Raw genomic sequence first — 56,406 nt, 5'->3', positions numbered from 1 at the left:
CGTCGTCAGAGGCGATCGCGTCGAACTGCGGGTCAGCGGGTATGACATGGTCAATTTCGGCGGGGGCCTGCTCGGTCTTTTCGAGCCACGCCTGAACGCCGACGGCGATCCCGTCACCGCGCCTGAGGATTATCCGGCGCCACGACTTCGCAAGAACTCGCTTATCTGCGACATCGGTGGAGTCTGGCACCAGGGCGGCCTCAACGCGCAGTTCGAGGCACAACGCAGCGGCGAGATCATTCTCGCCCCCAATGATGCGTATCCCGGCGACAACAAAGAGGGCTGGATGGTCCGGCTGATCACTCATAGGATCATCCGGAAAATAGCGTTCAACCCGAAGCTGACCGTATCTTGGATCGAGCTTGTCCAGGTCGTACAACGACGCGACAACTCGATTCCGCTGGTGGCCGGTAAACGGACGGCCGCACGGATCTTCCTCACCAGTGACGGTGACGGCACCGGCGAGGATGCCTACCAGCAACCTGTACACGACGTCAGCGACACCGTCACCGTGTCCTCCTCGGCGGGGAAGAAGGATCTGCCGTTCAAGGGCGCGACGGCGTTTCCGGCTGGTCAGCACGACCGCGACGACAAGACGCACGGCGTCCTGCTCGAACTGCCGCTCGACCTTCTCACCGGAACGGTCAAGTTCAGTGTCACCTGTGCGGCGGCCGGTGGCACCGGAGACGACTGGACCACGAACTTCGACACCACGTTCACGTTCACGCCTACGCGGCGGATCCCCGTCCGACCCGTCCTCATGACACAACCCGGCATCACGACGCCGGACTTCGCCCAGTTCAAGAAAATCGCCGCACGAGCGATAGATTTTCTACCGCTGGCACCTGGAGCGTTCGATTTCCTGGCACCGATCGTCCTGACGATGCCGCCTTTCCGAACCGACGATGACTGGTGGCAACATCTGGTCTACCTGGAGTCGTTCGCTCGCATTCCTCTCGAGCGCGCCGTGACCGCGGCGATCGTGCACCCGGCCATGCCGATCAAGACCAGCGGTATCGGCGTGAGCCTACCGCGAGGCATGTTCATCGTGGACGTTTCCAGCGGGCTCGACGACTCCGCCGGCACATTCGCGCACGAGTTCTGCCATGCCGTCGGGGTCCTTCACGCACCACCGCCGAACTGCGGCGCCGGCTGGCCGTTCGACTACCGCATCCTGCCCAAGACCGACCAGCCCTGCCTCGACATCGCGACGATGACCCTGTTCCCCTCCGGGTCCGACGACCTGATGGGCTACTGCGGAGCAGTCCCTACGCGACGGACCTCCACAGCCACCTACCTGAGGTTCCTTGAGGGCGTGAGGTGAGATGACGAACGAACTGACCCGACGCCAGCTGCTGCGAGCGGGCCTGCTCACCGGGTCGGCGCTGGCTCTGCCCGGTCTGGCGATCGCGTGTAGCGCCACGGCACCGACCGAGATCCGGTCGCTGGAACTCGGCGGACAGCATGCCACGTTGATCGGCGACCCCGCCTCCCCGGCGCCGCCCAGACTGACCGCCAGCGGATACGCGGTCGGCGACAAGGCCTGGCTCAGTCTCGGTTTCATGCTGTCCGCCGAACTGAACGACCACGCCGACCCACTCGTCGAGGACATCAAGGGCGCCTATCGCGACGTCCGCGTGCAGATCCTCAACGCGGCCGGCGCCGCCCTCGTGGACACGCCCGTCCAGGGCAGGCCCGCCTGCACCAACACGGGCGCCACGACACGCCAGGAGGCGATGTTCGTCCTGTCGGCACTGCTCCCCGCACCGGCCGACGCCCACTCGATTCAGGTCAGCGAAGGATCCGCCACGTTGTTCTCCCGAGTGCTCCCGCACGACGTACCTCAGGTGTCGGACCTCAGCGTGCACCGGGCCGCCGACGGATACACCGTAAGCTGGCAGGTCCAGCACTCGAACAGCACGACCACCGCGAGTTTCGTACTCGTCCGAGGAGTCCACGGTGGCTGGCAGCCGGCAGGCATCGCCGTCGAACAGCCCCCCGGTACCCGGTCCGTCGTCCTTTCCGCAGGGCCGGACGCGACTCCTGTACAGGAAGTGGCCGTCCTGACCACGGACGGACTGCATACCGTCGCGTCGTTGGCTGCCCCGAACCAATGATCATTGAGTCGTGAAGCCTGTTGTTCCGACGCGGTACGGGTCTCCGCGAGACGCTCTTCGGCATACAGCGCCAGGCGGGTCCGGTCGACGAGGCCTCGCCGTCAGATGACGCCGAGAGCCAGCATGGCGTCGGCGACCTGGACGAACCCGGCGATGTTGGCTCCGGCGAGGTAGTCGCCGGGGCTTCCGTACTCGTCGGCCGTCTCCACGCAGCGGTCGTGGATGCCGCGCATGATGGCGGCAAGGCGTTGCTCGGTGTGGTCGAAGGCCCAGGAGTCGCGGGAGGCGTTCTGCTGCATCTCCAGTGCGCTGGTCGCGACGCCTCCGGCGTTGGCGGCCTTACCGGGGGCGAAGGCCACGCCGGCTTCGGCCATGAGCTGGACGGCCTCCGGGGTGCACGGCATGTTCGCGCCTTCCGCGACGATGCCGCATCCGTTCCGGACCAGGGTCGCGGCGTCGGTGCCGTTGAGTTCGTTCTGCGTGGCACAGGGCAGGGCGATGTCGCAGGGAACGTCCCACACCGAGCCGCCCTCGACGTACCGGGCGGAATCGCCTCGGGCCTCGACGTACTCGGAGATGCGGCCGCGGCGGACCTCCTTGAGGTCCTTGAGCAGGTCGAGGTCCACGCCCTTCTCGTCGACGACGTAGCCGCCGGAGTCCGAGCAGGCGATCACGGTGCCGCCGAGCTGCTGGACCTTCTCGATCGCGTAGATGGCGACGTTGCCGGAACCCGACACCACCACCTGCTTGCCGTCGAAGGAGTCGTCGCGCGTCTTGAGGATCTCCTCGACGAAGAAGACGGTGCCGTAGCCGGTGGCCTCGGTGCGCACCTGGGAGCCGCCCCAGGCCAGCCCCTTTCCGGTCAGAACACCGGACTCGTAGCGGTTGGTGATCCGCTTGTACTGGCCGAACAGGAAGCCGATCTCGCGGCCACCGACGCCGATGTCGCCCGCGGGCACGTCGGTGTGCTCGCCGATGTGCCGGTAGAGCTCGGTCATGAAGGACTGGCAGAACCGCATGATCTCGCCGTCGGAGCGACCCTTCGGGTCGAAGTCCGAGCCTCCCTTGCCGCCGCCGATCGGCAGGCCCGTGAGGGCGTTCTTGAAGATCTGCTCGAAGCCGAGAAACTTGATGATGCCCAGGTAGACGCTGGGGTGAAAGCGCAGGCCGCCCTTGTACGGGCCGAGCGCGGAGTTGAACTCCACCCGGAAGCCACGGTTGACCTGCACGGTGCCGGCGTCGTCGACCCACGGGACGCGGAAGATGATCTGCCGCTCGGGTTCGCACAGCCGGCGGATCACGGCCGCGTCGGCGTACTCGGGGTGCTTGGCGACCACCGGACCGAGGCTGGTCAGGACCTCGCGCGCCGCCTGATGGAACTCGGCCTCGCCGGCGTTGCGCCGTACTACCTCGTCGTAGATGTCATGCAGTTTCTCGTCCAGGCCGGGCAAGCCGTTGCTCCTCTTCGTTGTTCGTGGCCGACTCCACCCGCTCCGCGAGACGCTCTTTGGTCAGCAGCGCCAGAGTGCTGATGGCCTCGTCGAGTTCCCGTACGGTCCGGTCCGGCAACGACTTCAGCGCCATGCGGGTCCGGTCGACGAGATCCGCGTCCTCCGGGGTCTCGATGAACGCACCGCTGAACTTGTTGACGATGGCACCCAGTCGTTTCGGGTCCATGGTCGCAGGCGGAGTCACGCTGCTTTCCTCCCGTCGGTTTGGGCGGCCATCATCCCATCCCATCGCTTATTTCCGTGGCTTCTCGGTGAGGTCTGATGATCACCAGGCAACATGAGGCGGGTGGACTACAACGCGATGCTGCTCGTGGAGCTGCCGCAGGCGCGGCGGCGTGCCGATGAGGCGGCCGTCACCCGGATCTGCGCGACGGTCGCGCACGCGGTGACCGAACAGGCGAGCCTCCGGTACGAGGCCCTGTGGCGGATCGACGACCAGGACGCCGTGGCCCGGATCTGCGTCTCCGCCGGGCGCACCTTCGCCTCCCGGGGCAGTTTCGGCACCGCGGCGAGCTTCTACCGGCGCGGCCTGCGGGCGGCCCGGGCCGTCGACGACCGCCGTGTCATCGCGCGGGCGGCCTCGGCGCTGGCCGCACTCGCGCCCGGCATCGAGCGTGAAACAGGGGCTTTCACCCACGAACTACTCCGCCTGCACAACGCTCGGACGGCCTACCGCGACGCCGTCGAGGCGTTCGACCTGATCGGCCGAGATCAGGCGGCGGTCCGGTCGCGCGAGCACGCGACGTGGTGCGACGCGCGGTTGGACGACAGACTCGGCGGAAGGCCGTTCACGGACGCCGACGCACACGAGCTGTTCGACCAGCTGATCGAAGACGGCGCGCCCTGCCCGTACCTTGAGGGACTGGCCGTGCCCGCGGGGACCGACGGCGCCGATGAGCTTCCCACGGCGCTCCTCGAAGCCCTCGAAGTGGCTCTCGGCGCCCAGCTGAGGGAACCCGCCGACCAGGCGTCCCACCGGATTCGGCGGGTCCGCGACCGGCGCCGGCCTCGGAGCCTGGAGATCACCGTGCCCGGCACGCCGGTGCCGACACTGCTCGTCCTGCCGCGGCCCGCCACCGCTGGGGCCACGGCCGCCCTGGCCGATCTGGACCTCGCCGGCGAGGCGAGCCGCGGCCACGAACTCTCCTGGGACCGGGCCGCTCGTACCTGGCAGATCCACGGCCGCCCGGCACCGCGTCTCAGCACCGCGGACCGGCCTCCCGCCTCGTACGAGGCGGGAGGCCGGGACTGAGGAACCGTTCAGGCGACGAGCCGGGCGGCGGACGGGGCGGAACCCGTCATGGCGGCGTCGGCGTCGACGAGGTAGATATGCGCCGTCTTGGGGCCGGAGGTTCCGATCCAGAAGGTCTGCCCGTCAGGCAGCTTCGCCCACGAGGTCGCGTAGGCGGCGATTCCGGTGCAGGTGAGAGTGGCGGAGTCGTGCCCGACGAAGGGGGTGAGCAGCGGGACGCACACCAGGTTGAACGCACCGACGGCGACTCCTTTGGCCGCGTTGAAAAGCGCCTCGCTGGTTCCCCGATCAAGCCGGATTCCGCAGCTTTCCTCCGTGTCTCCAGCGAATGTGTAGCACGTGCGGTCGAAATTGATGGATGCCGGCATTTGAATGTCCGCCGGATTCACTGCGGCGGACCCGGCCTGGGGGTCGCCTTCGCCGGCGACGGACAGCACGGCGGCGTGGGCCGGAGCGGCCGATGCGGCGGTGATACCGGCGGTCAGCGTGGTCACGATCGCCGCGGCGATCACGATGATCAGGCGCTTGGGACCGGGCCGTGTGGCGGTTGTGCGAGTCATGGGATGCTGCCTGCCTTTCTCGCCCTGATGGCGATTTGCGCTTGACCTCCTTTCTAGGACCGCCGTTATTGATTGGCGACATCAGAATGATTGTTCTGATTGATCGGTAGAGCCCGAACAAAAAATGCACACCGTGGAGGGGACCGTACTGCCGCGGCCGGCCGGCGGCACGCTTCCGGTGAGGAAGCGGTTCCGAAGTACGGGGGCCGGCCGATGGACGGCGAGCGTGCCCTCTCGGTCAGGCTGCTCCGGCCTGGCGGTGGCGACGCACCGCGTCCCGGTTGGCACAGGCGTGGGAGCAGTAGCGCTGCCGTCCCGGGCGGCTGTGGTCGATGTAGGCGTTGCCGCACTCGGGCGACGCGCAGCGTCCGAGGCGGTGCATGCCGCGGTCGGTGAGGTGCTGGGCGATGGCGACGCTGGTGGCCGCGGTGAGGATGCCCGCCAGACCGGCCCCGCCGGGCCGATAGTGGATGTGCCAGCCGCTGCCGTCGTGGTCGGTGACGGTGGGATGACCCGCGTAGCGGGAGAGCAGGTCGTTGAGCAGCGCGACGCGGTGCCGGTCGGTGGCGGCGTCGACCAGCCGCGCCCAGCGCGTCAGGTAGTCCAGTACGACGTCGAGGTCACGGTCGCCGGCCGGCCGGTCGAGGGGCATTCCGGCGGCGGTCCAGCGGGCGGCGAGTTCGTCCGGGCTGGTCGGCGGCCGGTTGAGCAGGTCGATGACGTTGCGCAGCAACGGCAGATTGTAAGGGTTTACCGGCATGAGGGCATTACAGCACAGTGTCGGGCATGAGGTACTGGCTGCCACTGGTGGCGTGCTGTCTCGGCACGTTCCTGCTGCTGTTGTTCACGACGATCGTGACGGTCTCCCTGCCGCGCATCGGCACCGAACTGCACGTCGGGTTCGGCGCCCAGCAGTGGATCATCGACGTGTACACACTCGCCCTGGCCGGACTGCTGCTGGGAGCGGGGTCGCTCAGCGACGTGCTGGGCGGCAGGCGGGTCCACACGGTCGGGCTGGCCGTGTTCGGCGTCGCCACGCTGGCCTGCGGGCTGGCGGACACACCGCTGATGCTCATCGTGGCCCGTGCGGTGCAGGGGGTGGCCGGGGCCGCCATGTTCGCCACGATCCTGCCGTTGATCGCCTTGACCTACACCGGCCGGGCGCGGGGAACCGCGTTCGCGGTGTGGGGCGCGGTGGCCGGCGCCGCCTCGGCGGTGGGCACGGTCGGCGGCGGTGTGCTCACCGAGCATCTGGGCTGGCGGTCGACGTTCCTCGCCGCGCTCCCGCTGTGCGCCCTCGCACTGGTGCTGGCCGTCACCTCACTGCCCGACATGCCCGCCACGCCGGGGCGGATCGACTGGCCGGGAGTCGTCACGATCAGCGTGGCGGTCACCTCACTCGCCTACACCGTCATCACCGGTTCCGGCTGGTCGGCGCCCGGTACGCTGCTCGGCCTGGCCGTCGCCGTGGCCGCCGGCACCGGCTTCGTACTGGCCGAACGTGCCGGCGCCCACCCGATCCTCCCGTCGGCACTGTTCGGCACCCGGGCGTTCGCCGGCGTGCTGCTGGCGGCGTTCGCCTACTACTTCGCCGCCTTCGGCGCACTGCCCGACATCTCCACATGGCTGCAGACCGAACTGCGGACGAGCTCGTCCGCGACCTCGTTGGTGCTCACCGTCCAGCTGGTGGTGTTCATGGGCGTGTCGGGGCTGGTCAGCAGCAGACTGCATGGACTGCCCCAGAGCTGGACGCTCGGCGGGGGAACGGTCGCGGTCGGTCTCGGTTGCCTCACCGGCCTCGCCCTCGACGCCGGATCCGGCTGGCCGGCACTGCTGCCGTTCCTGGTGCTCACCGGAGCCGGAGCCGGCGTGGTCTCCCCTGTCCTGCCCGCGGTCGCCACCACCGCGGTACCGCCTTCCCACGCCGGCACCGCCGGCGCCGCCGCGAACAGCGCCCGCCAACTGGGACTCGCCCTCGGCGTCGCGACCTGCGGCACGGTATTCCACAGCCGCCCGCCGACTCCCGGAGGCGCCGCAGCGGGCGTCACCGGCGCACTCGCCGTCTGCGGAATCCTCGCCGTCACCTGCGGAGCACTCGCGGCCGGGCTACTGCGCCCCCGGCCGGACGTGGTTCCTACGGCGTCGAGGTGGCCGCCTTGACGCCGTAGGGTGCGGTTACTTCGGCGCCGTGTCGGTCCAGCCGGACTCCAGCATGGTGAAGGAGGTGAACGCGGCGCCGGGCTTGGCGGGTACCTTCGTGTCCGACTTCTGCACCACCGTCTGGTCGGCGAGTGCTTGGCCTGTCGAGGGATCGATGATGAGCCGGAACTGCGGAACGTGGTTCCCGTCCTTGTCCGTGCCGCCGCCTATGGCGATCGCCGTGCCCCATCGGCCGGCCTCGTCCTTCGCCGCGCCTGCCTTCTTGACGCCGTGAAGCCCAGCGAGCATCCGGTAGGTGGCCGCGCGGACCTGGGGCGTCAGCGGCGCGCGCACCAGCAGTTCGCTGCCGAAGTCGAAGATTCGAGCATCGTCCGGAGGATCTTCGCCGTTGTGCTCGGCCTGCCGGCTGAGGTAGTCGCGGATGGTCGCCTCCAGCTCGTCCGAGCGCGTGGGCAGGGCGAAGACCTGCCGGAGCGAGAAAGGCCGTCCGGTGAGGATCTCAAGGCTCGGATCACTCTGCTCGAGCGTCGCCTTCCCTGGTCCCGGCGTGACCGCCGCGTGGAAGTCCGGGAGCCGTTTGTTCTCGAACGGTGACGGCGAGCCCGCGCGCCGCCAGGCCGCTGCGTCGGCCGGGCTCGCCGGTTCGGCACCGAGGTGCTGTGTCAGGTCCCAGCCGGGCTTTTCGGGATCGCGCGCCATCCAGTACTCCAGACGGTCGTGCGTCTTGATCCAGTACGGGTTGCTTTGTGTGCCGAAGAGCAACAGGTCGCTCACCTGTATCCGCACATGCCAATACCGTCCGTTGGGCTGTGGCTGGTGGCCGGTCTTCTCCGCGGCCGCGAGCAGGAGCCGACGGCCGGAATCCTGGCCTGTCTCCACCTCTGGACCGGTGCCGGCCGACAAGACCGTCAGCGTCACCGCGGTGGCCGCGGCCGCCAGCCCGAGCCCGAACGGCAACAACCGCGAGCCGCCGAAGAGCCGCCGACGGGAGGGCCGGCTCAGCCGATCGAGACGGGCGCGGGCCGCGGCGACCTTGTGCGCCGGCACGGGCGCCGGCCGGTCGTACAGATCGCGGACCATCTGGATCTCATCCATCGTGTTCCTCCAGGTCGAGCAGTGGATTGGTCCCGCCCAGCGCCTCACGTAGCTTTCTTCTGGCCCGGTTCAGTCGTGACCCGACCGTGCCGTACGGGATGTCCAGCGCGGCGGCCACCTCCTCATGACTCAACTCGGCGAGCGCGACGAGCAACACCACATCGCGGTCCCCGGCGGACAGCGCGGCGAGTGCCCCCGCGAGCCGCCCTCGCAGGCCCTCAGCGGCGATCCGCGCTTCGAGTTCCTCAGACCCGGCGTCCCCGGCGATGGACCCCGCGTCCCCGGCGATCCGGTCCATGGCGCGCAGTGCTCGCACCTCACCGCGCCGGTGCTTGCCGACGAGATTGGTCGCGAACCCGTACAGCCAGGTACGCACGCTGGCACGCGCGGGCTCGTACCGGTCGCGTTTACGGAACGCGGCCAGGAATGTCTCTGCGGCCACGTCGGAAGCATTCTCCGGCCCGATCCGCCGCTCCACATACGCGTGGATCTCGGCGAAGTAGGCATCAAAGATCGCTCCGAAGCGTTCAGGGACATCCCGGGACTCGCGGATCACGGCGGCATCGTTGGCCGCGCGCATCGCTGGATCTCCGATCGCAGCGGTCACATTGGGCTCCGTCTCATGTGCGGCCTCTCTATGGCGCGTTGGCGGTCACCCAGGTCTCACCCGATCTCCCTCAGCGCTTTCACACCCCGACCCCAGCCACCGGCCCGGCCTCGCGGTGGTTCCGGCGGGAGCGAAGCTGACGGCCGCCCTGGTACTCCAGCCGCAGATGGTGATCATGGCTGGTCGGGCTGCCGGATGAGGTGTTCGTCGGGGGTTGTACGTGTCGCTACGTCTCGACACGTAGGCACACGTCTGGACACGTATCGAGACGCATGTAGACGTAGGCATGGAGAGATGAGACGGCCACCGCTGGGACGCTTCAGGTGTACCGCCGGGGTGCCGTTCGGCTGGGTCACCGCCGATGATGCCTATGGCGATAACGGGCCGTTGCGCCGGTTCTTGGAAGACCGGCGGATCAACTGTGTCCTGGCCGTCTCACGCGCTCATCAGGTCCCCACCGGCGTGGGCCGGCTGCGCGCGGCGGCCCACGAGATCCGCCGACTATTCGCGATGCTCTGCCGGCCACCCGACGATGCCACTACCAGCATCAACATAAACAAGATCACTAACTACGGCTGGAGTACTAGTCAGCCAAGCGCTCGGCGTCTTCGGAGGAAATACGCGCGACCTCGACACAATCCGCACCCTGGGCGCTGCTGCGGCTGCTCTTTCGCCAGTCAATTTCTGTCATTTGCTGGCCTCCAGGTACCTCTTGATCAGCTCCCGAGATTGATTCTCAGGAAGTGCATGAGCACCAATCCGCTCATACTGTACAACAAGGCCCCGCACCTCAGAAGCGGAGACCACGAGCCTGCCACCGAACTGCGCCTCGGAATAGGCGACGTCGCCTAGCTCGTGGAAGAAGATCTTGAACGAGCCACCTAACCCGGCATGGAGACCGGCCGCTCGGGGTCTCACTCGGATTGAGATGTTAGGCCGGTGACTCTCCTCCAGAAGTCGGGCGAGTTGCTTCCGCATCACCTCGGGATCGCTCGTCGAGCGGTCAATGACGCTCTCATCGAGGAGGAACCACAACGTCGGTGGATCCGCTCGGTCCAGGATGTCCTGCCGACGCATTCGTTCCTCGACATGACGCTCGACGTCGTCTATCCCCAGCGTGGTCCGGAAGAGCTCTCGCGTGTACTCCGGAGTTTGAAGCAGTCCGGGGACGAGGCACGTCTCAAAACTTTTGATCTCCGCGGCCCGGCTTTCGGACTCGGCGTGCTGCCGCATCCAGTTCGGGTTGTGCGCCCGGTGGGCGTAGACGAGCAGGCGGGTGAAGTGCCCGTGGGTGTTCCAGAGCGAGTCGAGCTTTGCCGCCTGCTTCTCGTCGAGCTGGAGCTGCCCGGACTCCAGGCGGGAAACCGTGGACTTCACGCAGCGCAAAACCCGGCCCAGATCCTCCTGGGTCATCTTGTGCCGCATACGGTAAAGCCGCAGGTCATGGGCTATCCACGCCCACATGGACGTCATCGGGTCCGGCGCCGGTCGGGGAGTCATCGGCACACCTCAAAGTTTCCGTTGGTTGCGGATCTCTCGGGGAAACAGCGACAGCTGAGTCGCACGCCTCCATTGTGCTGATTCGAAAAGTAGCAAAAGGAGGTGCTTATGGTCTCGGATTTGTTCACGCTTACGCTCGCTCCGGCCAAGGAAGCGGCCCGTCAGGCCCGGTCGGCGACGACGCATTTCCTCCGTGAATTGGGCATGAAGGAATTGCTGGACGACGCCAGTCTCGTCGTCAGCGAACTCACTACGAATGCCACCAAACTAGGACAGAAATTCAGGCTGCGCCTGATCGTGAACGAGCGAACGCTGCGGATCGAGGTAAGTGATCACTCCGTGGACGAACCGATCGTCAGGGCACGGATCGGGGACGACCGGGCGGAGGACGGTCGTGGCCTTCTCGTCGTGGCGGCGCTGGCCGATGCATGGGGCTTCGACGTGCTCCCCGACGGCGGGAAAACGGTCTGGGCGGTTCTCACGTGCCGCTGAACGACCGTCCCCTGAACCCGTACGACGACCTGCTCCGGCCACGAGAGGTGGCGGAGATATTCGGTGTCCGTACGACGACCATCGCCCGGTGGGCGCGCGAAGGGCGCATCACCGCCGTGCCGACGCCGGGCGGGCACCGGCGGTACCGCCGGGCCGATGTTCAGACGCTCCTCGATGCGCGTACAGACGCCGACGTGTCCCCCGCCGCCCGTGAACAGGACGCGGTTCGGCTCTATGAGATGGGCTGGAGCATCCGCCGGGTCGCCCAGGAGTTCGGCATGAGCTACGGCGCCATGCGCCGCCTGCTCGGCCGCCACGTACGCCTGCGCGACCGTCGCCGAGCAGGGTGAGGCGACCGTACGGGCCGGGGAGGCCGGCCCGTACGGTCATCGTGGGTCAGCTACAGGTGTGGTCGGGTTTCAGGGCGAAGTCGGCCGTTGTCGTGGCCAGTTTGGCGATCTTGACGGACCTGGTCTGCGGTGCCCAGCCGTCCTTGGCCGCGATCAGGGTGAGCGGGTTGTTGCGGGTGTCGAGCCACAGCACGTACTGACCGTTCTTGTCGGTCTTGAGCGTGTAGCTCGCCGTCCACGAGTCGATCTCCACGGTCGCCCCGGTGAGCGGTGCCGGTGCGCCGGTGCAGCCGGCGCCCGTCACCGTTCCGGTGATCTTGCCCCAGGTCTTCGGCGGGTTCACCGTGAGCGTCACCGGGACGGCCAGGGCCCCGTACGGGGTCTTGGCGCCGATGGTGACCTGCGCGGTGAACGTGCCGGGCTGGGTGATCGTGTCGACGTTCGCGTTGAGCGACACCACGACCTTCGCGGTACCGCCCGCCTTGATCGTCACCTCCGACTTGTCCTCCGACAGCCACGGGACGTCGCCGCCCGCGGCGTCGCACTGGTCGTAGCCGGGCAGTTGCTCGCTGTTCTTGACCGCGTTGAAGCCGCCGGTCGAACCTCCGATCTTGTAGAAGCCGCAGGCGGCGGCGCCGCGGTAGAGGGTGTTGTTGGAGTTGGGCAGCGCGGTCCAGGCGTTCGCGTCCGGGTCGTACGCGAAGCCCTGGTTGGTGAGCGTGCTGGTGCCGTTGGTCACGCCGCCCGAGACGAGCAGCTGGCCGTTGGCCGTCGACGAGCTCATCGCCCACAGGTCGATCGGCAGGTCGGCGACGGAGCTCCAGCTGTCGGACGACGCGTCGTAGGCGTAGGCGTGCTTGGACGAGGCCGTGCCCGCGGTGCCGCCGGCGCAGTACACCTTGTCGCCGAGGCCGCCGCAGCCGAGCCAGGCGGTCGACTCGGGGTACGCGTGCGCCGAGCTCCAGGAGTTCGACGCGGGGTCGTACACCTGCACGCCTGTCTGACCGCAGGCGTCGGCGCAGCCGCCGACGACATAGATCTTGCCGTCGGCCACGGTCACCCCCGCGCCGGCGAACGGCTTGGGGTTGTCGGCCCCGGTCGTCCAGGTGTTCGCGGCCGGATCGTAGATCTCCGTCTTGGCGACCGTGTCACCGGAGTCGGACCAGCCACCGAAGACGTACAGCTTGCCGTTCAGCGCGGCCACCTCCGGCGCCTCGCGTCCGGCGCTCATGCTCGCGAGGGCGCTCCACGCCTGGGTGCCCGGATCGTAGACGTAGGCCTTGGCGCTGGTGGCCAGGCCGTCGACGCCGCCGACCGAGTACACCTTGCCGTCGATCGTCGCCGCGCCGTTGTCCATGACCGCCGAGGGGTAGTCGGCCGTCGCGGTCCACGGCGGTGCGTACGGGCTCGCGGCGGCCGCGGCTGCGGCCTTCGCCTTGGCCTTGGCGTCCACCTTGCCGGACTGGAACCGTCCGGACGAGTAGTCTCCCTTCACCTTCTGCAGCGGGGCGCCCTGCGCCGCGGGCTGGTAGGTGCCCGGCCTCTCACCGATCTTGGCGGTGACCGGTGCGGTGCCGGTGTTCTTCAGCGTCACGGTCTGGCTGGCCTGTCCCTGCCAGGCGACCGTCTTGTCGACCGAACTCGGAGTGATCGTGATCTGGGGCGCGCCGAGCGAGAAGCTCGCCCCCGTCGCCCAGTTCGCGGCCACGTTCACGGTGACGTCCTGGGACGTGTAGTTCGACGCGGTGGCGGTGAACTTGTGGCTTCCGGTGGCCGAGGAGTACAGCCAGTAGAAGCCGTCGCCCAGGTTCGGGTCGTTCGGGGTCGCCGCCGAGATCGCCTTCTCCGCCGGCTTGTCGGCCGAGGTGACCGAGGCGCCGTTCACGCCGGCCCCGGTGTTCTTGTCCAGGACCTGGCCGACGACCAGGCCACCCGAGGTCGGGTCACAGCTGCGGCTGCCGAGGAAGACGTCGTCGACCTGCCACCACCAGCTGAACTTCCCGGTGTAGTGGAACCGCAGCTGGACCGCGCTCTTGTTCCCCGCGGCGGACAGGTCCACGGACTCGGTCCGCGGCCCGCGAGCGCTGTCGCTGCTGTGGTGCCAGACGTTGCTCCAGGTCTGGCCGCCGTCGACGCTGTAGTCGACGTCCCCGACCGAGGAGCTGATGCCGTAGTAGTCGGAGCGGAAGGACAGGTACGGATGAGCCTTCCCGGTGAAGTCGACGACGGGGCTGATCAGCGAGCTGTTCTGGCTGCCGCCGTTGCCGTACTTGTCACTGTCGATGTTGGCGAAGCCGCCGGACCCCCCGGTGTGGTTGGTCCGGTTGCCGGGGTCGGTGAACACCCAGGTCTGGCCGTTGCCGACCTTGTCGTCGACGGTCCAGCCGCTCGGCGCGGTGGTGCCGTCGAACGACTGCGTGGTGCCGGCGTCGTAGTGGTAGGCGTAGCCGGCCGCGCTGCAGGTCGTCTGGTCGACAGCGACGTCGACGTCCTTGTTCGCGTCCGCCGAGCCGACCGTGATGTCCGCCGTGCCCTGCGTGTAGCCGGGGTAGAGCGCGTCGACCTGCAGTGAGTAGGTGTCGTCCGCGGGCACGGTGATGTCGTAGCGCCCGGTCTTCGGGTCGGTGTAGGCGACCGCCGTCGTCTCACCCTTGACCCGTACGGTCGCATACAGCGGCCAGCCGTGGCCCGAGCCGTCGCGTACGGTGCCGGTGACGTGGACGTTCGACCTCGCGGTCAGCGCGAAGTTCTCGGTCACCGTCTGGCCGTCCTCGACCGCGACGCCGGAGACGGTCTTGGAGGTGTACCCGAACTTGCTCGCGGTGACGTCGTACGTCCCGGCCGGCACGTTCAGGGAGTAGTGCCCCTGACCGTCCGTCGTGGTGGTGGTGTCGCCGACGCTGACCTTGGCCTCCGCCAGGGCGTTGGTGCCGTCGGTGACCGTACCGGACACGACGCCGCGCGGGCCGGAGTGGAACGCTCCCGTACCGTTCGGCGTGCCGAGCCCGGTCGGGCCGTCGTAGCCGGTGCCGGCCTTGCACAGGTACGCCGGGTCACAGCTGCCGTTGCTGCCGGAGGTGACGTCGTTGAGGTCGGAGGTCTGGTCGTAGGGGAAGGAGTTGGGCGACGAGCCGGCCGCCGGCGTACCGCCGAGCGCGTAGGTCGACGCGATGATCGGGGCGGAGGCACTGGTGCCGCCGTAGACGTGCCAGCCGCCGTAGTAGACCGCGACGCCGGTGTTCGGGTCGGCCACCGCGGAGACGTCCGCGACCGCGCGGCGCGAGCAGCCGGAGTCCGTCTGGAACGAGGGCTTGGTCTCGTACGTGGAGCAGCCGCTGCCGGCTCCGCTCCACGCCGCCTCGGTCCAGCCCCGCGTGGTGGAGGTGTCCTTGGCGAGCGAGGTGCCGCCGACCGCCGTGACGTACGGGGACACGGCCGGGTAGCTGGTCCCGTAGCCGTCGTCGCCGGTGCTGGCGGTGATGGCGACGCCGGGGTGGTGGAAGAAGGAGTCGTCGTAGGAGGTCTCGTCGGATCCCTCGCCGCCGCCGTAGCTGTTGGAGACGTACTTGGCGCCCTGCGCGACGGCCTGGTTCACGGCCGCGCCGAGGTTGTCCATGTAGTTGTCGTCCGACTCGACGAGCAGAATGTTGCAGCTCGGGCAGATCGCGCTCACCATGTCGACGTCGAGCGAGATCTCCCCGGACCAACCGGCGTCCGGCGGCGGATAGCTCGTTCCACCGCGCTGGTCGATCTTCTTGAAGCAGCCGTTCGCCGTGGTGCACGGCGGCAGGCCGTACTGCTGCCGGTAGACGGCCAGGTCGCTCTCGGCGGTCGGGTCGTCGAACGCGTCGACGATGGCGACCGTCTGGCCCGCCCCGCCCGAGGGCAGGTTGTACGCGCTGAGCAGGTCCGCCGGCCCGAAGCCGGCGGGGGTGTCGGCCGGCTGGACGCCCTTCGGACCGATCACGTCGTCGCGGACCACGGACATACAGGACGCCTGCCCGGCCTTCTCGGCCTCGGCACAGACGTTGTGGGTCGGGTGCTGGCCGGCGGAGGTCGGGCTCGTGGCCTTGGAACGTGGGAGGGGCGCCTTGGTGGACGCGCCGGCTGCGGCGGGGACGGCGATCACCGTGGCCACCGCGACGGCGAGCGCCAGCAGCCAGGCGCTCAGTCTCCTCGCCGCGGGATCGGCCGCGGCGAGAACAGACACGCGGCGGGTACGCCGCGCCCTGGAGGGTTGGGGCATGCAGGCCTTCCTCAGCGGGGGGAATCGATGACCCGATACGGGTCACTGAACAAGCCGATATTGACTCAAGGCCTGACTACGATCACCGTCCGAATGTGGACGTTACGTTATGACTACAGCTCTTGCGGAAAATGACACGTCACTTACAAAAGGCGGACCTACGACGTTCAGTAACGGTTTTCGGCCGTCGGCACAGGCGCCGTGTTAGCGCTAGCGCCGACTCCTACAAGAATCGAGCGCCGATCTTTGAGCCGGTCGTGACCTCGGTCACGGACACCGCGCCGTGCAGCACGATCGTCTCGAGGCGCTGGAGACACTCGGTCACGACGCGGTCCCTCCGGTCAGGGGAGGTGGAAGATCGGCGCGCTGGGCAGGGTGGCCGGGGGCGTGCCGACGACGTTGATGTAGAAGGGGTCGCCGTCCAGCACCCGGTCGGTGGCGTACCAGTTGCCCAGCCGCGAGCCCGAGCTCCGGTTGTCCCCATCGGGGACGATCATCACGGAGAAGTTGCCGTGCGCGCGCGCCGCCCCCTGGTAGGTGCTGGCGAAGGGGTACTCGTCGCAGTCGGTCTTCTTCGGCTTACCGTACGTGTGCGGATGCTCTGCGGCGCCTTCGGGTCCTGGAGGCTGAAGGTCAGGTACGACGTCGCCGGGAAGATGACGCCGTTCTGGTGCTTGGCCCTCATGTCGGGCGAGGAGTCGAATCGGAGCGTCCCGTCCGGGCCGAGCTGGTCCCTGCCCTGGAGTGACTCCGGGTGCGTGAAGGTGAACCGCATCTTGAACGTCCCCCGGGCGATGCGGTCCGCGTCGATGTACAGCGTGAACGCGCCGCGCGAAATCCACGCCGGCGATGAACCGGCCCGTCGTTTCGCATAACGTTAAAATGCGAAACCGCGCGTTCCGGAGACCCGGAATGCGTACCCGGCCTCACTGCGTTCACCGCTCTTTTCCATTACCGGTGGGGCTCGTCGAGGCCGGGGTTGTCGGATCCGGGCCGCGTCGTTCGTAGAGAGGGTGAGAGGCCGCCTACGAGGGGCTGCCACGACCACCGGAGGTACCGACCGATGCCGCACCCACAGGCCAAGGTTCACCGCATGTTCGAGCTCGTCGAGCCGATCGCCACCGTCACCTTCTCCGAGGTGCCGAACGAGGCGTTCCTGGCACTCGGCATGCGCGACTACTGGGACGGATACTTCGCGGGCCGGGCCGCGCCGCTGGGGCCGGCACCGGCCGAGGTGGTGCACGCGGTCTTCTACAACTTCGCCGACGGCGAGGTGGCGCGCCACATCCCGTGGGTCTGGGGGAAGACCACCCCGGAGGAGGCGATCGCCGTACGCGAGCGAGGCAGCGTCGCCGCGCTGCGGCAGATGATCGGGGAGCTCGCCGACTCCCCCGGTCTGGTGCGGGTCGCCGACCTCGCCACCCGAGCAGCGGTCGGCGCGCCGACCGAGGGCCGAGTGCTGTACGCCGCGCTCCGGGCGCTCGACGTGCCGGAGGAGCCGGTGGCCAGGCTCTGGCACGCGGCGACGCTGCTGCGGGAGCACCGTGGGGACGGCCACAACGCCGCGCTCGTCGCCCACGGCATCGGCGGTACCGAGGCCCACGTCCTCATCGCGCTCTCCCTCGGAATGAGGCCGGAGGAGTTCGGCCGGATCCACCACCTGCCCAAGGCACGGCTGGCCGCCGTCGTCGACGGGCTGCGCGACCGCGGCCTCGTGGACGCCGCCGGCGGGTTCACCGACGCCGGCCGGGAGACCAGGGAGCGGATCGAGGCCCTCACCGACGAGCTGGCGGCACCGGCGTACGACGTGCTCAGCACGGACGAGCTCGATGAGCTGGTCGCGGCGCTCGAGCCGATCGCCGTCGCGGTACAGGCCGCCGACGACTGAGCAGGGCCTCCCTGACCATTCGGTGCGCGCGGTCACTCCGCGGGATGGGTGTCCGGCGGCGACCGCGACGGTCACGCTCCGAGCAGGCGCCTTACCTCGGTGGGAGTGTGGCCGAGTTCGGTGCGTACGGTGCGGCACAGGTGGGCCTGGTCGGCGAAGCCGAGGTCGGCGGCGATGCCGGCGAGGTGGTCCGCGCCCTGCTCGATGTGGTCGAGCGCCCGGGTCACGCGGATCCGGTTGCGGTAGCGGGTGAGGCTCGTGCCCGTCTCATGCTGGAACGCCCGGCTCAGGTGGCTGGGTGACACGCCGAGCAGCCGGGCCAGGGGGATCAGGCCTCCGGCCTCCGGGTGGTCCGTCAGCAGCGCCTCACGGGCCTCGTCGGCCAGGGTCCGGCGGCTGCCGCGGCGCGGGGGCCGCCTCCGGGGGCCACGCAGCAGGCCGTCGAGCAGGCCGACCAGCTGCTCGGCCATGGCGAACGCGACGTCCGGCGCGGCGCGCAGAAGGCGCCGGTGGGCGAGCTGGAGCCGCCCGTCGAGGTACACCGACGCCGACGCCGGACGCCGGTCGTCCCCGGCCACCGACCGCCACAGGGCCGGTGAGAACGTCACCGCGGTGCAGACGTCGCCCCCGGCCGGATGCGCGAAGCTCACGAGGTCTCCGGGCACCTGGAGGTAGCCGGCCGTGGGGTCGGCGAGCGCGTCGCGCCCCTCCGAGCGCAGCCGGAACCGGCCGGAGCGTACGAGCACCACCTGATGCCGCCCGGCCTGCTCGGGCGGCGACCATCCCGGCCGGTGCTCGGCACAACGCACCGTGGCGACCGAGAAGTCGGGTCCGCCGGCGAGCGGAACACTGGACAGCACCCCGCCACACTAACGAAGCCGAAAAGGTCCGCGAGAGAGCAAGAATCGTCAAGCCGGCACCCGCCCCGGCGGCGCAGACTGCCCGAGGTCGTCTTGGGAGGGCGCATGCGTCACGGGTCACTCGTCGTTCTGCTGACCGGGCAGGTCATGGTGTCGATGGACGGATCGATCGTGACCGTCGCCCTGCCGCACATCCGTACCGGGCTGCACGCCTCCGACGCGCTGCTGCAGCTGGTCACCGGCGGCTACATCCTCGCCATGGCGTCGCTCGTGGTCACCGGGGCGAGGCTCGGCGACCTGTACGGGCACCGCCGGCTGTTCCGCTGCGGGCTCGCCGGGTTCACCGCCGCCTCGCTGGCCTGCGGGCTGGCGCCGGACGGCCCGGCGCTCGTGGCGGCACGGTTCGCGCAGGGCGGTTCGGCGGCGCTCGTGCTGCCGCAGGTGCTGTCCCTCATCCAGCTCGGCTTCTCCGGGCCGGCCCGGGCACGCGCGCTCGGCCTGTACTCGATGGTGCTCGCGCTGGGAGTGGCGATCGGGCAGATCGCCGGCGGCCTCATCGTGAGCGCGGCCGGGTGGCGTCCGGTGTTCCTGCTCAACGTGCCCGTCGGCGCCGTGCTGATCGCCGTCGGCTCCCGTTCGCTGCCCGGTGGGCGGGAGCGGGTACGGTCCCGGCTCGACGTGCCCGGCGTGCTGATCCTGTCCACCGCGATGACCGCCGTGGTGGTGCCGCTCGTGTTCGGCCAAGAGGAGGGCCGGCCGCCGTGGACCTGGGTGTGTCTGGCCGCCGGATGCGCCGGCCTGGCCGCCTTCGCGTGGTACGAGCGGCGCGCGGCGAGCCCGCTGCTGGACCTCGGCGTGCTGCGCGCGCCCGGTGTCGCGCCGGGGCTGTTCGCGGCGTGCGCCGTCATGGGCGCCTACACGGGTCTGATCTTCTCGCTCGCCCTGCACCTGCAGAGCGGCCTGGGCCTGTCGCCGTTGGGCGCGGGTCTGGCCTTCCTGCCGTACACGGCCGGCTTCGCGGCCGCCGGGCTGTCCTGGCCGCGCCTGCCGGTACGCGGGCCGCTGCCGGTCGCCGGGCCGCTGGTGTTCGCCGCGGCCGCCCCGCTCATCGCCCTGACGGTACGGCACGGCTGGTCCCCGCTTGTGATCCCGCTGCTGGTGGTGGCCGGGGCGGGTCACGCGGCGGGCTTCAGCCCGCTCGTCGAGCGGCTCGCCGCCACGGCGGGCCCGGCGCGGGCGTCCGCGGTGTCGGCGCTGACCAACACGGGCACGCTGCTCGCCAACACCCTGGCCATCGCCACGCTGGGCGGCGTCTACCTGGGCGCCCGCACCTCCGCGCAGGGACTCCTCCAGGTGACCGTGCTGCTCGCCGCGCTGCTGTGCCTGGCGGCGGCCGGGGCGTGGCGTACGGTCGCCGCGACCGCGACGCGACCGCCGAGGCCGGCTGCCCGGCCGTCTGAGCTCGGCGTTCACCGTAAGCTCGGGGCATGACACAGTACGTGCTCACGCTGTCCTGCCCCGACCGGCCGGGCATCGTGGCCGCGGTGTCCGGAGTGCTGGCCGACCGCGACTGCAACATCGTGGAGAGCCAGCAGTTCGGTGACCGGGGCACCGGCCGGTTCTTCCTGCGCACGCAGTTCGACGCGCCGGACGGTCTACGCGACGCGCTCACCGGGGCGTTCTCCGCCCTGGCCGTCGACTTCGGCCTCGACTGGCACCTGTACGACCTCGCGGTACGCACCCGCGTGCTGATCCTGGTCTCCAAGCACGGGCACTGCCTCAACGACCTGCTCTACCGCCAGCGCTCCGGCCTGCTCGGCGTCGACGTCGTCGCGGTCGCCTCCAACCACCCCGACATGCGGCCGCTGACCCAGTCGTACGGCATCGACTACCACCACCTGCCGGTCGGCGCCGACAACCGCGCGGCGCAGGAGGCTGAGATCCTCGCGCTGGTCGAGCACTACGGGGCCGACCTCGTCGTCCTCGCCCGCTACATGCAGATCCTGTCGGACGACCTGTGCGCGAAGCTGCCCGGCCGGATCATCAACATCCACCACTCCTTCCTGCCGAGCTTCAAGGGCGCCAAGCCGTACCACCAGGCGCACGAACGCGGCGTGAAGCTCATCGGCGCCACCGCGCACTACGTGACCCCGCACCTGGACGAGGGGCCGATCATCGAGCAGGAGGTCGCCCGGGTCGACCACACCCACGGCCCGGAGGAGCTGATGGCGGTCGGCCGCGACATGGAGTGCCTGGCGCTGGCCCGCGCGGTCCGCTGGCACGCCGAGCACCGCATACTGATCAACGCCGACCGGACCGTGGTGCTCCGCTGACCTGTCGTCCGCGACCTCGCGTCACGCACCGTGGTTCAATGCCACGGTGCGTGATCGAGGTGACTCCGCGAACGACCGCTCCCGTGCCTGCCGCGCGGCGGTGCGCGCGTTCCGCCCACGGCGGGTGCTGCCGGCGAGCCTGGCCGCCTCGCTGCTGACCGCCGCCGGGGCGTCCGTCGCCGTGCACGTCATCTCGAGCCGGCTCGGCCATCCGGTCGTGCGTCCGGAGGTCACCGCGCGGCTCTCCCGGCTGGCGTGGGACGACCCGGCCGTCGCGGCCACCGGTGGCGGCATGACGCTGGCGGGGCTGCTGTTCGTGCTGGCCGCGGTGCTGCCCGGCCGTACGAGCACGGCGCCGCTGGCCGGCGACGACCCGAGGTTCGTCACGGGCCTCGGCCGGGCGTCGCTGCGGGCGGCCCTGCACGCCAGCGTGCTGGAGGTGCCCGGCGTGGACACCGCGACCGTGCGCCTGCGAGGACGGCTGCGGCCGCGGGCGGAGATCCGCGCGGTCACCGGGTTCAGCGACCCCGAGCACCTCGGCGAGCAGGTGGCCGACGCCGTACGCGACCGGCTGGAGGAGCTCGATCCGGTTCGCGTGCCGGAGGTGGCGGTACGCGTCTGCGAGCGTAAGGACTGATCGGATGTTCAACCGCGTCTGGCTGGCGCTGACCGGCCTGGTGTTGCTGGGCGGCGGCGGCATGGCACTGGCCGCCGGGCTGTTCCGGGCGAGCCGTCCGCTCGTCACCGCGTCGACGTCGCGGTGGGTGGCGGCGCATCTCTGGTTCTGGCCGGCCGTGGCGGGCGGCTCGCTGACGGTCGCGATGCTGGGCAGCGCGTGGCTGGCCGCGCAGTGGCGGTGCCGTACGCTGCGGCGGCTCGCGATGGGCGACGCACGCGCCCGAACGACCCGCATGGCGGCGCGCGTGGCCGCCCGCGCCATCGCGGCCGACGTGACCTCCTATCCGGGGGTGCGCCGGGTGCGCACGCGGCTCTCCGGCAGCGCCCGGCGCCCCGCGATGCGGGTACGGGTGATGTGCGAAGCAGACGCCGACCTGGGCGAACTCGCGTGGCGCATCCGCGACGACGCCATGGTCCGCCTGCGCACGACGCTGAACCGCGCCGACCTCGGCGGTGTGATCGACTTCCGGGTGAAGCGTGCTGACCGAAATGAGGATCGCCGCGTAATCTGAGGCGTCATGTCCTCTCTGCGTGCCGCCGCCGGCGACCTCCACGACGATCTCGTCCGCCTCCGCCGTGACCTGCACCGCGAGCCCGAAGTGGGGCTCGACCTGCCGCGTACCCAGGAGAAGGTGCTCGCCGCCCTCGACGGGCTGCCGCTGGAGACCACGACCGGCACGGCGCTGTCCTCGGTGACCGCGGTGCTGCGGGGCTCGTCGCCCGGCCCGGTCGTGCTGCTGCGCGGCGACATGGACGCGCTGCCGCTCACCGAGCGCTCCGGGGTGCCGTACGCCTCGGAGATCCCGGGCACCATGCACGCCTGCGGGCACGACCTGCACACCGCGATGCTGGTCGGCGCGGCCCGGCTGCTCGCCGAGCGGTCGTTCGCGGGCAGCGTCGTCTTCATGTTCCAGCCCGGCGAGGAGGGCAACGGCGGCGCGAAACTGATGATCGAAGAGGGCCTGCTGGAGGCGGCCGGAGCGCGGCCCGTCGCCGCGTACGGGCTGCACGTGACCTCCTCGCTCATCCCGGCCGGGATCTTCCTCACCCGGCGCGGCCCGCTGATGGCCGCCGCCGACCAGATGCGCGTGACGGTGCGTGGCGCGGGCGGCCACGGGTCCCAGCCGCACCTGGCGAAGGACCCGATCCCCGCCGCGAGCGCGATCGTGACGGCCCTGCAGACGCTGGCGACCCGGAGGTTCGACGCGTTCGACCCGGTCGTGATCACGGTCGGCAGCTTCAACGCGGGCACGGCGCCCAACATCATCCCCGACGAGGCGCAGCTCGGCCTGACCATCCGCTCCTTCTCCCCCGCGGCCCGCGCCCGCGTCATCGACGGCGTACGAGAGCTGGTCGACGGCATCGCGGCCGCCCACGGGCTCACCGCCGAACTCGAGCACGAGATGGGATACCCGGTGACGGTCAACGACGCGGCCGAGGCCGAGTTCGCGGCCGGCGCGGTCGCGGACCTGTACGGGCCCGAGCGCTTCATCTGGGTGCCGAACCCGATGACCACGGCGGAGGACTTCTCCTACGTCCTGGAGGAGGTGCCGGGGGCGTTCGTGTTCCTCGGCGCGTGCCCGCCCGACCGCGACCCGGCCACGGCGCCGTTCAACCACGCCACGACGGCGGTCTTCGACGACGCGGTGCTGCCCGACGGGTCCGCGCTGCTCGCCGAACTCGCCCTGCGCCGCCTCGCCGCCTGAGGCTCAGGCCGCCGGGTAGGGGCTCCGCATCGCGCCGAAGTAGCCCGCGCCCGTACGGCTCTGGGCGACATCCTCCACGCCTCCACCCGAGCACTCGCCTGACGCGGGCCGAATCGGTCGCTCCGGGCATGTCGCGGCCCCTATCATGATCATCCGGTTCTGGTGGCTCGGGTCGGCGATGGAGGACCGGGAACGTGCGGAGGCTGGCTCTCGTCGTGGGGCTCGCGGTGCTGCTCGGCGGGTGCGGATCCGCCGCCGAGACGGCCAAGAACCCTCAGCCCAGCGATTCCCGGCCGCGCGTGCGCCAGGTGAACGTCGGGGACGCCGTCGTCCTCGCCGGCGTGGACGACGCGAACGGCACCGGCACGCTGCGGATGGCCGTGAAGGTCAAGAACGTCGTCGCCACGGCCATCGGACGCGGCGCGTTCGAGAAGCCCCGCAAGGGTGAACGGTTCGCCGCCGTGCGGTTCGTGTTCAAGAACATGGGCGCGACGCCGTACCACGACAGCCCGACCTTCGGCGCGAAGGTGATCGACTCGGCCGGTCACGGATACGATCCGACCGTCGCGACGGTGTCGGCGGGACCGCCCTTCCCCCGCGTGATGAGCCTGGTACGGGGCCAGGTCCGGAGCGGCTACATCGTCTTCGCCGTACCGAGGGCGGCGAAGATCGTCAGCGTCCAGTACGCCCTGAACGCCGGGTACGCCCCCGAGCTCGGCGAGTGGCGGGTACCCCCGAGAGCCCCCGCGAGAACCCCTCCGACACCACGCGTCGGCTAGCCGTACTGACCACGGAGGTTGAGTACGGGCGACACGGCTCCGGAGGTGGGCCACCTTCTGGCGGCTCACCAGGGATGAGTGCCGCCGTTCTCGTTGAGGAACACGCCGGTGGTGTCCTCGCCGGGCGACAGCGCCTGGCGGGCGATGTGGGCGCCGCCCTCGTCGGCGCTCAGGTGGCCGGCGTGGCCGTTCAGGTCGGTCGCGCAGAAGCCGGGTGACAGCGCGTTGACCCTGATCCCGGCGTCGCGGAGCGAGTGGGCGTAGATGAGGGTGATCGCGTTGAGCGCGGCCTTGGAGGAGTTGTAGCCGAGCAGGTTCGCGTACCGCCACAGCGGGGAGTCCGGGTCGGTGAGGAAGCCGACGGTGCCCAGGCCGCTGGAGACGTTGCCGATGTGGCCGGCCGGCGACCTGCGCAGGAGCGGCAGCATGGCGTTGGTCACCGCGACGACGCCGAACACGTTCGTCTCGTACGTCTCGCGCAGCGCCGCGACCGGCAGTTCGGCCGGCGGGTGCGGCCGGTCGCGGGAGATTCCCGCGTTGTTGACGAGGACGTCCAGGCGGCGGTACTCGGCGTCGATCAGGCCGGCCGCCGCCTTGATCGTGTCCGGGTCGGTCACGTCCAGGTGGACGAACCGTACGTCGAGGTCCTGTGCGGTCAGCTCGGCGGCGGCCTCCGCGCCCCGGCCGGGGTCCCGCGCGCCGAGCAGGACCGTGTGCCCGGCACGGGCGAGTTCGCGTGCGGCGGCGAACCCGATGCCCTTGTTCGCTCCGGTGATGAGGATGATCTTGTGGTCGGTCATGCCCTCACCCTGACCCCGGACCGGCGCGGCCGGGAGAGCACGGCCGAGGCTGGTACCGGCGGTCCCATGGTGGCGGCGGCTCCGGCGAGGCACGCTGGGCGGGTGAACGAGTTCGATCGGGCGGAGCTGGCCGCCTTCCTGCGGCGATGGCGGGCGCGGGTCCAGCCGGCCGACGTCGGGCTGGAGGCCGGCCACCGCCGGCGCACGCCCGGCCTGCGCCGCCAGGAGGTCGCCCAGCTGGCCGGCATGTCGGTGGACTACTACATCCGGCTCGAGCAGGGCCGGGGGCCACACCCGTCCCGGCAGATGATCGGCGCGATCGCCCGTGCGCTGCGCCTGTCCGAGGACGAACGCGCCCACCTGCACCACCTCGTCGGCGAGGTGCCCGGACCGCCGCCCGGCCCTCGACGGGACGTACGGCCCGGCGTGGCGCACCTGCTCGACCGGCTCGACGACACTCCCGCGCTCGTCTGCGACGCGAAGTACGACGTGCTCGCGTGGAACGCGATGGCCGCCGCCCTCCTCGGCGACTACTCGGCGCTGCCGCCCGGCGAGCGGAACGTGATCTGGCGGTTCTTCACGGACGCGGCGGCACGTGACCGGCACGACGCCGAGGGCGGCCGCCGGTTCGCCCGCGAGTCCGTCGCCGATCTGCGCGCGGCCGCCGCACGGTACCCCCGCGACGCCGGCATCCGCCGGCTGGTCGACCGGCTCCTGGCCGCGAGCGCCGAGTTCGGCGAGCTGTGGGCCGAACAGGACGTGCGGGTCCGCCGCTCGACGAGCAAGCGGCTGCGTCATCCGCTGGTCGGCTGGCTCGACCTGGACTGCGAGGCGCTGCACGACCCGTACCAGGACCAGTGGATCGTGCTCTACACCGCCGCCCCCGGTACCCCGTCGCACGAGGCGCTCCGCCTGCTCAAGGTCGTCGGCACCCAGGACCTCACGACCCGGCCGTGAGCGGGAGCGGTCAGGCGCGGACCGCGCGGACGGTCAGGGTCACCAGGGGCAGGTCGAACTCCCCCGCCGTCTCGGGCGTCGCGCGCAGGTACTCCAGGACGCGGTCCAGCAGTGCGGCCCGCTCCTCCTCCGGCATCACGAGCACGTGCGAGTGGGTGCCGAGGGTGGCCGCGAGCGAGTCCGCCGTACGCCGCTGGACGTGGCGGAACGTCTCCTGCTCCAGCGTGGGGAAGCGGGGGCCCAGATCGAGTTCGGCGACGCTCTCCCGCCGGCGGACGGCCGCCCAGCCCCGGGCGATCTCCTGGTATCCGCGGACCCACGGCACGTCGTCGTCCTCGCGGTTCCACAGGCCGCCGACGACTCCGCCCGGCGTGAGCACGCGGGACATCTCGGGCACGGCGCGGTCCAGGTCGAACCAGTGCATCGCCTGCCCGACCACGATGGCGTCCACGGAACCGTCGGCGAGCGGGATCCGCTCCGCCGAGCCGGCGAGCGCCCGCACGCCGGGCAGCGCGCGGCGCAACTCGGCGAGCATGCCGGAGTCCGGCTCGACCGCGACGACCTCGGCGCCGGTCCGCAGCAGGCTCGCGGTCAGCTTGCCGGTGCCGGCGCCCAGGTCGAGCACCCGCAGCGGCGAGCGCCCCGACACCGGCTCCAGCACCCAGCGGACGGCGGCCTCGGGATAACCGGGCCGCTCGGCCGCGTACGCGGCGGCCTGAGCGCCGAACGACGAGGCCCGGCGCGCGTGTGTCTCCGGCGTGACTTCGGATGGGTGAGCCATGGCCCCCACGGTAACCACCGTGGGGGCGTCGAGCCTTGTGCGTTCGGGCGGCTCGTGCCAGTAACCGGCAAAGACCGGCGACATGCCGGTGGACGGCGCCCCTCGCCGCGAGAGCGCCGTCCATACTTCACCGAGCGGACGGGGGCGCTTAACTCGCGCGGCGCGGGGGCGCCGCGAGCGGCGGGCATCATCTCCCCCGCCATGTCGCGAACTCGACGGGGAGCCGATCGTTGCCGAAACGCGTCGCCGCCGCGCTGGCACTGGCCGCCGCGGCTCTCATCGCCCATTTCCCGAGTGCGGGCGCGACCCCGGCCCACGCACCCTCGGCCCACGCGGCCTCGGCGCGGCACGTCGTCCTCATCGGCGTTCCCGGGCTGCGGTGGAACGACGTCGGGCCCTCGGTCACCCCGAACCTGTGGCGCCTCGCCGGCACCGCCGGGACGGGCCTGCTGTCGGTACGGGCGGTCGGCACCCTGACCTGCCCGGCGGACGGCTGGGTCACGGTCTCGGCGGGCGCCCGGTCGGCCGCCGGGCCGTACTGCCACCGGCCGGTCCACCTCTCCCGGCACGGTGAGGGCGCGATGGTCGGCGAGACCGAGCGGATCCGGCGGATCAACGCGGGCTTCGGCCCGGTGGGGCTGCTGGCCGACGCCGTGCACCGGGCGGGCGGCTGCGTGAACGCCGTCGGCGCCGGAGCGGCGCTGGCCGCCGCCGACGGCCGGGGGCGCGTCGACACGTACGCTCCGGCGCCCGCCGCGCTGCCGCCGGGCGCGTGGTCCCGATGCGCGGTCTCGATCGTCGACGCGGGCATGGTCGGCGGCGGCGACCGGGCCTCCGCGGCGCGCCGGGCGGACACGACGGTCGGGACGGTGCTGGCGCACCTGCCCGCCGGCACCGGCGTGGTGGTGGCGGGCGTGGCCGACGACCTGAGCCGTACGCCGCATCTGCGGCTCGCCATCGCGACCGGCCCCGGGACCGCGGGCCGCTACCTCGGCTCGGACTCCACCCGGCGCGCGAACATGGTGATCCTGCCCGACCTCACCGCGACGCTGCTGGCCTCGGCGGGGGTCCCGGCGCCGGCCGGGTTGATCGGAACGCCGCTGCTGCCGGACGCCGTACGGCCCGCGCTCGCCGACTCGGTGGCCGACCTGTCCTCCCAGGACGTCGCGGCGCAGACCCACCGGCGGCTGCTCCCGCGTTTCTTCGCCGGGTTCGTGATCAGCCAGGTCCTCCTGTACGCGGCGGCGGCGCTGGCGCTGCGGCACGGGTCCCTGCGCCGGCGTCGCCGGATCCTGTCCGCGACCCGGCTGACCGCGCTCATCGCCGCCGCGGTCCCGGTCTCGACCTACCTCGTCAACCTGGTGCCCTGGTGGCACATGTCCCGGCCCGCGCTCTGGCTGGTCGCCGGGATCGCGGCCGGCGACGCGCTCGTGGTCGGGCTGGCGATGTGCGGGCCGTGGCGCCGCCACCTCCTCGGCCCCGGGACGGTCATCGCGGGCGTGACCGCCGCGGTCCTGGCCGCCGACCTGCTGACCGGAACCCACCTGCAGCTCAACAGCATGATGGGGTACTCGCCGCTGGTGGGCGGGCGGTACTACGGCATGGGCAACATCGCGTTCGCGGTGCTGGCCACCTCGACCCTGCTCGCCTCGGCCGGGATCGCCCAGTGGCTCGAACCCCGCGCCGGTCGCCGGGCCGCCGTCGCGGTCGTCCTCGCCCTGACCCTGACCGCGGCGCTGCTGGACAGCTGGACCGCGTGGGGCAGCGACTTCGGCGGCCTGGTCGCGTTCGTGCCGGGCCTGGCGACGACCGCGCTGCTGGTGGCCGGGCGGCGGGTGTCGTTCCTGCGGCTCCAACTGCTGCGCGCGACCGGGATGGCGCTCGTTCTCGGCGTCGCCTGGATCGACTACCTGCGTCCGCCGTCGCGGCAGACGCACATGGGCCGGTTCTTCGGGCAGCTCGTCGAGGGCGACTCGCTGCCCTGGCTGGAGCGCAAGTTCGCCGCGATGGTGCACACGTTCGGCAACCCGACGCTCCTGCCGGTCGTGGTGGCGGGGTTCCTGTTCGTCCTGCTGGTGCTGCACCGTCCGGGGCGCGCGGGCGCCGGTGGCCTGCAGCGGGCGTACGAGCGGGCGCCGATGCTGCGGGCCGGGCTGTCCGGTGCCTTCGTCACCGCCGTGGTGGGCGGGGCGGTGAACGACTCGGGCATCGCGGTGCCGGCGCTGGCGCTGGCCGTCGCCGTGCCCCTGGCGCTGGCCGCCGCCGTGGTCGCCCTCCAGGAGACCGTCCCGGCGGGCGGCTCCCCGACGGCGGACGCCCCCGCGGGCGGCTCCACTGAGGTCACCGCGACGGACGCCTCTCCCGGCGCCGATCAACGTCCGGGTTTCACTCTCCGGCCCGCCGAGGGCTGACCCCGACTGAAGGTGAAGGCTTTTCATATTCGCCGAAAATGTGGCAATCTGCGGCTATGACGTTGCGTGAGCGGTACGACGCCGCGACAGCCCACCTGGAGCCGCCGTTCGCGATCGTCGACCTCGACGCCTTCCGCGCGAACGCCGCCGGCCTGGTACGCCGCGCGCGGAGCAAGCCGATCCGGGTGGCGAGCAAGTCGGTGCGCTGCCGCACGCTCCTCTCACAGGTCCTCGCCACCGAGGGGTTCCACGGGATCATGGCGTTCACGCTGCCCGAGGCGCTCTGGCTGGCGTCGGAGGGGCTCAGCGACGACATCCTGGTCGCCTACCCGACCGTGGACCGCCGCGTCCTGACCGAGCTGGCCCGCGACGAGAGGGCGGCGGCGACGGTCACCGTCATGGTCGACTGCGTCCAGCACCTCGACATGATCGAGGACATCGCCAAGTCCGCCGGCGGCGACCGGCCGATCCGCGTCTGCATCGACATCGACGCCGCGTGGCGTCCCGCCGGGGGCCGGGTGCGGATCGGTGCCCTGCGCTCCCCCATCCGTACCGCCGATGAGGCCGCCGCGCTGGCCCGCGACGTCGCCCGCCGGCCCACGCTGAGCCTCGTGGGGCTGATGGCGTACGAGTCGCAGATCGCCGGGGTCGGCGACAATCCGCCCGGCAAGCCGTTCTTCTCCCGGGCGGTCCGGTTCGTCCAGGCGCAGTCGCGGGTCGAGCTGGCCCGCCGCCGCGCCGCGATCGTCAAGGCGGTCCGGGCCGAGGCCGACCTGGAGTTCGTCAACGGCGGCGGCACCGGCAGCGTGGAGAAGACCGCGGCGGAGGTCTCCGTCACCGAGGTCGCGGCGGGTTCCGGCCTCTACCAGTCGGTCCTGTTCGACCACTACACCAACTTCACGGGCCGTCCGGCGGCGCTGTTCGCCCTGCCCGTCGTCCGCCGTCCCGGCCCCGGCGTGGTCACGGTCCTCGGCGGCGGCTATCCCGCGTCGGGCGTCGGCGACCGCAGCCGCCTGCCGCAGCCCTTCCTGCCCGCCGGGCTGCGGTTCGACTCCAAGGAGGGCGCGGGCGAGGTGCAGACGCCGCTCGTCGGCGCCGCCGCCGACGAGCTGGAGATCGGCGACCGGGTCTACTTCCGGCACGCCAAGGCCGGCGAGCTGTGCGAGCGCTTCGCCGAGCTCCACCTGATCGACGGCGACCGTCTCGTCGACACCGTCCCCACCTACCGGGGCGAGGGCAAGACGTTCCTCTGACCGGCCGTACGGGGTCGCCGGGCGGTTTGTGATCATCGGTTCGGCGGATCGGCTGATGAGGGGCTTGCGCGGGCGCGTATGGTCGTTACCTCAGGCCCGGAGATCCGGTGAGGAGACACGCCATGGGTCAGGTGGAGAACATCGCGGCCCGGCCCGGCCACGCGCCCGAGCCCCGCCTGCACGACCCCTGCGCCGAACGTGGGGCGGCCGGGGACCTGCTGCATCCCGGGCGCGACGGGCTCGACGTGTTCCTCGCCGGCACCGTCTTCATGGACATGATCTTCACCGGGCTGCCCGGCCTGCCCCCGCCGGGCACCGAGCTGATCACCGACGGGCTCGGATCGGCTCCCGGAGGCATCGCCAACATCGCGGTCGCGATGAGCCGGCTCGGCCTCAATGTGGGGCTCGCCGCCGCCTTCGGGGACGACATGTTCGGCGCCTATCTGTGGCGTACCCTCTCCGAGCAGGAGGGGGTCGGGCTCGATCACTCACGCCGGCTGCCCGGCTGGCCGACGCCGGTGACCGTGTCGCTGGCCTACGACGCCGACCGCAGCATGGTCACCTACCACCGGCCGATGCCGGTGATGCCGGAGGAGCTCATCACGACTCCGCCGGCCGCCCGCACCTGCTTCCTCGACATCGACCACCCCGTGCCCGACTGGGCGCGGGAGATGCGTGCCCGGGGCGCGATCGTGGTGGCCGACGTCGGCTGGGACTCCACCGAGACCTGGTCCAGCGACGTGCTCGACCGGCTCGACCACGTCGACGTGTTCCTGCCCAACGCCATCGAGGCCATGGCCTACACCCGCACCGCGACGCCCGAGCTGGCCCTCGCGGCGCTCAGCGAGCGGGTGCCGGTCGTCGTGGTCAAGCGCGGAGGCGACGGCGCGATCGCGATCGACGGCACCACCGGCGAGCGGGCCGACGCTTCGGCACTGCCGGTCGAGGCCCTCGACCCGACCGGCGCCGGCGACGTGTTCGGGGCCGGGTTCGTCTACGGCACGCTCGCCCGGTGGCCGCTGCTCGAACGCCTGCGCTTCGCCAACCTGTGCGCCGGCCTGTCCGTGCGTCACCACAGCGGCTCGCTCGGCTCGCCCTGCTGGGGCGACATCGCGGCGTTCGGCGAGTCCGGTGAGCTGCCCGAAGAGATCCTTCGCGACTACTCGTTCCTCGTGCCGTACATCCCCGACGCGGCCCCGATCAACGTGACCCGCGCCGAGCCGACCGTTCGCGGGGCGTGGTGAGAACCGCTGGACCGTTCCGGGAGGACGGTGCGCCGAGGATGAAGATCTTGTAAAAAGGCACCGAAGCCTCGGTTCGGTTGACGAAGGAGCCCCCGCCATGCGGAAACCGATCATGGTCCTCGCCACGATGCTGATCTCCGTGTCCGCCTGTGCCCCGGGATCGAACAATCCGAAACCGACGCAGAAGCCGCCGAGCGCGGTGCGGACCGACATCGCCAAGGCCGGGCCGGTCACGCTGACCGTCTGGGACCAGGAGGTCCTCGGCGGCCAGAACGAGCAGATGCAGAAGCTCAACGCCGCCTTCCACGCGAAGTACCCGAACGTCACGATCAAGCGGGTGTCGCGGTCGTTCAGCGACCTGGAGAAGACCCTGCGCCTCGCGCTGTCCGGCGACAACCCGCCCGACGTGGTCGAGGCCAACCAGGGGTACGGCATCATGGCCGCGCTGGTCAAGGCGGGCGCGCTGGTCCCCCTGGACCCGTACGACAAGGTCTACGGCTTCCACACGCGGTTCCCCGCGGGCGTCTCGCAGCTCAACAGCGTCACCACGGACGGCAAGACCATCGGCTCCGGCAGCCTGTACGGCGTCTCGATGACCGGCGAGGCGGTCGGCATCTACTACAACACCGACAAACTCGCGAAGCTCGGCATCCAGCCGCCGACGAGCTTCAGCCAGTTCGAGCAGGACCTGGCGCTCGCCAAGAGCAAGGGCGAGACGCCGCTCTACTTCGCCAACCTGGAGAAGTTCCCGGCCATCCACGAGCTCGGCGTGCTGCTCGGCCAGACCGCCGACAAGGGCGCGCTGCGCAACCTGGTGTTCGGCCAGAGCGGCGCGTGGACCGACCCGCCGGTGGTGCAGGCCGCGCAGAGGCTCGCCGGCTGGGCGAAGAACGGCTACCTGCCGCGCACCGCCAACGCCGGCAAGTACAACGACTCGCCGTCGGCGTTCGCGAAGGGCGACGGAGTCTTCCTCATCGGCGGGCCGTGGTTCGCCGCGGACCTGCAGAAGAAGCTGGGAGACAAGGTCCGCTTCATGCTCCCGCCGCCCCCGCAGGCCGGTCAGGCCCAGCCTCCGACGCTCGGCGGCCCCGGCCTGCCGCTGGCGATCACCTCCAAGTCCAAGCACCCCGACGTCGCCGCGGCGTACCTGAACTTCATGACCAGCCCCCAGGCGATGGACGTCGTCGTCCAGACCGGCGGGCTGCCCTCGGCCAAACCGGCGAGCGCCACACCGTCCTCGCCGGTCGGCCGGGACGTGTTCCAGGCCTACCGGACCGCCAGCGACAAGGACCTCCTCGTCCCCTACCTCGACTACTCGACGACGACGTTCATGGACACGCTCGGCGGCGCGCTGCAGGAGATCATCGCGGGCCGTAAGACGCCACAGCAGGGCATGGCCGCCGCCCAGAAGGACTACAGCGCATTCCTGGCCAAGAATTGAGCGGGCGCGCCCGGCCGCCCGGTGAGCCGCGCCGGATCGGCTACCTGTACGTCCTGCCGGCACTCGTGGTCTACGCCCTGTTCCTGCTGTGGCCGCTGGTGCACGGGGCGTACCTGTCGCTGTTCCACTGGGACGGCCTCACCCTCGGCACGTGGGCGGGGCTGGGCAACTACACCCAGGCGTTCTCCGACCCGAGCCTGCGCGGCTCGTTCTGGCACGCCTTCGTCCTGCTCTTCTTCTACGCCGTGCTGCCCTGCTGCATCGCCTTCGTGCTGGTGTCGGTGATGTCCCGCTCGCGGCCGCGCGGCATGACGTTCTTCCGTACGGTCCTGTTCCTGCCACAGGTCGTGGCGATGGTGGCCGTCGCGGTGGCCTGGCAGTGGATCTACTCCGACCACGGCCCGGTCAACGGCACGCTCCGGTTCGTCGGGCTGGGCGGCCTGACGCGCGGCTGGCTGGGCGACTTCGGCTGGGCGCTGCCGTCGGTCGGCCTGATCGGCACCTGGGTGGAGATCGGACTGGCCATGGTGCTGTTCCTCGCCGGCGTGCAGAAGATCCCGGTCGAGCTGTACGAGGCGGCGCGCATCGACGGCGCCGGCGCCGTACGGGAGTTCTTCGCGGTCACGCTCCCGGGGCTGCGGCGGGAGCTGGCCGTCGCGCTGACCCTCACGACGGTGGCCGCGCTGCGCAACTTCGACCTGATCTACCTGACGACCAACGGCGGGCCGGGCGACGCCACCAAGGTGCCCGCCTACGAGGTGTACGACCGCGCGTTCAACACGGGCGAGGTGGGGCTGGCCTGCGCGATCGGCATCACGATCGCGATCGTCGTGTTCATCCTCACGGCCGGGATCACACGTGTCGTCGAGGGGCGTTCATGACGTCCCGCAACGAGCGCCTCGCGACGTACGGCGTGCTGAGCCTGTTCACGGTCGTGGCCGTCTTCCCGCTGCTCGCCGTCGCCGCGCAGGCGCTGGGCCTGCCGCACCTGTCGTTCGGCGCGTTCACCGAGGCCTGGCGGCAGGGGCACTTCGCCCGCTACCTGACCAACAGCCTCATCGTCGTCACCGTGGTGGTCGTGGTCGCGTCGGCGCTGTCGATCCTGGCCGGGTACGCCCTGGGCACCATGGAATTTCGCGGTTCGACCGCTTTGTTCTATCTGTTCCTTCTGGGACTGATGGTGCCTACCGAGGCCATTGTCATCCCGCTGTATTTCGACCTGCGCTCGGCCGGGCTGGACAACACCCTGCCCGGCCTGATGCTCCCGCAGATCGCCCAGTCGGTGTCATTCGGCGTCTTCTGGATGCGCGCCTACTTCCGCTCCGCGCCGCGCTCGCTGATCGAGGCCGCGCGCATCGACGGGGCGTCGAGCTGGACCACGCTGCGCCGGGTCCTGGTGCCGGTCGGCCGGCCCGCGATCCTCACGATGGTGCTGCTCATCGCCATGTGGACGTGGAACGAGTTCCTGCTCGCCCTGGTCATCGTGAACTCCGACGAGGGCCGGCGCACGGCGCCGCTCGGCCTGTCGATCTTCCAGGGCCAGCACCAGACGGAGTACCAGCTGCTCATGGCGGGGGCCCTGATCGTGGCCACCCCGGTGGTCATCGTCTACGTTTTCCTGCAACGCCATTTCATCGCGGGCATGCTTTCCGGGGCTGTCAAAGAATGAGTTCGCAACGTACCCTCAGTCGATCGGCTGTGATCGTTTAAGAGGAGTTGGCCGCCATGCGCGGAGGGTTCGGGGCGCCCATGGCGCTCGCCGCCGGTCTGGTCGTCTCGCTGCTGCCCTCGGCCGTCCCGCCGACGTCGCCACGGCAGCCTTCGGCGCCCCAGTCGCGGCAGGTCAACGCCGCCGCGAGCGCGTACACCCAGACATCGTACGCCCGGTCCGCCGCGCTTCCGGCGGCGCCGGCCGTACGCCGGGCGGCGCCCGGCCGGAACGTTCCCAGCTCCGCCGCAAGCGCACCCACGGCTCCCGGCGGGCTCGACGTGCTGTTCGTCGGCGCCCACCCCGACGACGAGTCGAGTGATCTGTCCACGTTCGGTCAGTGGAACGAGCAGCGCCACCTCCGTACGGGCGTGCTGACCATCACCCGGGGCGAGGGCGGGGGCAACGCGGTCGGCACCGAGGAGGGGCCGGCGCTCGGCCTGCTCCGCGAGGCCGAGGAGCGCAAGGCCGTCGCGAAGGCGGGCATCGCCGACATCGACTACCTCGACAAGGTCGACTTCTACTACACCGTCAGCGACGAGCTCACCCGCAAGGCCTGGGACCACGACTCCACGATCGCCAAGGTCGTCCGCCTCGTCCGCGAGACGCGGCCCAAGGTGATCGTCACGATGACGCCGTCGCCGATCCCGAGTCAGCACGGCAACCACCAGGAGGCCGGGCGGCTCGCCGTCGAGGCGTACTACCTCGCCGCCGACCCGAAGGCCTTCCCCGAACAGCTCTCCAAGGAGCACCTGCGCACCTGGCGGGCGGGCCGCCTCCTCCACCAGGAGCACCTGGTCAAGAGCGGCGACGGGCCCGGCTGCGAGACGACGTTCACCCCGACCGACCCGTCCGCCGACGTGTACGGCGTCTGGGCCGGGCGCCGGTCGCGGAGCGGTGCGACCTGGGCGCAGGTGGAGGCCGAGGCCGATCGCTTCTACGCGAGCCAGGGCTGGGCCGGCACCGCCGACCCGCCCTCCGACCCGAACAAGATCGGCTGTGACTACTTCACCCAGGTCGACAGCCGCGTGCCCTTCACTCCGGGGAACCACGCTCCGGACGCCGCGCTGGAGGGCGCGGTCTACCCGGCCAGGGGCGGTCTGCCATTGGGCACCGAGTTCTCCCTGACCACCAGCGAGTTCGGCGTCGCCGCCGGTGAGCCGTTCACCGTCACCGCGCACGCCCCCGCGGGGCGGGTCGTGCTCTCGCTGCCCGCCGGCTGGACGGCCGCCGGCTCCGGCACGGTGCGCGACGGCACGGCGAAGTTCACCGTCACCCCCGCCGCGGACGCGAAGGCCGGGCGCGTACGGCTCGGCGCGACCGTGCGGACCGCGCACGGCACCGGCACCACCGGCCGGGCCGTCGAGGTGCGGAACGCCGTCACCGGCGCGCAGCAGCCGCTGCCACGCGTGTCCGACTTCGACGCCTGGGCCGCGTCCACCGGCGTCCCGCAGCTGTCCGGGCGGGTCGAACGCGTGCTCACGCTCGGATCCGGCGACTCGCGCACGGTCCGCGTGGACCTGGCCGACACCACGGACCGGCCGCACCAGGGCACCGTCACGCTGAACCTGCCGCAGGGCTTCACCGCCGAGCCCGCGAACCGGCCGTACACCCTGGCGGCCGGTCAGACCGGCTCGGTGACCTTCACCGTGCGCAACACGGACGCGTCCCTGCCGACCTCCAACCAGGGCGGCAGCGCGGGCGACTACGACTACACGATCAGCACGACGGCCGACGGCGCGGCCACCGACGTCGCGAACGCCGCGCTGGAACTCGTGCCGCGGGCGACGATCCCGCAGGCGAGCGCGGCCCCGGACGTGGACGGCAAGGAGTCGGCCGGGGAGTACTCCGGGCCGTCGCTGGACCTGTCGCGGCTGTGGGAGGGCACGGCGTGCTCGTCGGCCGCCGACTGCTCGGCCACCGCGAAGGCGACCTGGTACGACGACGCGCTGTACGTGCTGGTGCAGGTGAAGGACGACAAGCAGGGCAGCGCCCTGGACGCCGCCGACTGCAAGCGGCACTGGCGCACCGACTCGGTGGAGATCGCGCTCGACCCGCGCGGCGACGCGGAGAACACCTCGACGACGTTCAAGACCGGCATCCTGCCGTTCACCTCCGGCGGCGGCCCGTGCTTCGAACGCGACGCCGACAACCACCAGGGACCGGGCGCGGAGACCGCTCCGGGCATGCAGGTGGCCTCCACCGTGTCCGCGCCGTACACGGGCTACACGGTGGAGACGAAGATCCCGCTCGCCGACCTGCCCGCGGCGGTCGACCCGTCACGGCTCGCGCTGGACATCTTCGTCTACGACTCCGACACGACCGACAAGACGGGCCAGACGCGCATCGGCTGGTCGACGTGGGGCGGCGTCCAGGGCGACCCGTACCGCTGGGGCCTGGCCACCCTGCCCGGCTACACGCCGCCGCCCGGCCGGCCCACGACGGCCCCGCCGCCGGTGATGCCGCAGACCGCGGCGCTGTCGGTCAACTCACCGCAGTCGATCATCCAGGCCGCGTCGACGCGCGTCCCGCTCGCCGCCGGCCCGGCCGCGCCGTTCGCCGTTCGCCTGGCCGGGCGGCCCAGGGCCGGAGACGGCTCGGTCACCTTCCGGCTGCGCGCGGGCGGTCCGGGCGTCGCGTACGCCTACGTGTGGGACGGGAAGATCCTCGGCCAGAAGAAGGTCGAGATCACCCGGTCCGGGACCACCACGGTCACCGTGCCGGGCACGACCGGAACCCTCGCCGTCGCGTTCGAGGCCGAGGCGGGCGGCACCGCGAGTACCGCCGCCCACCTCGGCTGAAACCTCGGTCGCTCGGCCGCTGCTCGGCGTTGGTAACTCCCTTTCACCAGAAATGTCACGTTTGGCGGTCATTCACGTGGGCAGCCTGTCTGGCAGTCGGTGACGGGTTTAAGACCAACCGTGACGGTCTTTTGGGTCCCACCCGCCGCCTCAGACGTCGAGGAGGAAGGACACTCCATGCAGGAGGATGTCGAACAGGTCGCTTCCGGAGCTGAGGACCCACCCGATCAGGCGACCGTACGCAGAGCCGTCGTCGCGTCGGCGATGGGCAACTGCATCGAATGGTTCGACTTCGGCGTGTTCAGCGCCGGTGTGATGACGACCATCATCGGCACCGTCTTCTTCCCGCACGACAGCGCCGGCAGCGCGACGCTCAAGTCGTTCGCGCTGATCGCGGCGGCGTTCGTGATCCGGCCGTTCGGCGGCATGTTCTTCGGCCCGCTCGGCGACAGGCTCGGGCGGCAGCGCGTTCTCGCCACCACGATCATCCTGATGTCCGGGTCGACCTTCGTCATCGGCGTCCTTCCCGGCTACGACACCATCGGTCTCGCGGCGCCGATCCTGCTCCTGCTCGTACGCCTCATCCAGGGCTTCTCCACCGGCGGCGAATACGGCGGGGCGGCCACGTTCATCGCCGAGTACGCACCGACACGACGACGAGGGGTGCTCGGCAGCTTCCTGGAGTTCGGCACCCTGTGGGGCTACATCCTCGGCTCCGGTCTCGTCCTGCTGGTCAACCTGAGCCTCGGCGCGGACCGCATGCACGCGTGGGGCTGGCGCATCCCGTTCCTGCTCGCCCTGCCGCTCGGCCTCGTCGGCCTGTACGTGCGCGTCCGGCTGGAGGACACTCCGGCGTTCAAGGAGCTCGACGAGACGGGCCACAAGGCCTCCTCTCCGCTGAAGGAGACCCTCCTCCACCACTGGCGGATGATCCTCAACCTGATCGGCATCGTCATCCTGCTGAACGTCGCCGACTACACGCTGCTGACGTTCATGCCGTCGTACCTGACCGACAACCTCGGCATCGGCGACGTCGCCGCCCAGCTCACCACCATCGGCGTGGAGTTCGGCATGCTCCTGGTGATCGCGCCGCTCGGGCGGCTGTCCGACCGGGTCGGCCGCAAGCCGCTGCTGGCCACCGCCGCCACCGGCTACATCCTGCTGAGCTTCCCCGCGATCAAGCTGATGCAGCTCCACAACCCGGTGACGGTGACGGCCGGCTTCGCCATCATGGGCGCGCTGCTCGTGCTGATGCTGGCCGTGATCGGCTCGACGTTCCCGGCGATGTTCCCCACGCAGGTGCGGTACGGCGCGTTCGCGATCGGCTACAACATCTCGACGTCGGTGTTCGGCGGCACGTCCGCCCTGGTGATCGACTCGCTGATCAGCGTGTTCCACACCAACTACATCCCGGCGTTCTACCTGGTCGTCGCCGGCCTGATCGCCCTGGTGCCGATCCTCCTGATCCCGGAGACCGCGGGCGTGTCGATCAAGAACATCGCGACGCCCCGCGCGTCGGGCTCGAGCCGCCTCGCCACCGCGTCGGACTGAGTGCCCTCTGGACCGCCGGGACCGCGTGTCCCGGCGGTCCGCCGTCAGCAGTCCTGGTTGCCCCGGCGCAGCAGCAGGCGCAGGGCGACGCCGGCGGCCAGGAGACCCGCGCCGATCAGCACCGGGCCGGTCAGCGGGCTCAGGCGCTCGGCCGACTCCCGGCGCACGATCGTCTTGATGTCCGTGGCGACGTTGCCGGCCTCCTCTTTGGCCTTGGCGACCCCACGCTGCGCGACGCGCTTGGGGCTCAGGCGTTCGGCGAGCAGGTCGACGCTGCGCGCCAGCTCCTGACGCGTCAGCTCGATCTCGCGCTCTATCATCGCGGGGTCGCGGGTCTTGTCGGCCATCTCGTCTCGTACCTCCTGCGGCGCTGTCACCGGGCGAAGCAATGATCAGTCTGTCAGGAACGGTCCCGCGACACCGCTTCCTGCCCACTCTGTACCCGATCCCGTTGCGTGGGGACCCTGACGAGTAGGGTTGGGCAAGGTTCTGTTTCCGGTCCCGCGCGAGGCGGGGCTCGCGGAACAGGCCCCGGCTCGAACGGAAAGGTACTCTCGTGACGGAACAGCGGCTGGAGCCCGGGGACGCCGCCCCGGAGTTCACCCTCCCCGACGCCGACGGCAAGCCCGTCTCCCTGTCGTCGTTCCGCGGTCGGCGCGTGGTGGTCTACTTCTACCCGGCCGCCATGACCCCCGGCTGCACGAAGGAGGCGGTCGGCTTCCAGGAGCACCTGGAGGAACTCACCGGCTCCGACGTGGCGGTGCTCGGCATCTCCCCGGACGAGCCCTCGAAGCTCGCCAAGTTCCGCGAGCGCGACAACCTCACGTTCCCGCTGCTCTCCGACCCCGACACGAAGGTCCTGCAGGCCTACGGCGCGTACGGGGAGAAGAAGCTGTACGGCCGGACGTTCATCGGCGTGCGCCGGTCGACGTTCATCGTGGACGCGGACGGCAGGATCGAGAAGGCGTTCTACAACGTGAAGGCCACGGGCCACGTCGAACGCATTCTTCGCGAGCTCGGCGTCTGACGCGCCGCTCGCCCCAGGGGCCGTAGTCCAATCAGGCAGGAGACACGCGACTTAGGATCGCGCCAGTGTGGGTTCGAATCCCACCGGCCCCACCGCTGTGCCCACCCGGGGGACGACCCCCGAAAGCCCCGATGCGAGGGGCCGTAATTCGGTCTGCCCGGTATTTGGCGCGCCCCTACTCGACGGTTCGGGAACGCCTGAAATTTGATCTTGATGACAGGCCGATCATCACAGAATCATCAATCCTGGAAACTTCACGCGACAGCGCGACACTTGCGACGTAAGGTGACAAGGAATAGGTCTGGCGACATCTACTGTAAACGGAGGCCGGGATGCCGTCACCCAATTTAGAGAGAGCCGCCAGGTGCATCAAAGTCGTACTGGACAATCCTGTCGGCCAACAGGTGGCGACACACGTCATCAACGAGCTGATCGATGCGGTCGCCGCACATGTTCGCGAGGCGCTCGATCCGGCGAATCGCGGTGACCTGTGGGAATCAGAGACGACCGGCCATGTCCATATGCACAATGCCGCGATCGCGAGCACGCACGATGAAAGACATGCGAATCTGGTCAGCTCCTACGGCTCGTACTCCTCCTACGCAGGAGGCGCTGAAGCTTCTTTCAGCACCTTTTACGCGCACTACTGGTGCGGCATAGCGTGTCTTCAGATAGGTGACACCAACAGGGCCGTACAGCATTTCAGGACGGCCTATGACTGTGGTGTCCTGATAGTGGACAGACCAGGACTCGGCACGGCCGATGATCGCTATCAGGTCGCAGTCATCATGGATCTGGCCTTTCCGAACTGGTGAGACCGGCCCCGGCCGCTACTCCATCGCGGGGGCGCGGCCTTCCCACTCGCGGCGGCGCCGTGTCAGGACCTCGATGAGTTCGTCCTTGCGGTCGGCGACCTCGGCGTGGCCGCCCATGACGCCGACGGCGGCGACCGTCTTGCCGTCCTCGATCACCGCCACGGACACGCCGTCCGCCTCCGTGGACGCGCGGGGGGCGGCGACCAGGCCCTCGCGCTGGATCCGCGCGAGGGAGTAGAGGAAGCGGTTCACGCGCTCCGTCTCGGCCGGGGGCAGCGCGCCGATCTGCGCCCACAGGTCGCGTTTCTCCATCCCGGCCAGCAGGATCCACCCGGTGGACGTGCGGATGAGGGAGCGCCGTACGAAGCCCTCGGCCAGGTACGCGTACCTGGGATCGGACGACGCGTAGTCCACGTAGTACAGGTCGCTGCCGACGACGATGGCGAGCACCGCCGTCATGCCGGTCTCCTCGTGCAGCTCCACCAGGTCCTGGTGGGTGACGGCGGTGACGGCCGGCCGCCCGGCCAGCCGGGTCAGCAGGAACGGAGCCGGCCCCAGCGTGTAGCGCCGCTCGCGCTCATCGAGGTATCCCGTCGCCACGAGGCCGTTGACCAGCCCCTGAACGGAGCTCAGGGGCGCGTCCAGCTCGCGGGCGAACTCGGTCAGCGTGACCCCGGACCGCGACCGGGCCGCCAGGTCGAGGATGGTCGCCACCCTGTCGATCATGCGGTGGCGAGGCCTCGGACGGCCATGCGGCGTGGGGTGCGTCGACACGACATCAGCGCTTTCTCGCTCGGTGGTGCCCAGGAGACCCTACCCCAGGGTTATTGCGTAAATACGTAGAAAGATGCCAATATGCGAAGAAGTTGAGCCGAGACCGCGAGGGAGTGGTGGCATGGCGATGCCGCTGGACGGAGTCATCGTCGCCGACTTCAGCCGGGTGCTGGCCGGACCCCTGGCGGCCATGATGCTGGCCGACCTCGGGGCGACCGTGATCAAGGTCGAACGGCCTGACGTCGGCGACGACACCCGCAGCTGGGGACCGCCCTGGACGGCCAACTCCAGTTCGTACTTCGAGTGTGCGAACCGGTCGAAACGCTCCGTGGTGCTCGACCTCGACGACGAGGAGGACCTGGCCCTGGCGCGCGAGCTCGCCCGGCGCGCCGACGTGCTCCTGGAGAACTTCCGCGACGGGGCGCTCGCCCGGCGGGGACTCGACTATGCGTCCGTCCGCGCCGCCAACAGCGGGATCGTCTACTGCTCCGTGAGCGGTTTCGGCAGCCGCGGGGGCGCGGCCATCCCGGGCTATGACTTCCTCGTCCAGGCGATGGGCGGGCTCATGAGCATCACCGGTGAGGAGGACGGCGAGCCGGCGAAGGTCGGCGTGGCCCTGGTGGACGTCCTGACCGCCAAGGACGCCGCCATCGGCATCCTCGCCGCGCTGCACGCGAGGGCCGCCACCGGGTGGGGGCAGCGGCTGGAGGTCAATCTGCTGTCCAGCCTGCTCGGCTCACTCGCCAACCAGGCCTCCGCCTACCTCGCGACGGGCCGGTCGCCTCGGCGGATGGGCAATCGGCACCCGTCCATCGCGCCGTACGAGACTCTCCGGTGCAAGGACGACATGCTGGCCCTCGCGTGCGGGAACGACCGGCAGTTCGGCCGGCTCGCCGAGGTCCTCGGCGCCGCCGAGCTGGCCGGCGACGAGCGCTTCGCCACGAACGAGGCGCGCGTCTTGAACCGCCCCGCGCTGCGCCGCGCTCTCGAGGAGCGGCTGAGCCAGGACACCGTCGCCTCCTGGACCGCCCGCCTCACCGCGGTGGGGGTGCCCGCCGGCAAGGTCGGCGACATCGCCGACGGGCTGAGGCTGGCGGAGTCGCTCGGCCTGGAGGCGACCGTCCCGGTCGGCGACTCCGCGCCGCCGCAGATCCGCCACCCCATCGGCTACTCGGAGACGCCCGTCACGCACTACGCGCCCCCGCCCCGGCTCGGACAACACAGCGACGAGGTTCGCCGCTGGCTCGCAGAGGAGAAGACCCGATGAGCACGACGACGCGCCCGCCCGCCCTCGACCCCCGGGATCCCGCCGGGCTCGGCGAGCTGCTCACGCCCGACGAGCGGGCGGTCGCGACCGCGGTGCGCAGGCTCTGTGATGAGCAGGTCGATCCGTTCGTCGCCGACTGGTTCGAACGCGGACAGATCCCCGACGTACGCGGCCTGGCGAAGGAGCTGGGCGGCCTCGGTGTCCTCGGCATGCACCTGGAGGGGTACGGCTGCGCCGGCATGTCCGCCACCGAGTACGGCGTCGCGTGCATGGAGCTGGAGGCGTCGGACTCCGGGGTGCGCTCACTGGTGTCCGTGCAGGGGTCGCTGGCGATGTTCGCGATCTGGCGGTGGGGCTCGGAGGAGCAGAAGCGGCAATGGCTCCCCGCGATGGCGGCCGGAGAGGCCATCGGCTGCTTCGGGCTCACCGAGCCCGACGCCGGCTCCGACCCGGGCAGCATGCGGACCAGGGCGCGCAGGGACGGGTCGGACTGGATCCTCGACGGCCGCAAGATGTGGATCACCAACGGGAGCGTCGCCGACGTGGCCGTGGTCTGGGCGCGGACCGACGAGGGAGTCCGTGGGTTCGTCGTGCCCGCCGGCACCCCGGGCTTCTCGGCGCCGGAGATCAAGCACAAGCTGTCGCTGCGGGCGTCCGTGACCAGCGAGCTGGTGCTGGACGGGGTCCGGCTCCCCGCCGACGCGGTACTGCCCGAGGTCACCGGGCTGAAGGGGCCGCTGAGCTGCCTGAACGAGGCGCGCTTCGGGATCGTCTGGGGGGCGATGGGAGCGGCCCGGTCCTGCCTTCACGCGGCGCTGTCCTACGCCGGCGAGCGCACGCAGTTCGGCAAACCGATCTCCGCCTTCCAACTGACGCAGCAGAAGCTCGTCGACATGACCCTGGAGTACACCAAGGGACTGCTCCTCGCCTTCCACCTGGGCCGGCGCAAGGACGCCGGGACGCTGCGCCCCGAGCAGGTCAGCCTCGGCAAGCTGAACAACGTGCGCGAGGCTCTGGACATCTGCCGCACGGCACGTACGATCCTGGGCGCCAACGGGATCTCCCTCGAGTACCCGGTGATCCGTCATATGACCAACCTGGAGTCGGTGCTGACGTACGAGGGCACGGTCGAGATGCACACCCTGGTCGTGGGCCAGGCGATCACCGGCCGGCCGGCGTTCCGCTGAGCGCGTCGGCGATGGACTCCGCGAGCAGGCGCGGGGCCTGGGCGTGCGCGAGGTGGCCCTGGCCGGGGACGCGGACGATCCGCGCCTGCGGCAGCGCCTGCGCGAACGGCGTGAACGCGGTGCCGTACGGAGCCGTGCCTTCGTTGAGTTCGCCGAGGAGCAGGGTGACCGGCAGGTCGAGGTCGCGGTACTCGTGGAGACGCGGGCGGTGGTCGTTGATGGCGGCGAGTTCGTCGGCCAACGACGCGGCCAGGGTCCGCAGGACCGGCCAGACGGGGTCCTCGCGCAGCGCGGCCACGTACGAGGCGGTGAATCCGGACACGGTGATGTTGACGATCTCCACCGCCCGGTCGAGGTCGCCGCGGTCGATGGCGTCGCGCAGGAGGGGGACCGCCTCCGGGGCGAAGGGCCGCCCGACCGGCTCATAGAGGGTCAGCGACCGCAGGCCCGCGCGCTCGGTGGCGGTCTCGGCGGCGATCAGCGCGCCGTAGCTCCAGCCGAACAGGTGCACGGGTTCACCGAGGGCGTCGAGCACGTGGTGGAGGTCGTCGATCTCGGTGCGCACGGTGTACCCGGCGCCGAGCGGGCCGCTCGGAGCACGGCCTCGGCGGTTGAGCACGATGACCGGGTTGGACGGGGTGAGGTGGTCGACGACGGGTTGCCAGGTGGCGGCGTCGGCCATGATGCCGGGAAGAACGACGAGGGGCGGACCGTCCCCGTCGCGCCTTCGGGCGCTGATCGTCGTTCCGTCGTGGTCGAACGTGAGTGTTCGCACGTTGAACCCTTTCATTCAGTGTGGTCAGGCCGCCGTGAAGCCGGGCAGCGTGCCCAGCAGCGGGACGGCGACGAGCGTGCAGGCGGTCATGGAGACGACGTTGCCGATGAACGGGTGGAAGTCCGGTGGGAGCCGGCGGGAGATCCACGCGGCCAGCGGCGGCCCGGCGAGCGCGCCGAACACCGCTCCGGCGATGACGGCCTGGACGGTGGGCCCGTAGGTCAGCACGGTCGCCGGGGCGACGGAGACGACCGGCACGAAGGTGGGGTACCAGCCGTGTTCGGCCCAGCGCCGCCGGTGGACCAGCACCCCGACCGTGGCGGCGATGACCTGGGAGGTCAGCAGGGCGGGCAGCAGACCGCTGCCGTAGACCGGCGTCAGCGGGTTGAGCAGGAAGGTCAGCACGGTGCCGCCGACCAGGCCGATCGAGGCGAGTTCGTTGCCGAAGAACTGGGCCTCGGTGAAGTCGGCCAGGACGCGCCGGACCACCCAGCCCGGCCCCTGGTCCGGGGACGGCTCGGCGGCCCCGCCCGGCGGATCGGATGCCGGGGTGGACCGCGCGGCCAGGGCGGGCGGCATCCACGGCAGGCGGCGGCACAGCGCGAAGGCGATCAGGGCGCCGACCCACATGCCGGTGACGTTGCCGATCACCGTGGGCAGGTGCAGCGGCAGGCAGACGAAGTCGACCAGCAGCAGCGCGACCGGGGTGGTCAGGGCGGCGCCGAGCACGGCACCGGTCGCCGCGACCGCCCACCCCGCCCCGTAGACCAGGACGATGGCCGGCGGGACGGAGACGAACGGCACGAACGTGGGTTGCCAGGTCCCGGAGGCGGGCAGCGTCCACCCCCACGCGACGTCGGACAGCAGCAGGCCGAGGGCGGCCGAACCGGTCATCCACGGCCACAGGCCGCTGCCGCACGCGACGGGGAAGCCCGCCCAGCGCCGGCCGCGCCTTCCGGCGGCGTGGGCGATCCAGCCGCCCGCGAGCATGCCGAGTCCCCCGAGGCCGCTCTTGAAGAACTCGGCCTCGGTGGTGTCGCCGATCCACCACCGCAGGAACTGCGGGACACGGGTGTACGCCTGCCGCTCCCAGTGGGCGTAACCGGGCAGCAGGTGGGGCAGCCGGCCGGTCACGCGGCTGAGGACGACGGCGGCGGCCGCGGTCACCGCGATCAGGGCGAGGCCGGCCGGCCACCGCAGGGCCGCGGCCGAGGCGCCCCTCGCGGCGGAGCGGCCGGCGATTCTCTCGATGATGGGAGCCTCCTTCAGCGCGGGAGGGCGTCGCCGCCGCGGTAGCCCAGGAGTGGGTCGTAAAGGTCGGTCCGGCGGTCCCGGGCGAGGTCGTTGAGGTCGTTCCAGACCAGTGCCGAGCGCGCCGCGACCAGGTCGAGGCCGGCGTAGACGATCGTTTCGTCCTCGGCGGAGGCGACCGGGCCGATCGGCCATCCGTTGGTGCCGGTGATCAGCGAGCAGCCGAGGAACCGGCCGCCCCGCTCCTCCCCCACCCGGTTGGCGGCGACGAACGCGACGTTGTTGACGTGCGAGGCGGTCATCGTCAGATAGGCGGCCATGCACCGGCCGGCCTCGTCGAACAGCGGCGGCGGGGTCCACACCCAGTTGTTGGCGCTGCAGATGACGTCGGCGCCCTGGACGGCCAGCAGCCGCGCCGTCTCGGGGAACCAGATGTCCCAGCAGATGAGCAGGCCGATCCGGCCGATCCTGGTGTCGAACACCGGAAAGCCGAGATCGCCCGGGGTGAAGATCAGCTTCTCTCGTTCCCACAGGTGGGTCTTGCGGTACTTGCCGACCAGCCCGTCGGGACCGATGAGCACGGCGGTGTCGAACAGGCGGACCCCGTCGTCGTCGAGTTCGACCAGGCCGCCGACGAGGTGGATGCCGCGCTCCTGGGCGAGCGCGATCCATGCCCGCGTGGTCGGGCCGGCGGGCACCTCCTCGGCGTGGGCGTACGCCTCCTCGCGGGTGGCGAACGCGTAGCCGGTGCCGGCCAGTTCGGGCAGCACGACGAGCGTCGCTCCCCGGTCGGCGGCCTCGTTGACCAGTTCCAGCGTTCGCCGCAGGTTCCGGTCCTTGTTCTCCACGCCGACCTGGGGGTCGAACTGGATGGCGGCGGCCGTCACCGGGCTGGTGGCGGCGGGCGGAGGGGCAGAGGACATGGCGTTTCCCTTCAGTGTCGGGCCGGTACGGGTGGCTCGGTCTCGGTCGTGGCGTCGTGCAACTCCTGCGCCACGGCCAGCAGCAGCTCCTCGCCGCCGGCCGGCGCCACCAGTTGCAGGCCTGCGGGCAGCCCGTCGACCAGCCCCGCGGGCAGGGTGACGGCGGGCAGGCCGAGCACGCTCCAGGGGCTGGTCAGCGCGAGCAGTGCCGTACGGACGTCGACGCCGGCGTCGCCCGCCCGCCGGGCGCGGGCGTCCAGCGGGGGCGCGGGGATCGGCACGGTGGGCAGGGCCAGCAGGTCGTGGACGCGCAGCAGCGCGGTGACCGCCTCGCGGGCCCGGTCGCGGAGGTCGCACGCCCGCACGTACTCCCAGCCGCGCACGCGCGCGGCCCCGCGGAGCCGTTCGGCGACCTCCTCGTCGTACAGGTCGGCGGCGGTGGCCATCCGATCGGCGTGCACGGCGTAGACCTCGCTGCCCTGGATCGTGTGGTACGCCCTCGCCAGCGCGGCCGCCTCGGGAACGGCCACCTCCTCCACCTCGAACCCGCCGCCGGCCAGGCACGCGCGGGCCGCCTCGGTCACCCGGGGCGAGGTGGGGTGGATCGTGTCCGGCGGTATCCAGCCCACGCGCCGGACCACCGGCGCGTCGTCGCGTTCGGCCGCCGTACGGCCGGCGAGCACGTTCCAGAGCAGACGGCAGTCCGCGGCGGTGCGCGCCAGCGGCCCCACCGTGTCCAGGGAGGGCGCCACCGGGTACACCCCGTCGACGGGCACGGCGCCGTGGGACGGTTTCAGTCCGACGACACCGCACAGGGCCGCCGGGATGCGCACCGAGCCGCCGGTGTCCGTGCCGACGCTCACCGGAACGACGCCGGCGGCCACAGCGGCCGCGGACCCACTGCTGGACCCGCCCGCCATACGCTCCGGCCGGTACGGATTGCGCGTCGCCCCGCCCGCCGCACGGTCGCCCGTGGGCCCGTACGCGAACTCGTGCGTCGCGGTCTTGCCGATGATGACCGCGCCCGCCGCCCGCAGCCGTCGTACGCAGGTCGCGTCGCGGTCCGGCACCCGGTCGGCGAAGTGGCGGGAGCCCATCGTGGTGCGCAGGCCGGCGGTGTCCACCACGTCCTTGACCGCCACGGGAATCCCGTGCAGCGGACCGCGGTCCACGCCCGCCGCCAGTTCCTCGGTGGCGCGGCGAGCGGCCGCCCGTGCCCCGTCCTCGTCGAGGGTGACGAAGGCGTTGAGCTCCGGTTCGAGGCGAGCGGCCGCGGCCAGCGCCTGCTCGACGAGGTCCTCCGGTGACACGCGGCCGGCGCGGAGCTCGCCGGTCAACCCGGTCACGGTGTGCCGGGCGAAGTAACCCGCCCCCGCCGGAGACGGCAGCCGGCTCACCGGATCCGCCACGCGTGCGGGGCCGGCGACGCGTAGCGTCCGGGGACGACCTGGGTGCGTCGTCGCACCACTCCACCTCCTTGCCCAAACGTTTGGGTGCCTCGAAGTGGTGACCCAAACGTTTGGCTCAAACGTTTGGGTAGCATGAAAGGCGCACTTCGCTGAACTGTCAAGGGTGGGATGAGAAGATCGCTGCCGGCGCGACACCACGAGAGGCGGGACGAGGGTGGCTCGAACGGGGCAACGACACGCCACGCTGCGCGCCATCGCGCAGTCGGCCGGGGTCGACGTGTCGACGGTGTCCCGCGTGCTCAACGGCTCGCCCGAGGACGCGCAGCGGGCCGCGTCGCGGCAGACCGCGGAGGAGATCCGCCAGTGGGCGGCCCGGCTCAACTACCGGCCCAACCCGCACGCCGCCAGCCTGCGCACCCGGCGCAGCAACCTGATCGGCGTGCTGGTGCCCCGCCTGTCCGACCTCGTCCTCGCCACGGTGTACGAGGGCATCGAGGACGCCGCGGCCCGCCACGGCATGACCACCTTCGTGATGAACAGCCGCGACCAGGCCGCCGAGCAGCGCGAACGCACCGAACTCGCGCTGTCCCGCCGGGTCGACGGCCTCATCTTCGGCGACGCGCACATCGACGGCGCGTTCCTCGACGACATCGCCGGCCAGCAGGTCCCGTTCGTCCTGGTCAACCGCCGCGCCGGCGACCATCCGGCGGTGACCTGCGACGACTACGAGGGCGGCCGCCTGGTGGCCGAGCACTTCCTCGAACTCGGCCACACGCGAGTCGGTGTGATCGCCGGCGAGCCCTTCGCCAGCACCGGCATCGACCGCACCACGGGCTTCCTGGACCGCTACCGCGAGGCGGGCGTCGACGTGCCTGCCTCACGCGTGGTCCACTCGCACTTCGACGCCGCCGGCGGACGCGCCGCGGCCGACCGTCTGCTCCGCTCCCGCGCCCGGCCGACCGCGATCTTCGCCGTCAACGACTTCGCCGCCATCGGCGCGCTCGGCGCCCTCCGCGACCAGGGCCTGCGCCCCGGCCACGACGTCGCGATCGCCGGCTACAACGACACGCCGCTCGCCGCCGAACTGCCCATCCCGCTCACCAGCGTGCGCTCCCCCATGCACGAGATGGGCGCCCGCGCCCTCGAACTCCTCCTGCGGGTCCTGGCCGGCGAACCCGCCGCGTCCGAACGCCTGACCCCCGCCCTCGTCGTACGCGCCTCGAGCGAGAACGCTCCCGCGGCCACGTAGCCGAGACGGTCAGACGCCCGCCGCGGCCGCGTAGTCCTTGACGGTCATCGAGTCGTGCAGGCGCACGCCCTTGGAGTTGAGGCGCGCCGCCGCCCGGCTGACCCCGGCGGGCAGTGCGGAGACCAGCCGTACGCCCTGTGTCAGCGCCCAAAGGCCGAGACGGGAGTCCGGCACGAGGCTCCTGGCGGCGCCCAGGGCGAACCTGCGGCTGCCCCGTACGAGCTCCGCCATCGCGCGCTCATAGGCGGGGAACGCGCGTTCGTGATCGCCTCGCGCCTCGGCCAGCTCGCCGGCCAGCACGTACGCGCCGAGGACCGCCAGGCTCGTGCTGCCGCCGACGGCGGGCCCCGGGCAGTAGCCGGCGTCGCCCGCGAGCGTCACCCGTCCCCGGGACCAGGTGTCCATGCGCAGCTGGGTGATCGAGTCGAAGTAGAACGCCGGCGTCCGGTCGAGTTCGGCGAGCCGGCCGTCCACGTCGGGGTGCATGCCGGCGAACGTCTCGCGCAGAATCTCCTTCTGCCGCGGCACGTCCCGGTAGTGGTAGTCGAGCTCGCGTGAGCTGCGGAACAGGAAGCTCGCCCGCGCGTCGTCGAGGTGCCGCGCCCCGTACACGCCGGCCATGCGGCCGACGTCGATGTGGCTGAGCATCTCACCGTCGAGCCGCAGGTCGTTCGGCACCGACATCACGGCCAGGTACACGCCGATGAACCTGCTGAACCGGGACTCGTCGCCGAAGACCAGGCGCCGCACGTTGGAGTGCAGCCCGTCGGCGCCGATCACGAGGTCGAAGCGGCGCGGCGCGCCGTTCTCGAACGTCACCTCACCGTCGGCGGAGATGGAGGTGATGGAGTCGCCGAAGACGTACTCGGCGTCGTCGCGGGTGGCGTCGTGGTAGATCTCGCTCAGGTCGTCGCGCATGATCTCGACGTGCCGGTCGGAGGTGGCGTGGAAGACCTTCGTGAGGTCCAGGGTCACCGGTCGCCGGGCGCCCCGCCGTACGACGGTCATCCGGTCCGTGCCGGTCCTCATCTCCTCGATCCGGGACACCACGCCCATCCGCTCGGAGACGTCCATGGCGGGTCTGAACAGGTCGACCGCGTGGCCGCCCGCCTTGCGCAGGCGGGGCGCGCGCTCGACCACCGTGACGGTGAAGCCGTACCGGGACAGCCAGTAGGCCAGAACCGGGCCCGTGATGCTGGCGCCGGAGACGAGGATGCGCATGACGCTCCTTACTTAACGATAGGTAAGGAGCGCATCGTAGCTTACCTATCGTTAAGTAAGCTAGGGTGGGAGCCGTGCCGAAGCCCTCAGACACCAAGCAGCGCATCCAGATGGTCGCCCGTGAGCTGTTCGCCGCGAAGGGCGTGCAGAAGACCAGCCTGCAGGAGATCGCGAACCGGCTCGGCATCACCAAACCCGCGCTGTACTACCACTTCGGCTCACGCGAGGAGCTGGTGCGCAGCATCGTGCAGCCGCTGATCGACGACGGCGAGGCGTTCGTCTCAGGGCAGGAGGCGCTGGACGAGGTCGACCCGCGGGCGTTGCTGGAGGGCTACTTCGACTTCCACCACCGGCACCGCGACGGCATCGTGTTCGTCCTGACGGAGCTGACCACGCTGACCGAGCTGGGCCTGACCGAGACGGTGCTGACCTGGCGCGAACGGCTCGCGGCCCTGCTGTTCGGCCCCGACCCGACGCTGGAGCAGGCCGCCCGGGCCGCGCTGGCCCTGGGCGGACTCCAGGACTGCACCATCCAGTTCCCCGACGTGCCGGCCGAACCCCTGCGCAGGGCCTCCGTGGCCGCCGCCTGCGCCGCGCTCGGCGTCCAGCCGTGACGTCCTCCGGCGAGGACGGCCGGTCAGGCGCCGGGCCACACGTACGGCAGGTCGGCCGGGACCCCGGGAAAGAGCGGGCCGTAGTAGGCCGGGTCCTTGCGCACCAGGGCCGACTGGTGGCTGCGGTGGAACTCCGGGTCGCCCAGCCAGCGGGGCAGCGCGCCGGCCCGGCGGAGCTCGGTCTGGCTCCGGGGCGCGTCGAGGCCCAGCGTCGTACGCAGTTGCGTCACCAGCGCGGCGGCGCACGTGTCACGCCGTCCGGCACTGCACCACTGGCGGCAGATCTCCAGGCCGTAGCGCGTCAGCGCCTCCTCACAGCCCGTCCACATCCGCACCGCCGGGTGATGCCGCCAGCCGTAGTCCGGCACGGTCAGGCCGCGCAGCACCTGCAGGGCCTCGACCCGCTGCTTGCCCAGCCGCCGCGGGTCGAGGACCCGCGCGGTCGCGGCGAAGCCGGCGTACGGCAGGAATGTCTGCACGGCGCCTCCTGATCACCCCGTGGCGCCGGCCGGCCGCCGGCGCCCGATGCGGCGCCCTCCGGTCAGGCTATCCGCCATCCAGTGGCCACAGGAGGGCGTGCCCGTCGGCGGCCGGCCCGGAAATGTCAGACCCCGTCCCTAACGTTGGAAACGGGAAATCAGGGTGAGGGGGCTGCCGTGACGACCGACGCCGCCGTTCGACCACGCCGGGTCGAGCTGGCCGGCTTTCTCAAGGCTCGCCGGGCCCGGCTGAGCCCGGAGGAGGTCGGCCTGCCGCCGGCACCTCGCCGCCGCACACCGGGGCTGCGGCGCGAGGAGGTCGCGATGCTCGCCGGCGTCGGCGTCACGTGGTACACCTGGCTCGAGCAGGGCCGCCCGATCAACGCGAGCGGCCAGGTGCTCGACGCCGTGGCCCGCACGCTGCGGCTCGACCGCGCCGAGCGCGAGCACCTCTACCGCCTCGCCGAGGCCACTCCGCTGCGCGCCGGAGCCGGCACGACCGCGGTCTCCGACGTGGTGCGCGACGTCCTCCACGGCCTCGACCCGATCCCCGCCACGCTGACCAACAGCCGCTTCGACATCATCGAGTCCAACGCCGCGCACGTCGCCCTGTTCGCCGACTGGCACAGCCTGCCGTGCGTCCACAAGAACCTTCTGTGGTGCTGCGTCACCGAGCCGCGGGCGCGCGAGTGGTTCCCCGACTACGAGCGGGAGGTCCCGCATCTCGTCGCGCGGCTCCGCGAGGCGTACGGCCGGCACGTCGGCGACCCGTCGTGGGAGGAGGACCTCCGCCGTCTCCATGAGACCAGTCCGGAGTTCGCCGAGATGTGGGCACGGCACGAGGTGGCCGAGCCGAGGGACCGCGTCCTGCGGTTCCGGCATCCGGTCGCGGGCGACCTGACGTTCAACCGGACCGAGCTGACCTTCCCGTCCGCCGCCGGCCTTGCCGTCGCCGTCTATCCCCCGCGGGACGAGTCCACCCGCGACCGCCTTCGCCTCACCCGCCCGGCCGGGTGAGGCGGCAGTCCGTACGCTCGCCGGTTCAGCCGGCGATCGAGCCGGAGCTGCCGCCTTCGCAGTCGGCTCCGCTGCACGTCCCGCCGCCGTAGGCGGCACCGTCCACGTACACGACGGCGGTGGACGTTCCGCGCGCGTGGTGCGTCCTCAGATCCCAGGTGTGGCCGCCCGCGCGCGGCGGCACCTGCACGGTCTTGCGCCAGGGCAGCTCCACCGAACGTTCCGTGGCCTTCCTGCCATCGATGACATAGGTGATCGACGCCACGTGGCCCTTCCCGGTGACCGAGAAGACCAGCGTGTGCGGTCCAGGCGCCGCCGATCTCCCGGAGCCGGCGGGAGTGGAACGGCCGGGCGACGACGACGCGGAGCCGCCGGCTCCTGCGCAGCCGGTCAATGCCAGGGCGGCCACGCTCAACAGCGTGATCCGATTCCGTATCGCGATCATCTCGATCCTCCGTGAACCGTGGGCGACGGCACCGATGTTCGCCGAACGGTCACGGGACCGGTCCCGATACGGGCGGAACGGGCCCGGCGCCGATGCGCCGGGCCCGCTCACTCAGAAGGCCCCGACGCCGTTCGGCGTGCCGAGACCGGTCGGGCCGTCCCAGCCGGTCCGCGCGGTGCAGAGCTGCGCGGTCGGGCAGGCGCCGTTGGAACCGGACGTCACGTCGAACAGTGCGTCCTTGTGCGCGTACGGCGTGTTGTTGTCGACGTCGGAGGCGTTGCCGGCGAGCCCGTACACGCCCGCGATGACCGGTGCCGCGACGCTGGTGCCGCCGAAGACCATCCAGCCGCTCTGCCCCTGGTAGGCGGTGCTGTCGTAGACGGCGACGCCGGTGGCAGGGTCGGCCACCGCGGAGACATCGGCGACGGCGCGCCCGGAGCAGCCGGTGTCGGCGTCCGCCTGGGCAGACAGCGCCGCGTTCTGGTCCGAGCAGCCGCTGCCCGCGCCGTCCCACACTGTCTCGTCCCAGCCGCGGCTGTTGCTCGCGGTCTTCAGCGAGGTGCCGCCGACCGCCGTGACGTACTTCGAGGAGGCCGGGTACTCCACGCCGTAGCCGGAGTCACCCGAGCTGACCGTCATGGCGACGCCGTCGTGGTCGTAGTACTTGCCGTAGTCGTCGTCGGAGGCGTCCGAGCCGCCGTAACTGTTGCTGACGACGTTCGCGAGCCCGGCGGCCGTGTCCACCGCCGCGCCGAGGTCGGCGAAGGACGGGGAGTCCGCCTCCACCAGGACGATCTTGCAGTTCGGGCAGACCGCGGAGACCATGTCGAGGTCCAGGGAGATCTCCTGCGCCCAGCCGCCGTCCTTCTTCGGGTAGGACGTTCCGCCCTTCTGGTCGACCTTCTTGAAGCAGCCGTTCGCGGTCGTGCACGCCGGCAGCCCGTACTGGCTCCGGTAGACGCCCAGGTCGGCCTCTGCGGTCGGAGCGTCATAGGCGTCCACGATCGCGACCGTCTGGCCGGAGCCAGCGGTCGACGACGGCAGCTTGTACGCGCCCTGCAGGTCGGCCGGGGCGAGCCCGGACGGGGCGGCGGCCTTCTTCCGCAGCGACTTCGCGCTCATGGCGATGTCGCTGCGGACGAGTGCCGTGCAGCTCGCCCGTCCCTTGTGCACGGTGGCGCACGCATGGTGGAACGGCACGGCCGCCTGGGCCGGCACGGTGAGGAAGGGGACGAGGGCGAGGATCAGTCCGCCCAGAACGGTCCCGGTGAGGCGTCGTCGCATGTGCTCTCCTAACTAAGAGCGAGCGGGGGGTACGACGTGACGATCTTTACACGCGCCTTATCAACTGCGACAGGGACAAATTGCCAATAAGTGCTGTCAACATCTTCCAGGCCCAGGGTGGGCGGCCGCACGGGAGACTCCGGAGATGGCTACGTACGGCCTGGTCAAGCCCTGTGTCAGAAGTCTGAGGGCCCATTCGGCGGGCCAGACCTGGCTACTGCCGATGCAGCGCCTTGTCGTCGAACACGTGGCGCGCACTTACCAGAACGACGCGATCGACAGACTCGATTCCGTCCAAGCCGTGAAGCTCGCACAAGAGCGAACGGCCGTACGCGGCGCTCCGGAGAGAGCCGCGTACGGCCGGGTGAAGCCCTGCGTCAGAAGCCTCCGGTCCCGTTCGGCGTGCCGAGTCCGGTGGGCCCGTCGTAGCCGGTTCCGGCGGTGCACAGGTAGGTGCCGCCGCAGCTTCCGTTCGAGCCGGACGTGACGTCGAACAGCGCCGAGGTGTGCGCGTACGGGTAGGACCCGTACGTCGTCGACCCGGTGTTGCCCGCCAGCGCGTACACGCTCGCGATGATCGGTGACGACGCGCTCGTGCCACCGACGGCGGCCCAGCCGTCCAGGCCCTGAGCGAGGCCGAGTGAGATCAGCAGGTCGCAGAAGGAGCTGGTCCCGCAGCTGTTGTAGGTGTCGTAGACGCCGACGCCCGTGGACGGGTCGGCGACCGCCGAGACGTCGGCGACCGTGCGCTTGGCGCAGGCGGTGTCGTGCTGCCACGACGGCTTGGGCTCGTACGCCGAGCAGCCCGACCCGGCGCCCGACCACGCCGTCTCGGTCCAGCCGCGCGCGTTGCTCGCCTTCTTGAGGGTCGTGCCGCCCACGGCGGTGACGTACTGCGACGAGGCGGGCCAGCTGACGCCGTAGCCGGAGTCACCGGAGCTCGCCGTCACCGCGATGCCGGGGTGGTTGAAGTGCGCGTCCGCGGCGAGGATCGACGAGTCCTCCGCGCCGCCGTAGCTGTTGGAGATGGCCACGACGCCGCTCGTGGCGGCGGCGGTGTCCACGGCGGTGCCGAGCGACGCGTCGGTCGGCTCGTCGGCCTCGACCAGCAGGATGTGGCAGCTGGGGCAGATCGCCGAGACCATGTCCAGGTCGAGGCTGATCTCCTCCGCCCAGCCGTAGTCGGCGGTGGGCAGCGGCGAGGCCTGGCCGTTCTGGTTGACCTTCTTGAAGCAGCCGTTCGCGGTCGTGCAGGCGGGCAGCCCGAGCTGGGAGCGGTAGTGGGCCAGGTCGGCCTCGGCGTTCGGGTCGTCCTGCGCGTCCACGATCGCGACCGTACGGCCGGCGCCGTTCAGGCCGGCCACCTTGTACGCCGACTGCAGGTCGGCCGGGAGCAGGCCGGTCGGGCTGGTGACGGTCAGCGGAGCGATCTTCCCGTTGCTCGCGCGGTGCGCCCGGATGCGTCCGAAGCAGTGCAGCCGCCCGGCGCCCGTCGCCGAGGCACACCCGAATCCGACGCTGAGCTTCGACGAGCTCGTGGCGGCGCCGGCGGTGGAGACGGAGGACAGAGTAAGGGCCGTTGTGAGGA

The 56,406-nt window shown here is 71.1% G+C and carries 53 protein-coding genes, 1 tRNA gene and 1 pseudogene (2 of these 55 running past the window's edge); 31 read left to right on the top strand and 24 right to left on the bottom strand.

Features of this window, described 5'->3' with window-relative positions; all coding sequences use genetic code 11:
* Both QSK37_RS27950 and QSK37_RS27945 read left to right on the top strand, forming a co-directional pair.
* Window positions 1–1,324, top strand: the 3' portion of a protein-coding gene (locus QSK37_RS27950) for a zinc metalloprotease (protein WP_285626788.1). 77 nt of this gene lie to the left of the window's left edge; only the last 1,324 of its 1,401 coding nucleotides appear in the window; the start codon falls outside the window, past its left edge; it ends in the stop codon at window positions 1,322–1,324.
* A gap of 1 nt (window position 1,325) precedes the next feature.
* Complete coding sequence (locus QSK37_RS27945) at window positions 1,326–2,117, top strand: hypothetical protein (protein ID WP_285626785.1); 792 nt, start codon at window positions 1,326–1,328, stop codon at window positions 2,115–2,117.
* Between the two features lie 101 nt (window positions 2,118–2,218).
* Here QSK37_RS27945 and gdhA read toward each other — a convergent pair whose 3' ends face one another.
* Together gdhA and QSK37_RS27935 are read right to left on the bottom strand one after the other, a co-directional pair.
* On the bottom strand, window positions 2,219–3,568 hold the full coding sequence (gene gdhA, locus QSK37_RS27940; protein ID WP_285626783.1) for an NADP-specific glutamate dehydrogenase: 1,350 nt from the start codon (window positions 3,566–3,568) through the stop codon (window positions 2,219–2,221).
* A complete protein-coding gene (locus QSK37_RS27935; protein ID WP_285626780.1) occupies window positions 3,540–3,812 on the bottom strand; it encodes a hypothetical protein in 273 nt (90 codons plus the stop codon). Before QSK37_RS27935 ends, gdhA begins: the two co-directional genes overlap by 29 nt.
* 102 nt (window positions 3,813–3,914) lie before the next feature.
* Here QSK37_RS27935 and QSK37_RS27930 point away from each other — a divergent pair, with 102 nt between their 5' ends.
* Complete coding sequence (locus tag QSK37_RS27930; protein ID WP_285626773.1) at window positions 3,915–4,880, top strand: hypothetical protein; 966 nt, start codon at window positions 3,915–3,917, stop codon at window positions 4,878–4,880.
* Between the two features lie 8 nt (window positions 4,881–4,888).
* Here the strand turns inward: QSK37_RS27930 and QSK37_RS27925 are convergent, their stop codons facing one another.
* Window positions 4,889–5,392 (bottom strand): hypothetical protein, encoded by a 504-nt coding sequence (locus QSK37_RS27925; protein ID WP_285626770.1) that lies wholly within the window; start codon window positions 5,390–5,392, stop codon window positions 4,889–4,891.
* A gap of 286 nt (window positions 5,393–5,678) precedes the next feature.
* On the bottom strand, window positions 5,679–6,173 hold the full coding sequence (locus QSK37_RS27920) for a CGNR zinc finger domain-containing protein (RefSeq protein WP_285626768.1): 495 nt from the start codon (window positions 6,171–6,173) through the stop codon (window positions 5,679–5,681).
* A gap of 53 nt (window positions 6,174–6,226) precedes the next feature.
* Here QSK37_RS27920 and QSK37_RS27915 point away from each other — a divergent pair, with 53 nt between their 5' ends.
* Entirely contained in the window at window positions 6,227–7,600 is a 1,374-nt protein-coding gene (locus QSK37_RS27915; protein WP_285626765.1) for an MFS transporter, read from the top strand.
* Between the two features lie 15 nt (window positions 7,601–7,615).
* Here the strand turns inward: QSK37_RS27915 and QSK37_RS27910 are convergent, their stop codons facing one another.
* Window positions 7,616–8,695, bottom strand: coding sequence for a CU044_5270 family protein (locus tag QSK37_RS27910; protein WP_285626763.1), 1,080 nt, complete (start codon window positions 8,693–8,695; stop codon window positions 7,616–7,618).
* The gene (locus QSK37_RS27905) at window positions 8,688–9,302 is read right to left on the bottom strand and encodes an RNA polymerase sigma factor (RefSeq protein ID WP_285626761.1); all 615 of its coding nucleotides are present in this window, start codon (window positions 9,300–9,302) and stop codon (window positions 8,688–8,690) included. Before QSK37_RS27905 ends, QSK37_RS27910 begins: the two co-directional genes overlap by 8 nt.
* Before the next feature lie 327 nt (window positions 9,303–9,629).
* Here QSK37_RS27905 and QSK37_RS51830 point away from each other — a divergent pair.
* Window positions 9,630–9,785 (top strand): annotated as a pseudogene (locus tag QSK37_RS51830) (transposase); the annotation flags it as partial.
* A gap of 100 nt (window positions 9,786–9,885) precedes the next feature.
* Here the strand turns inward: QSK37_RS51830 and QSK37_RS51825 are convergent.
* Window positions 9,886–9,993 (bottom strand): DUF397 domain-containing protein, encoded by a 108-nt coding sequence (locus tag QSK37_RS51825; RefSeq protein ID WP_432705607.1) that lies wholly within the window; start codon window positions 9,991–9,993, stop codon window positions 9,886–9,888.
* Complete coding sequence (locus QSK37_RS27900; protein WP_285627572.1) at window positions 9,990–10,766, bottom strand: helix-turn-helix domain-containing protein; 777 nt, start codon at window positions 10,764–10,766, stop codon at window positions 9,990–9,992. Before QSK37_RS27900 ends, QSK37_RS51825 begins: the two co-directional genes overlap by 4 nt.
* A 144-nt stretch (window positions 10,767–10,910) precedes the next feature.
* Between QSK37_RS27900 and QSK37_RS27895 the strand changes: the two genes are divergently transcribed.
* A complete protein-coding gene (locus tag QSK37_RS27895; RefSeq protein WP_285626759.1) occupies window positions 10,911–11,294 on the top strand; it encodes an ATP-binding protein in 384 nt (127 codons plus the stop codon).
* Window positions 11,285–11,644, top strand: coding sequence for a helix-turn-helix domain-containing protein (locus QSK37_RS51505; protein ID WP_349497996.1), 360 nt, complete (start codon window positions 11,285–11,287; stop codon window positions 11,642–11,644). Before QSK37_RS27895 ends, QSK37_RS51505 begins: the two co-directional genes overlap by 10 nt.
* Window positions 11,645–11,690: 46 nt before the next feature.
* Here QSK37_RS51505 and QSK37_RS27885 read toward each other — a convergent pair whose 3' ends face one another.
* Window positions 11,691–15,890: a carboxypeptidase regulatory-like domain-containing protein gene (locus QSK37_RS27885; protein WP_285626757.1), complete on the bottom strand. Its 4,200-nt coding sequence runs from the start codon at window positions 15,888–15,890 to the stop codon at window positions 11,691–11,693.
* Window positions 15,891–16,231: 341 nt separating this feature from the next.
* Window positions 16,232–16,732 (bottom strand): NucA/NucB deoxyribonuclease domain-containing protein, encoded by a 501-nt coding sequence (locus tag QSK37_RS27880; protein WP_285626754.1) that lies wholly within the window; start codon window positions 16,730–16,732, stop codon window positions 16,232–16,234.
* A gap of 251 nt (window positions 16,733–16,983) precedes the next feature.
* On the opposite strand from QSK37_RS27880, the gene QSK37_RS27875 reads away from it, so the two are divergent.
* A complete protein-coding gene (locus QSK37_RS27875; protein ID WP_285626752.1) occupies window positions 16,984–17,778 on the top strand; it encodes a MarR family winged helix-turn-helix transcriptional regulator in 795 nt (264 codons plus the stop codon).
* A gap of 71 nt (window positions 17,779–17,849) precedes the next feature.
* Here QSK37_RS27875 and QSK37_RS27870 read toward each other — a convergent pair whose 3' ends face one another.
* Window positions 17,850–18,638, bottom strand: a complete 789-nt coding sequence (locus QSK37_RS27870) for a helix-turn-helix transcriptional regulator (RefSeq protein ID WP_285626749.1) — start codon at window positions 18,636–18,638, stop codon at window positions 17,850–17,852.
* Window positions 18,639–18,743: 105 nt separating this feature from the next.
* On the opposite strand from QSK37_RS27870, the gene QSK37_RS27865 reads away from it, so the two are divergent.
* From QSK37_RS27865 to QSK37_RS27840, 6 genes are all read left to right on the top strand, one after another.
* Window positions 18,744–20,129, top strand: a complete 1,386-nt coding sequence (locus tag QSK37_RS27865) for an MFS transporter (protein WP_285626747.1) — start codon at window positions 18,744–18,746, stop codon at window positions 20,127–20,129.
* A complete protein-coding gene (purU, locus tag QSK37_RS27860) occupies window positions 20,126–20,971 on the top strand; it encodes a formyltetrahydrofolate deformylase (RefSeq protein ID WP_285626745.1) in 846 nt (281 codons plus the stop codon). The genes QSK37_RS27865 and purU overlap by 4 nt, the downstream gene beginning before the upstream one ends.
* A 46-nt stretch (window positions 20,972–21,017) precedes the next feature.
* Window positions 21,018–21,608 (top strand): DUF6286 domain-containing protein, encoded by a 591-nt coding sequence (locus tag QSK37_RS27855; RefSeq protein ID WP_285626691.1) that lies wholly within the window; start codon window positions 21,018–21,020, stop codon window positions 21,606–21,608.
* A 4-nt stretch (window positions 21,609–21,612) separates the two neighbouring features.
* A complete protein-coding gene (locus tag QSK37_RS27850) occupies window positions 21,613–22,161 on the top strand; it encodes a hypothetical protein (protein ID WP_285626689.1) in 549 nt (182 codons plus the stop codon).
* 6 nt (window positions 22,162–22,167) lie between these two features.
* A complete protein-coding gene (locus QSK37_RS27845) occupies window positions 22,168–23,355 on the top strand; it encodes a M20 metallopeptidase family protein (protein WP_285626687.1) in 1,188 nt (395 codons plus the stop codon).
* Window positions 23,356–23,549: 194 nt separating this feature from the next.
* The gene (locus QSK37_RS27840) at window positions 23,550–24,134 is read left to right on the top strand and encodes a DUF4352 domain-containing protein (RefSeq protein WP_285626685.1); all 585 of its coding nucleotides are present in this window, start codon (window positions 23,550–23,552) and stop codon (window positions 24,132–24,134) included.
* 65 nt (window positions 24,135–24,199) lie between these two features.
* Here QSK37_RS27840 and QSK37_RS27835 read toward each other — a convergent pair whose 3' ends face one another.
* Window positions 24,200–24,934, bottom strand: a complete 735-nt coding sequence (locus QSK37_RS27835) for an SDR family oxidoreductase (protein ID WP_285626683.1) — start codon at window positions 24,932–24,934, stop codon at window positions 24,200–24,202.
* Window positions 24,935–25,036: 102 nt separating this feature from the next.
* Here QSK37_RS27835 and QSK37_RS27830 point away from each other — a divergent pair, with 102 nt between their 5' ends.
* On the top strand, window positions 25,037–25,891 hold the full coding sequence (locus QSK37_RS27830; RefSeq protein WP_285626681.1) for a helix-turn-helix transcriptional regulator: 855 nt from the start codon (window positions 25,037–25,039) through the stop codon (window positions 25,889–25,891).
* A 10-nt stretch (window positions 25,892–25,901) separates the two neighbouring features.
* Here the strand turns inward: QSK37_RS27830 and QSK37_RS27825 are convergent, their stop codons facing one another.
* Window positions 25,902–26,672 carry a class I SAM-dependent methyltransferase gene (locus tag QSK37_RS27825; protein ID WP_285626679.1) on the bottom strand — a complete coding sequence of 257 codons (771 nt, stop codon included), beginning with the start codon at window positions 26,670–26,672 and terminating at the stop codon, window positions 25,902–25,904.
* 230 nt (window positions 26,673–26,902) lie between these two features.
* Between QSK37_RS27825 and QSK37_RS27820 the strand changes: the two genes are divergently transcribed.
* The 8 genes from QSK37_RS27820 (at window position 26,903) to QSK37_RS27785 (ending at window position 39,081) form a co-directional block, all read left to right on the top strand.
* The gene (locus tag QSK37_RS27820; protein ID WP_285626677.1) at window positions 26,903–29,083 is read left to right on the top strand and encodes a hypothetical protein; all 2,181 of its coding nucleotides are present in this window, start codon (window positions 26,903–26,905) and stop codon (window positions 29,081–29,083) included.
* Window positions 29,084–29,139: 56 nt separating this feature from the next.
* Window positions 29,140–30,336, top strand: a complete 1,197-nt coding sequence (locus tag QSK37_RS27815; RefSeq protein ID WP_285626674.1) for an amino acid deaminase/aldolase — start codon at window positions 29,140–29,142, stop codon at window positions 30,334–30,336.
* 122 nt (window positions 30,337–30,458) lie between these two features.
* Window positions 30,459–31,580 carry a carbohydrate kinase family protein gene (locus tag QSK37_RS27810; RefSeq protein WP_285626671.1) on the top strand — a complete coding sequence of 374 codons (1,122 nt, stop codon included), beginning with the start codon at window positions 30,459–30,461 and terminating at the stop codon, window positions 31,578–31,580.
* A 97-nt stretch (window positions 31,581–31,677) separates the two neighbouring features.
* Window positions 31,678–33,021: an ABC transporter substrate-binding protein gene (locus QSK37_RS27805; protein ID WP_285626669.1), complete on the top strand. Its 1,344-nt coding sequence runs from the start codon at window positions 31,678–31,680 to the stop codon at window positions 33,019–33,021.
* Window positions 33,018–33,902 carry a carbohydrate ABC transporter permease gene (locus tag QSK37_RS27800; RefSeq protein ID WP_285579850.1) on the top strand — a complete coding sequence of 295 codons (885 nt, stop codon included), beginning with the start codon at window positions 33,018–33,020 and terminating at the stop codon, window positions 33,900–33,902. The genes QSK37_RS27805 and QSK37_RS27800 overlap by 4 nt, the downstream gene beginning before the upstream one ends.
* Complete coding sequence (locus tag QSK37_RS27795) at window positions 33,899–34,690, top strand: carbohydrate ABC transporter permease (protein WP_285626666.1); 792 nt, start codon at window positions 33,899–33,901, stop codon at window positions 34,688–34,690. The genes QSK37_RS27800 and QSK37_RS27795 overlap by 4 nt, the downstream gene beginning before the upstream one ends.
* Window positions 34,691–34,746: 56 nt before the next feature.
* Entirely contained in the window at window positions 34,747–37,530 is a 2,784-nt protein-coding gene (locus QSK37_RS27790; RefSeq protein WP_285626663.1) for a sugar-binding protein, read from the top strand.
* Window positions 37,531–37,707: 177 nt separating this feature from the next.
* Window positions 37,708–39,081: an MFS transporter gene (locus tag QSK37_RS27785; RefSeq protein WP_285626660.1), complete on the top strand. Its 1,374-nt coding sequence runs from the start codon at window positions 37,708–37,710 to the stop codon at window positions 39,079–39,081.
* A gap of 44 nt (window positions 39,082–39,125) precedes the next feature.
* Here the strand turns inward: QSK37_RS27785 and QSK37_RS27780 are convergent, their stop codons facing one another.
* Complete coding sequence (locus tag QSK37_RS27780) at window positions 39,126–39,458, bottom strand: DUF3618 domain-containing protein (RefSeq protein WP_285626657.1); 333 nt, start codon at window positions 39,456–39,458, stop codon at window positions 39,126–39,128.
* Window positions 39,459–39,637: 179 nt separating this feature from the next.
* Here QSK37_RS27780 and bcp point away from each other — a divergent pair, with 179 nt between their 5' ends.
* The 3 genes from bcp to QSK37_RS27765 all read left to right on the top strand — a co-directional run bounded on the left by bcp (window position 39,638) and on the right by QSK37_RS27765 (window position 40,923).
* Entirely contained in the window at window positions 39,638–40,108 is a 471-nt protein-coding gene (gene bcp, locus QSK37_RS27775) for a thioredoxin-dependent thiol peroxidase (protein ID WP_285626654.1), read from the top strand.
* Between the two features lie 16 nt (window positions 40,109–40,124).
* Window positions 40,125–40,200, top strand: a tRNA-Leu gene (locus tag QSK37_RS27770).
* 240 nt (window positions 40,201–40,440) lie between these two features.
* Window positions 40,441–40,923, top strand: coding sequence for a hypothetical protein (locus tag QSK37_RS27765; protein WP_285626652.1), 483 nt, complete (start codon window positions 40,441–40,443; stop codon window positions 40,921–40,923).
* A gap of 15 nt (window positions 40,924–40,938) precedes the next feature.
* Here QSK37_RS27765 and QSK37_RS27760 read toward each other — a convergent pair whose 3' ends face one another.
* Window positions 40,939–41,649 carry a helix-turn-helix domain-containing protein gene (locus QSK37_RS27760; RefSeq protein WP_285626649.1) on the bottom strand — a complete coding sequence of 237 codons (711 nt, stop codon included), beginning with the start codon at window positions 41,647–41,649 and terminating at the stop codon, window positions 40,939–40,941.
* 169 nt (window positions 41,650–41,818) lie between these two features.
* On the opposite strand from QSK37_RS27760, the gene QSK37_RS27755 reads away from it, so the two are divergent.
* Together QSK37_RS27755 and QSK37_RS27750 are read left to right on the top strand one after the other, a co-directional pair.
* Window positions 41,819–42,964, top strand: coding sequence for a CaiB/BaiF CoA transferase family protein (locus QSK37_RS27755; protein ID WP_285626647.1), 1,146 nt, complete (start codon window positions 41,819–41,821; stop codon window positions 42,962–42,964).
* Window positions 42,961–44,151: an acyl-CoA dehydrogenase family protein gene (locus QSK37_RS27750; RefSeq protein WP_285626645.1), complete on the top strand. Its 1,191-nt coding sequence runs from the start codon at window positions 42,961–42,963 to the stop codon at window positions 44,149–44,151. Before QSK37_RS27755 ends, QSK37_RS27750 begins: the two co-directional genes overlap by 4 nt.
* On the opposite strand, the gene QSK37_RS27745 is transcribed toward QSK37_RS27750, so the two are convergent.
* The 4 genes from QSK37_RS27745 to QSK37_RS27730 form a co-directional block, all read right to left on the bottom strand.
* A complete protein-coding gene (locus QSK37_RS27745) occupies window positions 44,126–44,926 on the bottom strand; it encodes an alpha/beta fold hydrolase (protein WP_285626642.1) in 801 nt (266 codons plus the stop codon). The genes QSK37_RS27750 and QSK37_RS27745 overlap by 26 nt on opposite strands.
* Window positions 44,927–44,950: 24 nt before the next feature.
* Entirely contained in the window at window positions 44,951–46,093 is a 1,143-nt protein-coding gene (locus tag QSK37_RS27740; RefSeq protein WP_285626639.1) for a hypothetical protein, read from the bottom strand.
* A 98-nt stretch (window positions 46,094–46,191) separates the two neighbouring features.
* Window positions 46,192–47,100, bottom strand: coding sequence for a nitrilase family protein (locus tag QSK37_RS27735; protein WP_285626637.1), 909 nt, complete (start codon window positions 47,098–47,100; stop codon window positions 46,192–46,194).
* Window positions 47,101–47,111: 11 nt separating this feature from the next.
* On the bottom strand, window positions 47,112–48,497 hold the full coding sequence (locus QSK37_RS27730) for an amidase (RefSeq protein ID WP_285626635.1): 1,386 nt from the start codon (window positions 48,495–48,497) through the stop codon (window positions 47,112–47,114).
* A gap of 226 nt (window positions 48,498–48,723) precedes the next feature.
* Between QSK37_RS27730 and QSK37_RS27725 the strand changes: the two genes are divergently transcribed.
* Window positions 48,724–49,758 carry a LacI family DNA-binding transcriptional regulator gene (locus tag QSK37_RS27725; RefSeq protein WP_285626633.1) on the top strand — a complete coding sequence of 345 codons (1,035 nt, stop codon included), beginning with the start codon at window positions 48,724–48,726 and terminating at the stop codon, window positions 49,756–49,758.
* A 9-nt stretch (window positions 49,759–49,767) separates the two neighbouring features.
* On the opposite strand, the gene QSK37_RS27720 is transcribed toward QSK37_RS27725, so the two are convergent.
* Entirely contained in the window at window positions 49,768–50,979 is a 1,212-nt protein-coding gene (locus tag QSK37_RS27720) for an FAD-dependent monooxygenase (RefSeq protein WP_285626631.1), read from the bottom strand.
* A 74-nt stretch (window positions 50,980–51,053) separates the two neighbouring features.
* Here QSK37_RS27720 and QSK37_RS27715 point away from each other — a divergent pair, with 74 nt between their 5' ends.
* Window positions 51,054–51,593 (top strand): TetR/AcrR family transcriptional regulator, encoded by a 540-nt coding sequence (locus tag QSK37_RS27715; RefSeq protein ID WP_285626628.1) that lies wholly within the window; start codon window positions 51,054–51,056, stop codon window positions 51,591–51,593.
* A 23-nt stretch (window positions 51,594–51,616) separates the two neighbouring features.
* On the opposite strand, the gene QSK37_RS27710 is transcribed toward QSK37_RS27715, so the two are convergent.
* Window positions 51,617–52,072, bottom strand: a complete 456-nt coding sequence (locus QSK37_RS27710; protein ID WP_285626625.1) for an MSMEG_6728 family protein — start codon at window positions 52,070–52,072, stop codon at window positions 51,617–51,619.
* Window positions 52,073–52,249: 177 nt separating this feature from the next.
* Here QSK37_RS27710 and QSK37_RS27705 point away from each other — a divergent pair, with 177 nt between their 5' ends.
* Entirely contained in the window at window positions 52,250–53,089 is an 840-nt protein-coding gene (locus QSK37_RS27705; protein WP_285626622.1) for a helix-turn-helix transcriptional regulator, read from the top strand.
* 25 nt (window positions 53,090–53,114) lie between these two features.
* On the opposite strand, the gene QSK37_RS27700 is transcribed toward QSK37_RS27705, so the two are convergent.
* The 3 genes from QSK37_RS27700 to QSK37_RS27690 form a co-directional block, all read right to left on the bottom strand.
* Window positions 53,115–53,534 (bottom strand): hypothetical protein, encoded by a 420-nt coding sequence (locus tag QSK37_RS27700; RefSeq protein ID WP_285626619.1) that lies wholly within the window; start codon window positions 53,532–53,534, stop codon window positions 53,115–53,117.
* Between the two features lie 111 nt (window positions 53,535–53,645).
* A complete protein-coding gene (locus QSK37_RS27695) occupies window positions 53,646–54,818 on the bottom strand; it encodes a S53 family peptidase (RefSeq protein WP_285626613.1) in 1,173 nt (390 codons plus the stop codon).
* Window positions 54,819–55,195: 377 nt separating this feature from the next.
* Window positions 55,196–56,406 carry the 3' portion of a S53 family peptidase gene (locus tag QSK37_RS27690; protein ID WP_285626610.1) on the bottom strand. The gene runs 40 nt beyond the window's last position, so only the last 1,211 of its 1,251 coding nucleotides appear in the window; its start codon lies beyond the right edge, outside the window — the gene reads right to left on this strand; its stop codon occupies window positions 55,196–55,198.

This window comes from Actinoallomurus iriomotensis (assembly GCF_030269445.1).
Classification (GTDB): domain Bacteria; phylum Actinomycetota; class Actinomycetes; order Streptosporangiales; family Streptosporangiaceae; genus Actinoallomurus; species Actinoallomurus iriomotensis.
Note: the sequence above shows the minus strand (reverse complement) of the source record. Positions and strands in the feature narration are given on the sequence as shown.

What these genes read in the sequence shown, in the direction of transcription:
- QSK37_RS27945 (WP_285626785.1), top strand. Translation starts at nt 1,326, where the DNA reads ATGACGAACGAACTGACCCGACGCCAGCTGCTGCGAGCGGGCCTGCTC.
- QSK37_RS27915 (WP_285626765.1), top strand. Translation starts at nt 6,227, where the DNA reads ATGAGGTACTGGCTGCCACTGGTGGCGTGCTGTCTCGGCACGTTCCTG.
- QSK37_RS27910 (WP_285626763.1), bottom strand. Translation starts at nt 8,695, where the DNA reads ATGGATGAGATCCAGATGGTCCGCGATCTGTACGACCGGCCGGCGCCC.
- QSK37_RS51825 (WP_432705607.1), bottom strand. Translation starts at nt 9,993, where the DNA reads ATGACAGAAATTGACTGGCGAAAGAGCAGCCGCAGCAGCGCCCAGGGT.
- QSK37_RS27900 (WP_285627572.1), bottom strand. Translation starts at nt 10,766, where the DNA reads ATGTGGGCGTGGATAGCCCATGACCTGCGGCTTTACCGTATGCGGCAC.
- QSK37_RS27895 (WP_285626759.1), top strand. Translation starts at nt 10,911, where the DNA reads ATGGTCTCGGATTTGTTCACGCTTACGCTCGCTCCGGCCAAGGAAGCG.
- QSK37_RS27885 (WP_285626757.1), bottom strand. Translation starts at nt 15,890, where the DNA reads ATGCCCCAACCCTCCAGGGCGCGGCGTACCCGCCGCGTGTCTGTTCTC.
- QSK37_RS27875 (WP_285626752.1), top strand. Translation starts at nt 16,984, where the DNA reads ATGTTCGAGCTCGTCGAGCCGATCGCCACCGTCACCTTCTCCGAGGTG.
- QSK37_RS27865 (WP_285626747.1), top strand. Translation starts at nt 18,744, where the DNA reads ATGCGTCACGGGTCACTCGTCGTTCTGCTGACCGGGCAGGTCATGGTG.
- purU (WP_285626745.1), top strand. Translation starts at nt 20,126, where the DNA reads ATGACACAGTACGTGCTCACGCTGTCCTGCCCCGACCGGCCGGGCATC.
- QSK37_RS27850 (WP_285626689.1), top strand. Translation starts at nt 21,613, where the DNA reads ATGTTCAACCGCGTCTGGCTGGCGCTGACCGGCCTGGTGTTGCTGGGC.
- QSK37_RS27845 (WP_285626687.1), top strand. Translation starts at nt 22,168, where the DNA reads ATGTCCTCTCTGCGTGCCGCCGCCGGCGACCTCCACGACGATCTCGTC.
- QSK37_RS27835 (WP_285626683.1), bottom strand. Translation starts at nt 24,934, where the DNA reads ATGACCGACCACAAGATCATCCTCATCACCGGAGCGAACAAGGGCATC.
- QSK37_RS27825 (WP_285626679.1), bottom strand. Translation starts at nt 26,672, where the DNA reads ATGGCTCACCCATCCGAAGTCACGCCGGAGACACACGCGCGCCGGGCC.
- QSK37_RS27815 (WP_285626674.1), top strand. Translation starts at nt 29,140, where the DNA reads ATGACGTTGCGTGAGCGGTACGACGCCGCGACAGCCCACCTGGAGCCG.
- QSK37_RS27810 (WP_285626671.1), top strand. Translation starts at nt 30,459, where the DNA reads ATGGGTCAGGTGGAGAACATCGCGGCCCGGCCCGGCCACGCGCCCGAG.
- QSK37_RS27805 (WP_285626669.1), top strand. Translation starts at nt 31,678, where the DNA reads ATGCGGAAACCGATCATGGTCCTCGCCACGATGCTGATCTCCGTGTCC.
- QSK37_RS27795 (WP_285626666.1), top strand. Translation starts at nt 33,899, where the DNA reads ATGACGTCCCGCAACGAGCGCCTCGCGACGTACGGCGTGCTGAGCCTG.
- QSK37_RS27790 (WP_285626663.1), top strand. Translation starts at nt 34,747, where the DNA reads ATGCGCGGAGGGTTCGGGGCGCCCATGGCGCTCGCCGCCGGTCTGGTC.
- QSK37_RS27785 (WP_285626660.1), top strand. Translation starts at nt 37,708, where the DNA reads ATGCAGGAGGATGTCGAACAGGTCGCTTCCGGAGCTGAGGACCCACCC.
- QSK37_RS27765 (WP_285626652.1), top strand. Translation starts at nt 40,441, where the DNA reads ATGCCGTCACCCAATTTAGAGAGAGCCGCCAGGTGCATCAAAGTCGTA.
- QSK37_RS27760 (WP_285626649.1), bottom strand. Translation starts at nt 41,649, where the DNA reads ATGATCGACAGGGTGGCGACCATCCTCGACCTGGCGGCCCGGTCGCGG.
- QSK37_RS27755 (WP_285626647.1), top strand. Translation starts at nt 41,819, where the DNA reads ATGGCGATGCCGCTGGACGGAGTCATCGTCGCCGACTTCAGCCGGGTG.
- QSK37_RS27750 (WP_285626645.1), top strand. Translation starts at nt 42,961, where the DNA reads ATGAGCACGACGACGCGCCCGCCCGCCCTCGACCCCCGGGATCCCGCC.
- QSK37_RS27735 (WP_285626637.1), bottom strand. Translation starts at nt 47,100, where the DNA reads ATGTCCTCTGCCCCTCCGCCCGCCGCCACCAGCCCGGTGACGGCCGCC.
- QSK37_RS27720 (WP_285626631.1), bottom strand. Translation starts at nt 50,979, where the DNA reads ATGCGCATCCTCGTCTCCGGCGCCAGCATCACGGGCCCGGTTCTGGCC.
- QSK37_RS27700 (WP_285626619.1), bottom strand. Translation starts at nt 53,534, where the DNA reads ATGATCGCGATACGGAATCGGATCACGCTGTTGAGCGTGGCCGCCCTG.
- QSK37_RS27695 (WP_285626613.1), bottom strand. Translation starts at nt 54,818, where the DNA reads ATGCGACGACGCCTCACCGGGACCGTTCTGGGCGGACTGATCCTCGCC.